Origin of the sequence: Flavobacterium sp. KS-LB2 (assembly GCF_036895565.1) — a bacterium.
GTDB lineage: Bacteria > Bacteroidota > Bacteroidia > Flavobacteriales > Flavobacteriaceae > Flavobacterium.
This window is the reverse complement of the sequence record NZ_CP145904.1, coordinates 1,441,786-1,499,456: the sequence shown is the minus strand read 5'-3', so window position 1 is coordinate 1,499,456 and position 57,671 is coordinate 1,441,786. Positions and strand designations below refer to the sequence as shown.

The following is a 57,671-nucleotide window of genomic DNA, read 5'->3' as shown; positions in this document are numbered from 1 at the left end:
ACTACATTATCCATGCTAGTGGAAAAGTGCGAATTGACCGTATAGATCATTTAGGAATATTTAATGCTGAAACAAACAAGCACACCCACAAATTGAGGGTAATTAAAAAAATAGTATAAAAACAAAAAAACCTGTCTAAGTTAGACAGGTTTTCTTTTATACTTAAAAGTAAATTTTACATTTTTGCTTTTAATGCTTTATATTCAGTAGTCATTTCTAATGCGCTATAAACTCCCAAAAGAGTTTTAGAAACATCCACATTTTTAGGATCTAATTCAACTGCTTTTTCAAGATAAGGAATTGTAGCTTTAAAAAGCTCTTCTCTTTTCTTTTTCAACTCATCATAACGCTTCATATCTTTTGTTGAAGTTCCTAACTTGTTCATTTCATCAATAATTACTTTTTCATTCTCTAACTTCATTGCAGCAAGATTGATGTAACCATTGATATATTTTGGGTTAATTTCTATAACTCTTTTATAATATTTTTCAGCATCTGCAACATTCTTAGCATTAGCACTTAGTACACCTAAATTAAAAATTAAATCAGCATCATTTGGATTTTTTTCCAAAACTTCTGCAATTAACTTCTTGTACATTTCAAAATCTTTTGTTTCTAAATAAAGATTAGCCTCTGTCAAAGTCAAAGAAGTGTCTTCAGGATTTGCTTTTCTCGCTTCAGAAATTGCTTTTTTAGCTTCTTCTGTTTTACCTTTTTCAACTAAAATCAAGGCCATATTTTTATAAATCTCACCTCTTTTAGAAGGAACTACTTCCGTTCTTGGCTTTTCATGCGTTCCTAACTTAACCATTCTGTCTCTTTCTTGAAGACTAGTAAAAAAGTCTTCTTGAGTAGTTAATTTATTAACCGCAAAATAACTTGTTCCTTTTCCTGAATAGTTTAAAGTTTTTAAGTTATCATATAATTCTAGCGCTTTGTCATACTCTTTTGCATTTACATACGTAGAAGCAGCGTAATATAAATTAATTGTATCTTTTTTGTCTAACAAATAAGCGTCGTATAATTTTTTAGCACTATCAGCATGCTTATCTACTTTTGAATCAGCAATTGCACCATTAATCAATTTGAATTTAATATCAGTAATTGAAGCTGCAGCTTGAGTTGAATATTTTACTTTACCAGAAGTTTTCTCAACTGCAATTAAATCTTGGTATGCGTTAGCTGCAAGAGAAAGATTGGTATTAGAATCAATATTCTTATTTGCTAAATCCAACAAAGAATTTCCTTTTACAAAGAAAAACTGTGCTTTCTCAGCATCTGGAGCGTTAGATACTAAGGATTCTGCTTCCATTAAAATAGTTACTGCCTCTTGAGATTTACCAGCTTTCAACGCTTTTTCAGCGGCTTTAATTTGATCTTTTTGAGCAAAAGTAGCTACTGATATCAATAATGCTGATGCTAGTAATACATATTTACTTTTCATAATATTCTCTATTTTTGTTTAATAATTATTCTTTATTTTCTATTTTTTTATACTTCGTCATCTTGATCCTCATCTTCAGAATCGTCATCTGCTTCATCTTCTTCAGAATCATCTTCGTCTTCATCCTCTTCAACTCCTTCGTCTTCAAGAACTTCTAAAACAGGCTTTACTCTTTCGATAGCTTCAGTTTCGATAACATTACCTTCTTCATCTACAACTACTTCAGCTACATCATCTTTCATAACCTTTGTAACTGCCGCAATCGAATCGTTCCCTTTGATGTTAATCAACTTGACACCTTGCGTTGCACGACCCATAACCCTCAAATCTTCAACTGCCATTCTAATAGTCAATCCAGATTTATTGATAATCATCAAATCATCCGCATCTGTAACCGCATTTATAGAAATCAGTTTCCCAGTTTTCTCGGTAATATTTAAGGTTTTAACCCCTTTACCACCGCGATTTGTGATTCTGTATTCATCAAGGCTAGAGCGTTTTCCGTATCCGTTTTCAGCAACTACTAATATTTCGCTGTTCATGTCATTAACAGTAACCATGCCAATTACTTCATCAGTATCATCCTTTAAAGTAATTCCACGAACTCCAGAAGCTGTTCTTCCCATTGGACGAGTTTTTGTTTCTTCAAAACGAACTAATTTACCAGATTTCACAGCCAATATAATTTGGCTTTCTCCATTAGTAAGTTTAGCTTCTAATAATTCATCTCCTTCTTTAATAGTAATTGCAGCAACACCATTAACTCTAGGTTTAGAATATTTCTCTAAAGAGGTTTTCTTAACCTGACCTTTTTTGGTCACCATAATAAGGTTGTGGCTATTGATGTACTCTTTATCTTTTAAATCTTGTGTACAAATAAATGCTTTTACTTTATCATCACTTTCAATATTCACCAAATTTTGAATCGCTCTACCTTTAGCTGTTTTGCTTCCTTCTGGTATTTCATAAACGCGCATCCAGAAACATTTTCCTTTTTGAGTAAAGAACATCATGTACTGGTGATTTGTCGCCACAAACATATGCTCTAAGAAATCCTGATCTCTTGTTCCAGCACTTTTTTGTCCAACTCCCCCTCTATTCTGAGTTTTATATTCTGTAAGATTGGTACGTTTAATATAACCTGCATGAGAAATGGTAATAACTACATTTTCATCAGCAATTAAGTCTTCAATACTTACGTCTCCACCAGAATATTCAATGATAGAACGACGTGCATCCCCGTATTTCTCGCGAATTTCTTCTAACTCTTCTTTAATCAATGCAGTTCTTAAATTAACATCAGCTAATAAAGCTCTTAAATGCTCAATTAACTTCATTATTTCCTCATATTCCGCTCGTAACTTATCCTGTTCAAGACCTGTTAACTGACGCAAACGCATTTCAACAATAGCTCGAGACTGAATATCGGATAATTGGAATCTTTCGATTAATTTATTTCTTGCCTCTTCCGTATTTTTTGATGCTTTGATTAAAGCAATAACTTCATCAATATTATCCGATGCAATAATTAATCCTTCTAATATATGCGCTCTTTCCTCTGCTTTGCGCAAATCAAATTGCGTTCTACGAATTACTACATCGTGGCGGTGCTCAACAAAATAGTGAATCATATCTTTCAGATTCAACATTTGTGGACGTCCTTTTACCAATGCAATGTTATTTACACTAAATGAAGACTGTAATTGTGTAAATTTATACAATGTATTCAAAACCACATTTGGTGTAGCATCACGTTTCAATATGTAAACGATACGCATACCATTTCTATCTGATTCGTCTCGAATATTAGCAATGCCATCTATTTTTTTATCATTAACCAAATCCGCAGTACGCTTGATCATATCTGCTTTGTTAACCTGGTATGGTATTTCGGTAACGATGATGCATTCTCGTCCGTCTACTTCTTCAAAACCAACTTTAGCACGCATTACAATACGTCCTCTACCTGTTTTAAATGCTTCACGAACGCCTTCATAACCATATATGATACCACCAGTAGGAAAATCTGGTGCTTTAATATGATTCATCAATTCGTCTATCTCAATTTCATTATTATCAATATATGCTAATGTTCCGTTTATAACTTCAGTAAGATTGTGTGGTGGCATATTAGTTGCCATACCTACAGCAATACCTGTAGCTCCATTAATCAATAAAGTAGGAACACGTGTTGGCATCACTTTAGGCTCGTATAAAGTATCGTCAAAATTCAATTGAAAATCAACGGTTTCTTTTTCAATATCTGCCATAATTTCTTCCGAAATCTTACGCATTCTAGCTTCCGTATAACGCATTGCTGCCGGACTATCACCATCTACAGATCCAAAGTTACCTTGACCATCTACTAAAAGATAACGCATACTCCACTCCTGCGCCATACGAACCATAGCATCATAAACAGATGTATCTCCGTGTGGGTGATACTTACCTAAAACTTCCCCGACAATTCTAGCGGATTTTTTATGGGCTTTATTTGAAAAAACTCCTAAATCATACATTCCATAAAGAACTCTTCGATGTACTGGTTTCAAACCATCTCTAACATCTGGAAGTGCTCTTGATACAATTACTGACATCGAATAATCGATGTAAGCTGATTTCATTTCATCTTCTATGTTAATAGGAATTAACTTTTCTCCTTCAGACATAAGTTGTTATATTAAAAAATTATATTAGTTTCAAAACGTGCCAATATACGTCTTTTTGAAATTTTTAAACCAATTTAGAAACACTTATTTCAATGATTTATTAACAAAATAAACCTCGTTTTTAGTTAATAATTTAAGGGAAATTTAACTTTATTATTATGATTATTTTTGTCTCTTAGCTGACATGACTTCTAATAGGAATGGTTTTTGTTTTTCTATCACTAATTCACTAAATTTACGATATCAAATATATATTATGGATGATAATTTTTCACCAAGAGTAAAAGACGTTATTACTTACAGCAAAGAAGAAGCTTTGCGACTAGGGCATGACTTTATAGGAACAGAACACTTAATGCTAGGTATTCTAAGAGACGGAAACGGAAAAGCAATTCAAATATTGAATAACTTAGATGTTGATTTAGAACATTTGCGCAGAAAAGTAGAAATCCTAAGCCCCGCAAGTCCAAGCTTAGACGTAAATGTTGAAAAGAAAAACTTACACTTGACAAGACAAGCTGAACGAGCCTTGAAAACCACTTTTCTAGAAGCAAAAGTTTTTCAAAGTTCCTCGATTAGCACCGCACATTTATTGTTGTGCATTTTAAGAAACGAAAACGATCCAACAACCAAGCTATTGAATAAACTGAAAATTGATTACGATATAGCTAAAGAACAATATCTAAACATGACTCCAAACGAAGAAGATTTTATAGAAAATTTGCCCCGAAACGAATCTTATAATGACGATTCAGGACAAGATGACAGTCTAAAAGAAGGGACTTTTAATAATCCAGCCAATAAATCCAATAAGAAATCTAAAACTCCTGTTTTAGATAATTTCGGAAGAGATTTAACAGAAATGGCCGAAGAAGGAAAACTGGATCCCGTTGTAGGGCGCGAGAAAGAAATCGAACGTGTTTCGCAAATTTTGAGCCGTCGTAAAAAGAATAATCCATTACTTATTGGAGAACCAGGTGTAGGAAAATCAGCTATTGCCGAAGGTTTAGCCTTGCGCATTATTCAGAAAAAGGTATCACGTACTTTATTCAACAAACGCGTTGTTACCTTAGATTTAGCAAGTCTTGTTGCTGGTACAAAATACAGAGGACAATTTGAAGAACGCATGAAAGCAGTGATGAACGAACTAGAAAAAAATGATGATATCATTCTTTTTATAGATGAAATTCACACTATTGTTGGTGCTGGTGGCGCAACAGGTTCATTGGACGCTTCTAACATGTTTAAACCAGCATTAGCTCGTGGAGAGATTCAGTGTATAGGTGCAACAACATTAGACGAATACAGACAGTACATAGAAAAAGATGGTGCATTAGAGAGACGTTTTCAAAAAATAATCGTAGAACCTACATCAGTATCGGAAACGATTACCATTTTGAATAACATCAAAAACAAATACGAAGATCACCATAATGTTACTTACACTCCAGAAGCTATTGAAGCTTGTGTAAAATTAACTGACAGATACATGTCTGAACGTTTCTTACCAGACAAAGCGATTGATGCATTAGACGAGGCAGGATCTCGAGTTCATATTACTAACATTGAAGTACCAAAACAAATTTTAGATTTGGAGCGTCAATTAGAAGACGTACGTGAATTAAAGAATGTTGTTGTTAAAAAACAAAAATACGAAGAGGCCGCTAAACTTCGTGATGATGAAAAACGAATTGAAAAAGACTTAGCTATTGCTCAAGAACAATGGGAAGAAGACGCTAAAAATAACCGAATTGAAGTTACCGAAGACAATGTTGCTGATGTAGTTTCTATGATGAGTGGAATTCCCGTAAATCGAATTGCACAAACCGAAAGTAACAAACTAGCTAAACTTCCTGAACTAATTGAAGGTAAGGTTATTGGACAAAAAGAAGCAGTGATGAAAATTGCTCGTTCTATCCAAAGAAATCGTGCCGGATTGAAAGATCCGAATCGTCCAATTGGTTCCTTTATATTCTTAGGACAAACTGGTGTTGGTAAAACTCAATTGGCTAAGGTTTTAGCAAAAGAATTATTCGATTCTGAAGATGCACTCATTCGAATTGACATGAGTGAATACATGGAAAAATTCGCGATTTCTCGTTTAGTTGGAGCACCTCCGGGATACGTAGGATATGAAGAAGGTGGTCAATTAACCGAAAAAGTTCGTAGAAAACCATATTGTGTAGTATTATTGGATGAGATAGAAAAAGCGCATCCTGATGTTTTCAATATGCTTTTACAAGTTTTAGATGATGGTTATTTAACTGATAGTCTTGGACGCAAAATTGACTTCAAGAATACAATAATTATTATGACTTCAAATGTTGGAGCCAGACAATTGAAAGATTTCGGACAAGGTGTTGGTTTTGGAACTGCTGCAAAAGTGGCTCAGGCTGACGATAATTCGAAAAGCATTATCGAAAATGCATTGAAAAAAACTTTTGCTCCAGAATTTCTTAACCGAATTGATGATGTAATTGTTTTCAATGCTTTAGAAAAACATGATATTGATTTGATTATCGAAATCGAATTGAAAAAATTATTCGCTCGTGTTGCTGAATTAGGATATCAATTAAATCTTTCTGACAAAGCAAAAGCATTTATTGCAGAGAAAGGTTTTGACAAGCAATTTGGCGCTAGACCATTAAAAAGAGCGATTCAAAAATATGTAGAAGATGCTCTTGCTGAAGAAATAATTACCTCAAAAATCACTTCAGGAGATGAAATTTTTATGGATATTGAAGATGGTTCACAAGAGCTTACAGTTCAAATTCACAAAGCTGGAGAACCTACAAATCCTTAAATTTACAAACAAATTCAGTAAAATAAACCCGTTACGTTTTTATAACATAGCGGGTTTATTCTTTACAGTAAACATACTTTTTTTGAAAACAAATATTTACATTTGGTCTTTATAAAAAAGGTTAAACAAAATTAATTTATGTCAGATAACAAAGTTATTTTAGGTAGTGAAGAATGGTGTTCTTTTCCAGAATTAGGAATTCCTACTATTAAAGCCCGAGTAGATTCGGGTGCAAAAACATCAGCTCTACACGCTATAAACATTGCTCCGTTTATAAAAAATGAGAGCAACTGGGTAAAATTTGACATCAACCCAATACAAAATAATCTAAAAACGGTAATTCATTGTGAAGCACGGTTAATCGACAAACGAATTGTAAAAAGTTCCAGTGGTTTTAGAGAACAACGCTATGTGATTCAAACAAATCTACAAATTGGAAGTTCACAGTGGCCAATAGAAATGACGTTGACTAACCGAGATTCAATGGGTTTCCGAATGCTTTTGGGCCGTGAAGCCATGAGTGGTAGAGTTCTAGTTGATCCCGAACAAAAATATCTTTTGGGACAACCAACTTCTGATAGCTTAAAAGAATTATATAAAAATTCAGAAAAAGCAAGCTCTGGTTTACGAATCGGGCTTTTAGCCAGCAATCCTGAATTGTACAGCAACAAGCGTATCATGGAAGCCGGGGAAATGCGTGGTCACGAAATGCACTTCCTTAACATCAAGGAATGTTACATGAAACTGGATGCAAAAACACCAGAAATTCATTATCGTGGTGGTAAAATATTAAATCAATTTGATGCAATAATTCCAAGAATCAGACCTAGTATTACTTTTTATGGCTGCGCTTTAACCAGACAATTTGAAGCCTTAAAAGTTTTTTGTTTGAATTCTTCAAATGCCATTACACAATCTCGCGATAAATTATACTCTTTACAATTATTGTTAAATCATGGGGTGGAAATTCCAACCACAGGTTTTGCAAACTCACCATTAGATACCGACGATTTAATAAAAATGGTAGGAGGTTCACCTTTAATTGTAAAATTACTTGAAGGAACACAAGGAAAAGGTGTTGTATTGGCTGAGACAAAAAAAGCTGCAGAAAGTGTTATAAATGCTTTCAAAAGCTTAAATGCCAACATATTAGTTCAAGAGTTTATCAAAGAAGCTAATGGAAAAGACATCCGTTGTTTTGTAATTGATGGAAAAGTGGTTGCTGCCATTCAGCGTGAAGCGATGCCTGGGGAATTCAGAGCCAACATTCATCTTGGAGGAACCGCTTCAGTTATAAAAGTAACCGCAGAAGAAAAACGTATTGCTATAAAAGCTACAAAAGCAATGGACTTGAAAGTGGCTGGTGTTGATATCATACGCTCCTCAAAAGGGCCTTTATTATTAGAAGTAAATTCATCCCCAGGACTAGAAGGAATTGAAGGTGCTACCAATAAAGATATTGCTGGTGAAATGATCAAAGCAATAGAAAAAAATTTCAAACAAAAAACAGATTTGAAATAGTATTATGCTAACCTTGAATTTGTAAAAACTTTATTTAAGTTTTGGTCATTCTTAAAGTTAAAAACAAAATAGTAAACCTAAAAAAATGAACGAGTACCTTGCTATAATTCTTCGCAGTAGTGCCGTTTATTTTTTTATGGTTATCGCTTTACGACTTTTTGGGAAGAAAGAATTGTCTCAATTGAACACTGCTGATGTAATATTAATTCTGCTCATCAGCAACTCCGTTCAAAATGCAATGGTAGGAAACGATACCAGTTTATGGGGAGGTTTAGCCGCGGCTTCGGTCCTTTTTAGCATTAATTTTATTTTAAAGAAATTGATGTATAAATACCCACGATTCAGTGATTTCATGCAAGAAAAACCAGAAATCTTGATACACGATGGTAATCTTGATTTTAAAACTTTAAGCAAATTAAATATTACATCAGATGAATTGAAAGAAGCCATGCGCGAACATGGAATCGAATATTTTAAAGATGTAAAACTCGCAATGTTAGAAATTGATGGAAATATCAGCATCATTTCGGGCAATCAAAATTTAAAACAAACCTATCACAAGCGCAAACACATCCACAAAAGTTTAAGCGGAATAAACTAAAAAGAAATAGTAAACACAAAGTCAATTTTTGTTATTTTTAGCTTTAAAAAAAACACTTAATATGTCAAATATAAAACTAATTATAGAAGAACGTCCGAGTAATATTGGCAACTTTATGGTTGGGCGATTGCTTCCCTTTCGAGAAAAAAGAATGGTTGGGCCATTTGCATTCATCGATCACATGGGACCTTCTAGCATGAGCGAATACGAAAACTTAGATGTTCCGCCGCACCCACACATTGGGCTTTCCACGTTGACATATCTGTTCGAAGGAAGCATTATGCACCGAGATAGTTTGGGAACGGAAATGGAAATTAAACCCGGACAAATCAATTGGATGACTGCAGGAAAAGGAATCGTCCACTCTGAACGAACTCCGGAGTATTTGCGAAGTTCCAGCAAGATGCTACACGGACTTCAAATTTGGGTTGCTTTACCAAAAGAATTAGAAGAAATAGAACCTTCTTTTTTTCATGTTCCTGAGAATCAAATTCCTGAATGGAAAACGGATAATATTGCTTTTAAACTAATAGCTGGCGAAGTACTTGGCAGAAAATCTCCTGTCCCAGTTTACAGTCCGCTTTACCTCTTAGAATTAAAAAGCACCACGGCACAAACGGTAACAATTGGTGAGCATTTATTTGGCGAAAGCGCTTTGTATATTTTAGAAGGCAGTATCGAAAGTGAAGAAAATGTTTTTGGTCCAAAGCAAATTTTAATTGCCAAAGACAGTAAACTCTGTACGTTTGAAATGGCCGCAAACACGACTATTTACATTTTTGGTGGAGATCCTTTTCCAGAAGAAAGAATTATCTATTGGAATTTTGTTGCTTCAACTAAAGAATTGATTGAAAAAGCAAAAGAAAAATGGTTGGCACAAACCTTTGATACAGTTCCGAATGAAACTGAATTTGTTCCACTTCCAGAACAAAATAAAAGACAATAATATGGGTAAAATAATAGCCAGTATCGGCGCTGAACTTTATAAAACAGAAATACAATCAGAAACTAATTTTATTATTTCTGACGAACCTGAAAGTAACGGAGGAAAAGATCTAGGCTTTGCGCCAAAAGAATTACTGGCTTCTTCACTAGCGGCTTGTACCTGTATCACTTTACGGATGTATGCCAACCGAAAAGGCTGGGATTTAACCGATGTAAAAGTTGAAGTCATTTTTGAAACTGATTCAGTAGAAAATAAATTCAAAATAATGCGCAACATTCAATTATTTGGCAACTTAGAGAATGATCAAAAAAAACGATTAATAAACATTGCCGACAAATGTCCAATACACAAAATTTTAACAAACCCAATCGAAATAACAACTGAATTAAATTAGAAACTAATGACAATTGAACATGTAAACGATACCAAAAACGGTTATTTCAAAGCCACAACTAACGAGGTTGAAGCTGGAAAAATGACCTATACTTGGGCAGGAACCGATAAATTTATTATTGACCACACCGAAGTAAATCCTAATTTTGCAGGACAAAGTGTAGGCAAAAAAATGGTGATGGAAGCCGTACAATATGCACGGGAAAATAATCTTAAAATTTTACCATTATGTCCTTTCGCGAAAAGCGTATTTGATAAAACGAAGGAAATACAAGACCTACTGTTTTAAAAAAATTAATTTTAGAGCAAAAAAAAACCATTCGTCTAAGAATGGTTTTTTTTTTTATGATTGTTATTTTAGCATTAAATAAAAATACTAAAGAGATAGTAAATGATTGCTGCTAATATTGCTGAAATTGGAATGGTTAAAACCCAAGCCCATAATAAGCTAACAGTCATTCCCCATCGCACTGCAGAAACTCTTTTAGTAAGTCCAACTCCAATGATAGATCCAGTAATAGTATGCGTTGTGCTTACAGGCACTTTAAAATGCTCTGTAAAATATAATGTCAATGCTCCTGCAGTTTCTGCGGCAACACCTTCAAAAGAAGTCACTTTTGTAATTTTCGAACCCATTGTTTTCACAATTTTCCATCCTCCACTTAACGTTCCGGCTGCAATAGCAGAATAACAAGCTAAAGGAATCCAAGCTGGCATTTTGAATGCTCCTTCATCATTAGGCAAAACCACATCTAACCAAGCTGGTAATGATTCCTGTGCTACACCACTAGTGTTTATATAAACTGCAACAGCGGCAGCAATAATACCCATTACTTTTTGTGAATCATTTCCACCATGTCCTAAACTAAAGGCTGCTGATGATAGTAATTGCATTTTTTTCAACCATGCCGTAGCTTGATTCAAATTTAAACTACTGAATATTAAACAAAATGTGCTTATTGACAAAATAATAAAGGCAACCAAGAACCATTTTATATTATGTGCTTCAAATGCTACACTCCAAAAAGGAGAATCGAAACGAGGCTTTTCAATTTGATCATAATAAATCATTTGGCTTTCTACGAACCAAACGGTCAAGATCATTAAAGAAGCTGTGAAAATCTTTGGATAAATACTCTTTTTAGAGGCATTAAGAAGCCAAATTGACATCAAATAAGAAATCAAAGCCCCTAATAATGGTGCCAATATAATAAAAGCAATAATGATTAAAACCCCTGAAGGCATCCCACCATCTTTTCCTGCTTTGTACCAAGAAACAACTCCAAAACCGGCATGAGCAATTGCTGCTCCTGCAAAACCACCAATTAAGGTATGTGAAGAACTAGAAGGAATTCCTTGCCACCAAGTAAATAAATTCCAAATGATGGCTGCTATTACACCTGCTAGGATAACAATTAAGTTGATATCCATAGTATTGGCCGTTTTCGCAACAGTATCTGCTACACCAAAACCAAAAACCCAATACGCCAAAAAGTTAAAGAATGCCGCCCAAACTACTGCTTGGAAAGGCGATAATACTTTTGTAGCTACAACAGTTGCTATAGCATTGGCAGCATCATGAAAACCATTAATATAATCAAAGATTAGAGCTAGGACTATAATAACTATAAGTAGAGTAAATTCCATAATTATAATTTCAGAATAAAACCGATTAAATTAAGAATGTTTTACAGAAATTGATTCTAAAACACTTGCTACACTTTTACATTTATCAGCAGCAGTTTCTAAAACTGACAATACTTCTTTGTATTTGATAATGTTTTTTGCATCCGTTTCGTTTTCGAACAAATCAAGAACCGCTTTGTCATACACGTTATCAGATTTATTTTCTAACTTATTAATTCTTACACAAGCATCAGTTATATTCTTGATTTTTTTCAAATCTCTTAATTCTCTAACCGCTACATCAATATTCTGACACGCTTCAAGATTGATTTCAGTCAATTTTCTGATTGATTTTGTAATTTTATCTACTTGATACAAACGCATTCTACTTGCTGCACCATGAAGGTTATCCGCAACATTATCAATTGAGGTAATCAATGAGTGAATATCCTCCCTATCAAATGGAGTAATGAAATTTCTACTTAATTCTAAATTTGTCTGACGCGTAATGTCTTCTCCTTTTTGCTCTAAAGCATCAATTTTTTGAAAAAGAACCTCACGTTCCTTCAAAGGAAGATTTACAGCCTCATGCAAGTTTGTAGCAATTTCAATTAAATTACTAGAAGCTTCCTCAAAAAGAGGGAAGAACTTTTTGTCTTTAGGAACCAAAAACTGGAAAAAATTATTTATATTCATTTCATTAAAATTTAGTTCGGCAAAATTACTGCATTATTCAAAGCCAATGTTAAGTTAATATTAACAAATCGTTTTCTATTTGAAAAGTGTTTAAAAAAGAAACGGTATTCTCAATATCATAATGTAAAATTCGATCTTCTTTTATTAATGGAACTTCCTCTCGATAGGCACTTAAAAATAGCTCTATAAAATCACTAGAAACCAATGGTCGTCTGTATTCAATGGCTTGCGAAGCATTCATGAGCTCAATCGCTAAAATTCGTTCCAGATTATCTAAAACACGTAAGGCTTTTGTAGCTGCATTTGCTCCCATACTTACATGATCTTCTTGCCCGTTACTAGAAACAATACTGTCAATACTGGCAGGAGTCGCCAATTGTTTATTTTGACTAGCAATACTTGCAGCCGTATATTGTGGAATCATCAAACCCGAATTTAATCCTGGATTATCGACTAAAAATGCAGGAAGATTACGCAAACCAGAAATTAATTGATACGTTCTTCGCTCTGAAATACTTCCTAATTCTGCCAAAGCAATTGCCATAAAATCCAAGGCTAAAGCCAATGGTTGTCCATGAAAATTACCTCCAGATATAATTTGATCGCTTTCAATGAAAATATTAGGATTATCCGTCACCGAATTGATTTCTGTTTTGAAAACTTTCTTAACATAATCAAACGCATCTTTTGAAGCGCCGTGAACTTGCGGCATACATCTAAAAGAATAGGGATCTTGAACATGTGTTTTTACTTGTTCAATAATTTCACTTCCTTCTAAAAATCCTTTTATTCTATTTGCAGTTACAATTTGTCCTTTGTGAGGCCTAATAAAATGAATCAATTCATGAAAAGGTTCTATTCTTCCATCAAAAGCTTCTAATGAAATAGTTCCTATTAAATCCGCAAAATAAGAGAACTTACTAACTTTCATCAAAATATATGCTCCATAAGCACTCATGAATTGGGTTCCATTCAACAAAGCTAATCCTTCTTTAGACTGCAATACAATTGGTTTCCAGTCAAAACGCTTCAGAACTTCACTAGAATGTACTTTCTTACCTTCAAAATAAACATCACCTTCTCCTAATAAAGGTAATGATAAATGTGCCAATGGAGCTAAATCACCAGAAGCTCCTAGGGAACCTTGTGTATAAATTATCGGTAAAATATCATTGTTATAAAATTCAATTAATCGTTCCACCGTTTGTAATTGAATTCCAGAATGTCCATAACTCAACGATTGAATTTTGAGCAACAGCATCAATTTTACAATTGCAGTTGGCACTTCTTCACCCGTTCCACAAGAATGTGATTTCACTAAATTCTCTTGTAGTTGTGATAAATTATCGTTTGATATTTTTACATTACAAAGCGAACCAAATCCTGTATTTATACCATAAATAGGTTCTGAATGAGAAGCCATTTTTTTGTCTAAATAATCCCTACATTTTTGAATATTAACTTTCGCTTCTTCAGACAATGCTACTAATTTCCCGTGAGAAATAATCTCTTCTAATGTATCAAAACTCAGTAATTGCGTACTTATATAATGTGTATTGTCCATTTTTATTTTCTAATTAAAGGGTAAAATTCAATAAATCTATATTAATAAACAACCTTTATTGATGATAATTTAAAATACAAGCCTAAAAACAAAATAACATTAAGTTTTATCCATAAAAAGTTACAAATCACCTAACTTGAAATTACAGCTATAAAACACTCAAATTAATACGTATAGCATCACTAAATCTCAGGAATAATAAATAAAAGCTACTTAAAACGGCTTCGTTACAAGCATTAATTATTTTTATAAAGTTATAAATCGAGTTACAAATCGTTTCGTTTTTTAAATAAAAATACGAATAGCTCCAACATGAACCTTGAAAAATACACAATATTCAATATTCTCCTGAATGGAATTGAAATATTAAAATATTCGCAAAAACGAAATTAGAGGCTTCCATTTTTATAAAAAACTGTACTTTTGAAAAATCAAATGACAAACAACAGAACAACATATCATTCTTCGATTACAACTCAACTTTGGGTTGCTTCTTCTGTTACATTTACTACAACAACTACTACCCCTTAGGGGTATACATTTTACATATAATCCTATTATTATATTTTTTTTCTAAAGAAAGAAAGTTCTTGGGTATATAAGAAACATTTGCATTTTTTACATAAAATAAACAAAAATGAAAGTATTAAAATTTGGTGGAACTTCGGTTGCCAATGCACAAAATATAAAACTGGTTTTAGATATCATTATCAATAAAGCAAAAGAAGAGCAATTAATTGTTGTGGTTTCTGCTTTTAGCAAAATTACTGATTTGCTTCAACTTGCTTCTCAAAAAGCAGCTGCCGGTGACGAAAGCTTTAAAGAAATCCTTGCCGATTTAGAGAAAAAACATTTAGACGCTTTAAAAGAACTTATTCCTGTAAGCGAACAAAGCGGCTTGTTAAGCCATATAAAAAGAATCATCAATCATCTGGAAACGTTATTAGACGGATGCTATCTTTTGGGGGAATTATCTCCTAGAACTTCGGATACTATTTTAAGTTTTGGGGAATTATTGTCTTCTTATATTATTGCCGAAGCATTGAAACAAAATCTAAAAAACAGCAGTTATAAAGACAGTCGTGAGCTAATCAAAACCGACAATCATTTTGGAAAAGCCACAGTAAACTTTGAAGTTTCAAATCAATTAATTGCTGAATTTTTTGATTCGAATGAAAATCAAGTGGTTGTAATGCCTGGATTTATTGCCGCATCAATGGACGGAATCAATACTACTTTAGGTCGTGGCGGTTCTGATTATACTGCTGCTATTCTCGCCGGAGCATTGAATGCAACTGATTTAGAAATTTGGACTGACGTTAACGGAATGTACACTGCCAATCCAAAAATTGTAAAACAAGCACAACCTATTGCCTTCATTTCCTATCAGGAAGCGATGGAATTATCTCATTTTGGTGCCAAAGTCTTATATCCGCCAACTATTCAGCCCGTGTTAAGAAAGAATATTCCAATTCTTATCAAAAACACTTTTGAACCGGAAGCCGAGGGAACGTATATTTCAAATCAGGAAATGGATCATACTAATCCCGTAAAAGGAATTAGCCATATCGATAATATCACTTTGATTACACTTGAAGGACCAGGAATGATTGGTGTTACCGGTTCTTCCAAAAGACTTTTTGAGGTATTGTCACATGAAAATATCAATGTGATTTTCATTACGCAAGCTTCATCGGAACATTCTATTTGTATCGGAATTCTAAACTCAGATGCTGATGTGGCAGAAGATGCAATTAACCGCGCTTTTGAAGTCGAAATTTTACAAAACAAAATCGATCCTTGTATCGTTGAAAAAAACCTGTGCATCATTGCTTTGGTTGGTGAAAACATGAAAAATCATCAAGGTTTAAGCGGTCGAATGTTTAGCACTTTGGGTAAAAACAACGTAAACATCAGAGCGATTGCGCAGGGTGCTTCCGAAAGAAATATTTCGGCAGTAATCAACGAAAGAGATGTAAAAAAAGCATTGAATTCGCTGCATGAAAACTTTTTCGAAGAAAATACCAAACAGTTAAATCTATTTGTAATGGGTGTTGGAAATGTGGGAGAGAAATTCATCGAGCAAATTTACCAACAAAATAAATTCCTAAAAGACAATCTAAAAATAAATGTACGCGTTATTGCTTTATCTAATTCCAGAAAAATGCATTTTGACGAGGACGGAATCTCCTTGAAAAATTGGCAATCTGCTTTAGAAAATGGTGAAAAAGCCAATAAAGAAAAGTTTCTTTATAATGTAAAAGATCTCAATTTACGCAATAGTATTTTTGTTGATATCACTGCAAACGAAAGCGTGTCTAAAACGTATGAGCAGTATTTAAAACGCAATATTGCCGTAGTGACTTGTAACAAAATCGCCTGTGCATCAGAGTACGATAATTATAAAAAACTAAAAAAATTATCCCGACAGTTCAATGCTCCGTTTCTATTTGAAACTAATGTTGGAGCTGGATTACCAATCATTGATACCGTAAAAAATCTGATTGCTTCAGGAGACAAAGTCAATAAAATTCAAGCCGTATTATCAGGAAGTTTGAACTTTATTTTTAATAACTTCAATGAAAACAATACTTTTCATGACGTCGTTAAAGAAGCTGGTGTACAAGGATTTACAGAGCCGGACCCGAAGATTGATTTGAGCGGAATTGACGTTGCCAGAAAGATATTAATTTTGATACGAGAAAGCGGTTATAAAATGGAAATTGACGAGATTGTCAATGAATCTTTTATGCCTGCAGAATGTTTGGACACTACAAATAACGAAGCTTTTTTCAAATCTTTAATAGAACACGCAGCTCATTTTGAAACTATTTATAAAGAAGCGTTGAGCAAAGATTCTCGTTTGAAATACGTAGCGCAATTTGAAAACGGGAAAGCAAATGTTGGATTGCGTTTTATCCCGAAAGACCATCCTTTTTACAATCTGGAAGGAAAAGACAATATCGTATTGTTTTTCACTGACCGTTATGTAGACCAACCTTTATTGATAAAAGGCGCCGGTGCCGGAGCTGCCGTTACTGCTTCAGGAATATTTGCTGATGTGATTAGAATTGGAAACGTATAAATAAGTCGTAAAGTCGAATGTCATAAAGTCTAAAAGTTAACCACTTGATTTTATATTCATTCCTAAGACTTTACCACTTTATGACTTTAGACTTTAATACTAGTATTATGAACGAAATAAAAATATTTTGCCCCGCTACAATCGCCAATCTTTCCTGTGGATTTGATGTCTTGGGGCTTTGTTTAGAAACTGCGGGAGACGAAATGATTATTCGGAAATCAGATGTAAAAGGGATTCGCATCACTAAAATTGTGGGCGCCGATTTGCCTTTGGAAACCGAAAAAAATGTAGCTGGAGTTGCTGCTTTGGCAATGCTAGAAGCTATTGAAACCGAATTTGGTTTCGAAATCGAAATCTACAAACACATCAAAGCCGGAAGCGGAATTGGCAGTAGTGCCGCAAGTTCAGCTGGTGCTGTTTTTGGCATCAATGAATTATTGGGACGTCCATTTACAAGAAAAGAATTGGTTTTATTTGCGATGCAAGGCGAAAAATTAGCCAGTGGAAATGCCCATGCTGATAACGTTGCTCCTGCCCTTTTAGGCGGCTTTACGTTGGTGAGAAGTTCAAATCCGTTGGACATTATCAAAATTGAAAGCCCGTCGGAATTGTACGCTACTGTCGTTCATCCTCAAATTGAGTTGAAAACTTCGGATGCGCGTTCGGTATTGAAACAAACGGTTTCCTTAAAAAGTGCTATTACGCAATGGGGAAATGTGGGCGGATTAGTCGCTGGATTGTATACCAAAGATTATGACTTAATCGGACGTTCATTGCATGATGAAATCGTGGAACCGTTGCGAAGTGTCTTGATTCCAGGATTTGATTTAATCAAAAAAACAGCGTACGAAAACGGAGCTTTAGGTTCCGGAATCTCGGGTTCGGGTCCTTCAATTTTTGCTTTGAGCAAAGGAAAGGAAACCGCAGATAAAATCGCAAAAGCCATGAGCATCGTGTACGACGAAATGAATTTACCGTACGAAATTCACGTTTCAAAAGTGAATGACGAAGGAATGAAAATAATAGCCCCCTAACCCCCGAAGGAGGAATAAAAGGAATAAGATTATTGATTTTAAAATTACAACAACACATACTGAATCCAGTTTCGTCTCCCTTCCCTTTGGGAAGGGTTGGGGTAGGGATTCTACAATTACTAAACACAATGAAATATTACAGTTTAAACCATAACGCACCCAAGGTTTCTTTCAAAGAAGCCGTAATACAAGGATTAGCCACTGATAAAGGATTGTATTTTCCGGAAAGTATCATCCCATTAGCACCTGCTTTTTTTGACACTATCGAAAATTTAAGCAACGAAGAGATTGCTTTTCAAGCGATTCAACAATTTGTGGGTGACGAAATCCCGGAAGCAACCTTAAAACAAATCATTGCCGAAACCTTGTGTTTTGATTTCCCTGTTGTCGAAGTTGAAAAAGGCATTTATTCCCTTGAATTGTTTCATGGTCCAACTATGGCTTTCAAGGACGTAGGCGCGCGTTTTATGTCGCGTTGTTTGGGTTATTTCAACAAAGACAACCAAGACAGTAAAAATACGGTTCTTGTAGCGACTTCCGGTGATACTGGTGGTGCTGTAGCGAGTGGTTTCCTTGGTGTAAAAGGCGTTGAAGTTATTATTCTGTATCCATCCGGAAAAGTGAGCGATATTCAGGAACGACAATTGACCACTTTAGGACAAAATATTAAAGCGCTTGAAGTAGACGGTGTTTTTGATGATTGTCAGGATATGGTCAAAAAAGCTTTTCTTGACGAAAGTTTAAAACATAAAAATCTGACCTCGGCAAATTCGATTAATATTGCGCGCTGGTTGCCACAAATGTTTTATTTCTTCTTTGCGTATAAAGCATTAAAAAAACAAAACAAACCATTAGTTTTCTCTTGCCCAAGTGGGAATTTTGGAAATATTTGCGCGGGTATCATTGCCAAAAAAATGGGATTGCCTATCGAACATTTTGTAGCTTCTACGAATGTGAATGATACGGTTCCGCGATTTTTAGAAAACGGAGTTTACGATCCTAAACCTTCGATAGCGACGATCTCAAATGCGATGGATGTGGGGAATCCAAGTAATTTCATCCGAATTCAGGAAATGTACCACAATGATTTAGAGCAATTCAAAAAAGATTTCTCTTCGTTTACGTTCTCAGATGCCGAAACTATTGAAGCCATGAAAACCATTTACAACACCGATGGTTACATTGCGGAACCTCACGGAGCTGTTGGTTATCTCGGATTGAAAAAAGAATTACAAAACCATCCAAATGCACTTGGTATTTTCTTAGAAACTGCCCACCCAATAAAGTTTTTGGATACGGTTGAACCAACATTAAACGTAAAATTACCGATTCCTAAACAAATTGAAAGTGTTTTAGGAAAGGAAAAAGTGAGCACAAAAATTAAAAAGTACGAGGAATTGAAAGCGTTTTTGGCGTAAAAATTAAATACATTTTTTAAAATACAAACCGACTGAGAAGTGATTTTTAGTCGGTTTTTTTTATGGGAATTAGTCAGATTTTTTTCATTATTAAATTGATTCTCTCTGAAAAATTCATTTGGTTTCTAAAGAATTAAAAAAATATTGATTTATGGATAGATATACAAATTAGCTACAACAATATTAACAAATATCAATAATTTATTCGGTAATAGCTTTTATTGCTTTTAGTGAATAATTATCAATTTCATTTTCCTCAATAATTCTTGCATATTTAATTTTATCTAGTAATGAAATTGCATGATCATAGTCTTTAAACAAACTTTTAAATTTAGGTCTCCCAATTATCAAATCATATTGCAAATTATTATTTTTTGCTTCATTCTCTAAATCAATAAACTGCCCTAAATTTTTATAAGCTTTCTCAGCAATGCTTTTAGACTCCTTAAGATCAAAACTAATTGGTTTGACTAAATTTAAACTACCATTTTGCCAAGCATAATCAAATTTAAATTCGTTTCCGTTTTCATTAGTAACAGTATAATCAACAAAAAATCTTTTCTTATCTCTATTTATGAGATTAAAATCTAAACCTCGTAAATTATCATAAAATTGATGTAATAATTCTGGTTCTTTAGGCTGATTAAACTGATGTTTTATATCTTCTATAAGATATTTATTTAACAGAATTTCTTCTATGAAATCATTTTTAAAATCTTGTTGATAATCAGTTTTAAAATTAGAAAACTGAAGTACACTTCCATCAAGAGGAAGAATATATTTGGAAATAAATGAAGATAAATCATCAATTTCTAATTTATGAAAAACATCATTATTTAGTGATAATCTTTCAAGTCTTTTATCAATTTGCTTAAGATATTCTTTAATTGTCCTTTCGGGAACATTATTATATATAACCTTTATACGACTTAAGTTTTTTGAATATGAAAATGAAAATTTACCAACATTACTAAAAAAAATAAGCAAACCAATATTTATACTCTCATCAAGAAATGGAGAATGCTTGTATTTTAAGACACAATATTTATAAAAATCTTTTTTCATTTTATTATACCAATTAAGTGGTTACATATTGGCATTCTTTTATTTTTAATCCATTCCAAAAATAGTAAAAAATCATCTCTATCTCCAAAATTAATATTCAAAGAATCTAATTCATTAAAAATACTAATAAATCTATTTATATTCAAATGCTTTAACATTTCTGCAAATTCGTCAAAAATTCCATTCTTAACTCTCAATGATTTTAAATGAGTTATTACAATATGACGTTGATAGGGATAATTTTGTAAATATGTAAAATAATTCGGATCGCTATAAGAATTATTAATAAAAGGTAAAGTTTGCTCGTGATCTATTAATAAAATCTCATCATCATTAACTAACAAATTTGGTTTGTTTCTAAAACCTCCCCTATCGCTATTAATTATAACATTATCAAAAGCAAACAAATTTGCAATATCATATGATTTAATAAACTGAAGTGAAACCAACGGATTAAAAATCACATATTGACCGTTAAACTCACTACAAAACTTATATCCATCATCTAAATTATCTAATTCTTCTTTTTCAAAAAAATCAATTAACAAACTGTGGTCAATATCAATAACAGCATAATTGGGAACTGCTAAATTGAATTCATTAGCTAACTCCGAAATTAATATTTCCTTAGCAACACTAAAATTTTGCTCAACATATTTTTTTTTAAAAAGTTTCATTACGTAATGATTAACTTTTCCTAGCTCATCAACAGCTGTTATTAATAAAGGTTTTGAACTACCTCCATCTATAAAACCATCAATTTGAATTAATTTTAAAATTTTCATTTAAATATATTAATGCGGAAATATAGTACAAACTAATTCAAATTCCAAATTAACTTTTGCCCTTACTTCGCAAAGTGTTCATCAAGAAAAATGGTCGCGCTCGTTAAACTATATCTGATATACAAAATTTCTCTCGGTCGATAGATCAAAAATCTCTTCCGTACCACAATGATAAAAAATTACAACTAAAACAAAAATAAGCTACTGACCTTAAAAGGATGTAGCTTTTTTTATATCTTGGCTCAATCTAAACCAAAGAGAAAACCGATGAACACAACAGAGCAAGTGTCACAAGAGCAGAAACAAACCAAGTTCCGAATCAAAAATATTTTCCTACCGGACTACGAAAACTACGAAGGCGTTCGCAGAATCAATATTTATGTGATGCGGTTGTTCTTCGCGTTAATGTTTGTTTTTGTTGCCACAGATTCTTGGACCGTTATTCTTACCCATGAAGGTGCTTGGGATCCAACAAGGGCAGTTGCTTGGTGCTGTTGGGCGGCGTACTCCACACTGGCGCTTTTGGGCGTATTCCATACGTTGCGCATGTTACCCATTATGCTTTTTATGATTTTCTACAAAGGACTTTGGCTTATTGTTGTCGCTTATCCGCTGTGGTCTGCCGGCACTCTTGAAGGTTCACCAGCAGAAGGAATGGCGTATATGTTCACCGGAATTATAATACCAATACTCTTCATGCCTTGGAAATATGTATTCAAAAAATACATTTTATTCGAAACTAAAAAGAAATCAGTATAGCATTTCAATATACCTATTAAAAACAAAACGGCTGAGAAAATTTCTCAGCCGTTTTGTTTTTATCACAAGTTATTAAACTTGAATTGCTGTCCTCCAATTGACGCCTCGTACATGAGTCCGCCTTTCTGCATGGTGAAAACCATCACGCCATTGGTATATTTTACATTTGCGGAAGCGCCTTCGGTTACCGCAACCGCTGAGGCTTGTGCGGAAAACTCGAATCGGCTTTCTTTAAACCGGTCCATTTCATTTTTGGATTCAAAAAATATCACTTCTCGATACGCTTGTCCGCCAGCCTGAAATCCTATGCTCAATTGCGTTAATTTTGCCATTCCTATTCGCTTGTTTTGCTCATAGACCACGCCGTTACCGGCTGCTCCTCCAACACCGATTCCTCCCTTTCCAACATTGGGAAAAATAACATAACCGTAGGCTTTATCAAAAAGTGCTTTCATCAACGGGTCACTTTTAATGAACTCCGCTTTGGCTGTTTTGCTGTCAGCAATAATTTTATTCTTTTTAGCGGTTGATTGCCCTAATACAGGCGCTATGTTGAGTACACAAGCCATCATTATTACCAAAAAAATATTTAAATTTTTCATAATTGAATGTATTAAATTGTTGCATCGTTTCTTTCATCAAAGATAAAAATAATTCCTTAATAAAAATTAAATATACTGATTACCAATACTATATAATTTATTTGACAAAAAAAACGAAGTGATTACTCCCTTTTTTCTACCTTTGAAAAACACAAAACAATAACCCCAGAATAGAAGTTATACATGATTACAAAAGCAACAATAGAAGACGTTTCCTTTTTAAATACATTAATCAATTCAGCCTATCGCGGCGAATCTTCTAAAAAAGGATGGACCACTGAAGCCAACATTTTAGAAGGACTCAGAACCACTGAACAAGAACTGACAGAAACGATTCAAAACCCAAAAAATACGATTCTGAAATTTACAGAGAATGACCAAATTATAGGTTGCGTATTGTTGATTGAAAAAGAGCAACAATTATATTTAGGAATGCTGACGGTTTCGCCAGAATTGCAAAACAGTGGCGTGGGGAAAAAATTATTGCAGCAGGCAGATATTCACGCGCAAGCATTAGGATTACCAAAAATTGTAATGACTGTAATTTCCGTTCGGGATGAACTGATTGCTTGGTACAAACGTAATGGTTATAAAGATACGGGAGCAAGAGAACCGTTTCCGGCAAGCGATGTTCATATTCCAATTACGGAAGTGCCTTTGGAATTTATCGTTTTGGAAAAAAGGGTTTAGAATTAGTAATAATCAATCTTAAATCGAAATAAAATGGCAACTAATAGCAAAACACTTGTTGTAAAAGATTTAGAAGAAAAAACAATTCTGGTTTCCAGAACATTTTCTGCGCCACTTGAAAAAGTCTGGCGTGCGTATACTGAAAGTGAATTATTGGAACAATGGTGGGCACCAAAACCTTGGAAAGCCGAAACCAAATCGATGCACTTTTCTGTTGGCGGTTATTGGTTGTACGCAATGGTGGGGCCCGAAAATGAAAAGCATTGGGGACGAATGGACTATACAGCCATAACACCCCATTTAAGTTTTGAAATTAAAGATAGTTTTTGTGACGAAGAGGGAACTGTAAACACTTCGTTGCCGGTTGCTACAGGAACTATTGTTTTTACGACTACAGAATCCGGTACTTTGGTTGAATTCAAAATGTTTTATTCTAATGAAAAAGAGATTGAAACCATGATAGAAATGGGCTTTGAACAAGGTATTACAGCTTGTCTCGAGCAATTGGAAGCGTTATTCCAAGAAAATAAAATCTAGCGATTACCAAAATTTCTATCCATTTTCGGGCGGCTCGCGTAAGGGATTGCGGCGGCATCCTTTATTTTTTTTCTTTAAAAAAATAAAGATAGAGCCAAAAGCCTGACCCCAAAGCTGCAGTTACGGGAATGGAAAAGGGAATTTTCTGCTTTGGGGTTACGCCAAAATAAGGTTTCATGGTTTGGAAATTACTATGCTGCTTTTTGTCACTCTATTAAAAAGCAATATATTAGTGCTGTCAAAATTATATCCGAAAAACGGTATTGAAATACCCCAAACCAATCTCTTTTATGAAAAAAACAGTACTATCCTTGCTCTTCGTTGGATTTTTTACCGCTTTGCATGCCCAACCTTCAAAAACACCCACAACTCCTGCCGCTCCAAAAGAAGAAAGTTCAGCCGCAAATCTTATTTTCAATCCGGATTCGCAAGTGGTGACGGAACATACTACAACTATCAAAGGTCAAAAAGTGCCTTACAAAGCCACCACTGGTACGATGCCGGTTTGGGACGAAGACGGAAAAGCTATAGCCGGTTTATTTTATACGTATTACGAACGCTCCGATGTAAAGGATCGTGCCGCACGTCCTTTGGTTATCTCCTTCAATGGAGGTCCAGGTTCGGCTTCGGTGTGGATGCAGATTGCCTACACCGGTCCAAGTTTAATTAATATTGATGATGAAGGCTATCCGTTACAGCCATATGGAATCAAGGAAAATCCATATTCGATCTTGGATGTTGCCGATATTGTTTTTGTAAATCCGGTCAATACCGCGTATTCAAGAGCAACGAGCAAAGAAATACCAACCACTAAATTCTTTGGTGTAAATGCCGACATTAAATACCTAGCCGATTGGATCAATGGATTTGTATCCAGAGCCAATCGTTGGGCTTCGCCAAAATATTTGATTGGTGAAAGCTACGGTACCACACGCGTTTCGGGATTGGCGCTAGAATTGCAAAACAGCGAGTGGATGTATCTGAACGGTGTTATTCTCGTATCGCCAACTGAATTGGGAATCACTCGCGGAGTCGCCTCTGAAGCGGCACTAAAACTGCCTTATTTTGCTGCTACGGCTTGGTATCACAAAATGCTGCCTGCTGATTTACAGAACAAAGATTTAACCGCCATGTTACCAGAAGTGGAAGACTTTACCATCAATGAGCTGCTACCCGCAATGAGCAAAGGTGGCGCATTAGACGAACAAAAAAGAAAAGAAATGGCCGCTAAAATAGCACGCTATTCCGGACTTTCGGAAAAAGTGGTTTTACAAAATAATTTAGATGTTCCTTATGATTATTTCTGGAAAGAATTATTGCGCGATCAAGGTTTTACCGTTGGAAGATTAGATTCCCGCTACAAAGGAATTGACCGTAAAGCGGCTGGAGACGGACCTGATTTTAATGCCGAACTTACTTCATGGCTCCACTCCTTTACTCCTGCCATCAATATGTACTTGCGCAATAATCTAAACTACAAAACGGACTTTAAATACAATATGTTTGGTTCTGTGAGACCTTGGGATGATTCCAATGATAAAACCGGAGAAAACCTGCGTCAAGCCATGGCACAAAATCCATATTTACATGTAATGGTTCAGTCCGGATATTATGACGGAGCCTGTGATTATTTCAACTCAAAATACAACATGTGGCAAATGGACCCAAGCGGAAGGCTAAAAGACAGAATGTCCTGGAAAGGCTATAGAAGCGGTCACATGATGTACTTAAGAAAAGTAGATTTGGAAACTGCCAACGAAGATATTAGACAATTTATAAAACAATCCCTGCCTAAAGCCGGAGAATCGGCGAAATATTAGTTTTAGTATTATTTTTATAAAAAAGGCTGTTCAAAATGATTTTGGACAGCCTTTTTTTTGCTTTACAAATACAATAGCTAATATAAAACCCCATATCAAGGTTAATGGGTAAAACAAACCGTATTTTTGTAGCGTGAAGAAATTAGTTTCAATTATTGGAGGAGGTCCCGCAGCACTTATACTCGCTGCATTACTCGATTGTCAAAAATTCAAGGTTACCATCTACGAGAAAAATAAAACACTGGGAAGGAAATTTCTGGTAGCGGGAAAAGGAGGATTTAACCTTACCCATTCGGAACCTATTGCTGAACTGATTGCGCGCTATACGCCACCCCATTTTCTGGAAAAAGCACTCCTTGATTTTGATAATAACGATTTTCGGAAATGGATTGATACCATCGGTATCCCAACATACATCGGCAGTAGCAAACGGGTATATCCTGAAAGTGGCATTAAACCCATAACAGTGCTCAATGCAATTCTGGATGTTCTCGATAAGCAAGGTGTTGCTATTCAATACCAACATACTTGGAAAGGTTGGACGAGCAACCATAATATTATTTTCAATACGGATACAGCAATAAAATCGGACTATACCATTTTTGCCATGGGCGGCGGGAGCTGGAAAGTCACCGGTTCTGATGGCACTTGGCTAGATTTATTCGAAAGGGAAAGTATTCCTATCGTTCCATTTCAATCTTCGAATTGTGCGTATCGTGTGAACTGGCCGGAAGATTTTATTTTGGAACATGAAGGCAGTCCGCTTAAAAATATCGCCATAAGCTGTTTGAATAAAAGACAAAAAGGCGAAGCGGTAATCACACGTTTCGGTTTAGAAGGAAATGCGATTTATGCTTTGAGTCCACAGATTAGAAAGGAATTGGAAAACCAACAGATAGCAACTGTATTTCTGGATTTGAAACCAACATTACGGTATGATGATTTACTTCAAAAGATCAAAAAATCAACCTTTAAAAAGACGAGCGAAACACTACAAAAAGAAGTTAAATTGAGTGCTGCGCAGATTGGTCTTTTGAAAAAATACCTTTCGAAAGAAACCTACCTGAATCCAGAATTATTAGCACAAAACATTAAAAAACTGAGTATCGAAATCACCGGCTCTGCCCTATTGAACGATGCAATATCTACAACAGGCGGTATTCAACTCGATGTGGTGGATGAAAATTTCCAACTAAAAAATAAAAAAAGCAATTATTGTATCGGTGAAATGCTGGACTGGGATGCGCCCACGGGCGGCTATCTCCTTCAGGCTTGCTTTAGTATGGGCATGCATCTTGCGCGTCACCTGAATAGCGTTTCTTAATTTTTAATATTCTATTGTTGACTCCAAAAGAGTGTTTTGTTTACGAAATAATTTTCCAACAGTTTTTCCATTTCAAATTTATTTACAATACCATTTCTTCAAACAAGCGTTGCGTTGTTTGTTCCAAATCATCACACAATCCCGGATGCGGTCTTGAGGTTTGAATAGCTGAACTGCGAAGTGCTGTTAACCAACGAAAACGCGATGGAATATCAAATTGCGCTATGGGTCCACCAGATTTTTCGCCATGCGCCACTTTTGCAAATGCCTGTAAATTTAAATGCAATTGTTCTAGATCTAAATCGGCTGAGAATAGTTGCAGTTTAGCTTCATTCATCGAGCAAAGCACTTTTATAAACTTCGCTTTTTTGCAAAAGAGAATAATACCCACATTGAGGAATTCTTCGCGTTCTACCCTTGGCACAACCCGGATTACGGCATACTCATATAAGTGCTTCTCTTGCATTTTGTGCTTCGTTTATAAAAATTTCGGAATGGTTCAAACGTATGGATAAAAACTGGAAATAGACTTCTCGAATGGCTTCCGGAGTTTCATCGGTATCTTCCCATTGCAACCAATCCTCTGGAATCAGATTCACGATATTTTGTAATACATCGTCAGTCAATATTTTTTTGAATATCTCATCTGTTTCTGGCAACAAAGAGGCCTGAGGCAACAATACATGGTCTTTAATCAATGCAAAAGGGCTTTGTGCATGCTTTTCCCAATTGGTCCACGAATGATGAAAATAAAGACTGGCACCGTGATCGATCAACCACAATTCTTTATGCCAAATCAACATGTTGGTGTTTCTAAACGTTCTGTCGACATTGGTGATAAAAGCATCTAACCAAACAATTTGGGACGCTAATTTTGGATCAACCAAAGTGACAACAGGATCAAAATTTATGGCTCCCGATAAATAATGCAACGCCAAATTAAGTCCTTGACTGCCTTGAAGTAAATCTTGAATTTCTTCATCAGCTTCTGAACGTCCAAAAGCTTCGTCGAGATTTGCGAAAACGAGTTCCGGCATTTTTAACTTTAAAACACGGGCAATTTCACCGCCTATTAATTCGGCAATCAAGGCTTTTACACCGTGTCCGGCACCTTTGAATTTCAATACGTATTTAAAATCATCATCGGCTTCAGCGAGCGCAGGCAAAGAACCGCCTTCCCGCAAAGGAGTGATGTATCGCGTAACATTTACGGTTCTAAGATGGGGTGTTTTTTCCATAATCGAATTGGATAAAGCAATTTTGCTTGGATACAAACTTACAAATAAGTACGATAAAATTCATTTAGGAATGTTATTTACTCCAATTTTTCTAAACTCAAAAAGGCTTTCCCAATATTCGCAATAACATCTGAAGCAATAAACGATTGATAGCCAGTTTCCTGTAAAGCGATATCAGCGGTTAAACCATGAAGATACACGCCAAGAATTGCGGCACTAACAGGTTCATAGGATTGTGCCAATAAACTAGTAATCATACCCGTCAAAACATCGCCAGTTCCCGCAGTTGCAAGCGCAGCATTTCCGGTGATGTTTTGATAGACAGTTTCGCTATCGATGATTTGAGTTGGCGCGCCTTTCATCACGATTATAACTTGATATTGTTTAGAGAAAGAGATTGCTTTACTCATTTTCTCCTCTTCGGAATACCATTTCCCTATCAATCGTTCCAGTTCTTTGGGATGTGGCGTTAAGATTGTTTTAGGCGGTACAAAAGAAAGCCATTCTTTGTTTTGGGATACAATATTCAACGCATCAGCGTCTATTACTAGCGGAATTTTATTGGTTTTTAAAAACTGATGCACTGCATTTTGGGTTTTAATTTCCTGACCTAAACCGGGACCAATTCCTATAGCTTGTGGTGTTATGTCAAAAGTAATATTAGAGATTAGTTTTTCCTGATTGTCCGTGAGAACCATGACTTCGGGATTGGCGATTTGCAGAATATCATACCCGCATTTTGGAATAAAAACGGTGACTAATCCGCAACCGGTTTTCAAACAAGCTTTGGCAGACAAACTTACTGCTCCTATTTTTCCATAACTTCCGCCAATGATTAAAGCGTGTCCCTGAATTCCTTTGTGAGTATGCTTATCTGGCTGTTTGTAGCGTTTCAGGATTTCTTTTTGGTTGATGTAAATGGGATTCGTCATTGAAATTTGTTTGTTTAAAATTACGAATTTAATAGGAAACAAATTCGTTATTTGAATCAAAATTCCCTAGCCTTGATTACTTCACTATACTTCTATTTTAATAGGAGTTCAGTGAACTTCGTTTGAAGCGGCATCTCCCGCTTTAGAAAAATAAGGCTTTTTAGCCGTAGTTTTTGTTAAGCGGGAATACAACGAATAGCAGGAAACAGCTCCTAAAAATACTTATTATAAATCCTACAGTAGGTGTTATTCCGAAAACGTTTGAAACTTTAAACTTTGCTTCGCTCTGCCTTTGTCACCCGAAATAAAATCAATAAATTAGCGACTTCAAATTTTATATAAAAACACAATGAAAAATACTGCGCTTACGCACATACACGAGAGTTTGGGAGCAAAAATGCTTCCGTTTGCCGGATATAATATGCCCATTTTATATGAAGGCGTGAATGCGGAACATGAAACGGTGCGCAATGCCGTGGGTGTTTTTGACGTATCTCACATGGGTGAATTCCTGCTTACGGGTCCAAATGCATTGGCATTAATCCAAAAAGTGACTTCAAATGATGCTTCGACTTTAACGATTGGAAAAGCGCAATATTCTTGTTTGCCAAACAATGATGGTGGAATTGTAGATGATTTGCTGGTTTATAAAATGAAAGACGAGCAGTATTTATTAGTCGTAAATGCCTCGAATATTGACAAGGATTGGGATTGGATTTCGGCTCAAAATGATTTGGGTGTCGAGATGAAAAACCTTTCGGATGATTATTCATTATTGGCAATTCAAGGACCAAAAGCCGTTGAAGCGATGCAATCCTTGACTTCAAAAGATTTATCTGCGATTCCATATTACCATTTTGAAGTGGGTGATTTTGCCGGTATCGAAAACGTAATTATTTCGGCTACAGGATATACTGGTTCTGGAGGTTTTGAGATTTATTGTAAAAATTCAGAAGTAGAACAAATTTGGAATAAAGTTTTTGAAGCGGGTGCAGCATTTGGCATCAAGCCAATTGGTCTTGCGGCTCGTGACACGTTGCGATTGGAAATGGGTTTTTGTTTGTACGGAAATGATATCAACGACACGACATCGCCACTGGAAGCTGGTTTGGGATGGATTACGAAGTTCAATAAAGAATTCACGAATTCAGAAAACCTAAAAAAACAAAAAGAAGCAGGAGTTATTAAAAAATTAGTTGCTTTTGAAATGCAAGAACGTGCGGTGCCAAGACACGATTACGAGATTGTGAATGCTTCAGGAAATGTAATCGGGATTGTAACTTCGGGAACGATGTCGCCATCTATGAATAAAGGAATTGGTTTGGGTTACGTAACTGTTGAAAACAGTGCTTTGGAAAGCGACATCTTTATCAGAATCCGTAAAAATGATGTTCCTGCCAAAGTGGTAAAATTGCCTTTTTACAAGAAATAAAAATAAATGAAGAAACTTTCACTTGCATTGTTACTCACAACATTTTCACTTTTGGGTCAAAATGAGGTGAAAACTTGTGAAACACTTTCTAAAATAAATGCGTTAATACAACGTGAACATTACCAACCAAAACCGATAGACGACAGTTTATCGGTTTTTGTTTTTGATAGTTTTTTAGATGTTTTAGATGCTAACCGAAACTTATTTACGAAGATTGAATATGAGAAACTATGCAAACATAGGCTTCAATTGGACAATTCTATTTTACAAAACAACTGCGCTTTTATGAGTGATTTTGTTACTGTTTATAAATCAGCGCTGAATCGAAAAAAGAAAGTTTTAGAAAAACTACAAAAAGAAGTTTTTGATTACACAACGAATGACTCCGTAAAGTTTTCGAAGAAAAAGTTCCCATTTGATTTGGTTTTAACGGATATAGAAAGAGTTTGGAGAAAGAGAATTAAATATGACATCCTAGAAGATATTTCTAAATTGAGTCCTAATTTAGATTCACTCACTCCTCATTTTACAAAACTCGAAAAAACTTCTAAAGCAAAAATATTTGACACTAACTTGTGCAAAGTAAATAGTATTCTTGAAGACACTAATCGATTAGAAAATGACCTTCAAAATAATTTTTTGAATATTTTTTGCACCTACTTTGATCCTCATTCCAATTATTTTTCAATGGATGCCAAATCTAGTTTCATGTCTGGTTTATCAACGAGTAATCTTTCATTGGGATTGAATATTGGATTTAATGAAAAAGAGGAAATTATTATCGAAGAAATTGTCCCAGGTGGCCCAGCTGCTAAAACAGATAAGTTTGAAAAAGACGATGTAATACTCAAAGTATCCAATACAAAAGGAGACGAATATTCCGTTTCTTGCACATCAATGGAGAAAATTGGAGAATTGATTTTATCTGATTCGAATGTAGAAATTGAATTGACCATTCAGAAAAAAAATGGAACTATACAATCTGTACGCCTGAGAAAGCAAGTAATGAAAGCCACTGAAAATGCTGTTTTCAGTTATATTGCCGAAGCAAAATCAAAAATAGGCTACATCAATATTCCAAGTTTTTATTCCAATTTCGATGGATATTCTATTCAAGGATGCGCTGATGATGTTGCCAAAGAAATTGTGAAGCTTCAAAAAGATAATGTTGAAGGTTTAGTAATTGACCTCCAAAACAATGGCGGCGGATCAATGGAAGAAGCCATGAAATTAGCGGGAATGTTTCTAGATATTGGTCCAATATCCGTTTTGGTTGATAATAAAAGTAAGCAAACTATTTTAAAAGATGGAAATCGTGGTAGTGCTTATAATGGTCCAATCGTGTTGTTAATAAACGGAAATTCAGCATCAGCAAGCGAATTTTTTGCAGCGTCAATGCAGGATTATAACAGAGCAATTATTATAGGAAGTACGTCACTAGGCAAAGCTTCTATGCAGACCATTTTACCATTGGACCAAAACAATCAACAAGATTTTGTAAAACTAACCATTGAAAAATTCTATAGAATTACTGGTGACAGTCATCAAATAAAAGGAATTGTTCCTGATATTGCGCTTCCCGTTTTGTTTGACAGTATCATTCAGCGAGAAATCAGTTTTAAAACCGCTTTAAAATATGATGTGATTACGACTAAAGCAAGATTCAATCCGTTTTCTAAAACCCTCTTCCCAAAAATAATCGAATTAAGTAATTCAAGAATCAAAAACACATCTCGTTTCAATGAAATCAGTTTAGCAAACGAGCAAATAAATGCACTTTATAACAATCCCAAAAAACCAACCCGTTTGACATTTAAAGATGTTTTCAACGACATTCATGAAATTGATCCCATTTGGAAAAAAGTCAAGAAAATTGTGGAAAGTGAAAGCAACAATACGATTTCGAATAATTCCTTCGATTTAGAACAATTAAAATTTGATGTTTTCCAACAAGAAATTAATCGATACAAAATAAAAGAAGTCAAAAACAATCCTTATTTAGAAGAGGCTATAGCCATATTAAACGATTATAAAAATTTGAATAAATAAATAAATAAATAAATAACCAACCTACAAAAAATGAAAATAACCTTTACTTTGTTACTATTTTTAATGAGTATTACTTTTTCAAATGCTCAAGAATTTAAAACTCCAGTTGATTATTTAAATTATATTGGCAAAGAAACCGATGCCATTTCTAGAACAACATGGAAATATACCTCAGCAGTTGCGCATAGTAAAAATGCCCGAAGAATTGATGTAACTCGCAAAACATTAGTAAAGAGTATTCAGAATGCAACAAAAAAAATTGAAGCTTTAAAAGAAGGTTATAAAGGCGACGTTGAGTATAAAAATCAACTGCTCGCGTATTTGGCGATATCTGAAAAACAGATTAATCAAGAATACGACAAAATAATTGACATGCAGGAAGTGGCTGAGCAATCTTATGATTTTATGGAAGCTTTTATTATGGCAAGAGATTTAGTCAATGCAAAAATCAATGAAGAAGTAGATAAATTGAATGCTAATCAAAAAATATTTGCTAATAAATACGGAATCCAAATTAGTGAAGACCAAAGTGAATTGAGTAAAAAAATGAAATTATCAAACGAAGTTTTTGAAAACCACACCCAATTGTACCTGATCTTTTTTAAAGTAAATTTCACCGAATCCGTTTTACTTAAAGCCATTGCTCAAAATGATTTGAACGCCATACAACAAAACAGTAATGCGCTTGAACAATATTCGAATGAAGGGCTAGATAAATTAAAGACATTTAAAGCCTATAAAAATGATCTAATGCTGGTAAATGCTACCAAAAAAGCATTGGAATTTAGTAAAAAAGAAGCCCTAGAATTTAGTCCTAAAGTGGTGGCTTTTATGATGCTCAATCAAAAATTTCAGGAGAGTAAAAAAACAATGGATAACAAATCTGCTCCTACCAGATCTAAGGAAGAAGTAGATAATTTCAATAAATTAGTAAACGAGTTGAACAAAGAAGTGGGGAATTACAATGCTATTAATAACAAATTCAACACAGAACGTTCAAATGTGATTAATAACTGGGATGTAACAGGAACAAATTTTATTTCAAAACACGTTCCAATTGATTAATAAAAATATTTGAAAAAATAACTAATAACTGTATTTTTGCAGTTCAATATAAAAAATAGAAATGGGAAGAGCGTTTGAGTTTAGAAAAGGAAGAAAAATGAAACGTTGGTCGGCAATGGCCAAAGCATTTACCAGAATAGGTAAAGATATTGTGATGGCTGTAAAAGAAGGCGGTCCAAATCCTGAGGCCAACTCAAGATTAAGAGCTGTTATTCAAAATTCAAAGGCAGTAAATATGCCTAAGGATAATGTTGAACGTGCGATCAAAAAAGCTACCGATAAAGACACTGCCAACTATAAAGAAGTTTTATTTGAAGGATATGCACCTCATGGAATTGCAATTCTAGTTGAAACTGCTACTGACAATAACAACAGAACTGTTGCAAATGTTAGAAGTTATTTTAATAAATGCAATGGAACTATGGGAACCCAAGGTTCAGTTGAATTTATGTTTGACCATACTTGTAATTTCAGAATTCCAGCAAACGGAATCGATCCTGAAGAATTAGAATTAGAGCTAATTGATTTTGGTGCTGAAGAGGTTTTTGAAGATGAGGATGGTATATTGATTTATGCTCCTTTTGGAAGTTTCGGAACTATACAAAAAGAATTAGAAAATAGAGGACTAGAAATCCTTTCTTCTGGATTTGAGAGAATCCCTCAAATTACGAAGAAACTTACTGAAGCTCAAGTAGCCGACGTAGAAAAATTGATTGAAAAATTAGAAGAAGATGATGACGTTATGAACGTATACCATACAATGGAAGAAGAATAGATTTCTTTGATTGCTAGACTTTCATAGAAAAGTGTAAAGTATACATACCCAAATAATAGAAAAAAGACTTCAAGGCGGTGCTTTGGAGTCTTTTTTTTGTTCGATTAATAAACAAAAAAAACTCCAGATCTTTCTCTGGAGTTTTTTTGTTTTTATGTCTAAAAATTTAAGAATTCTAATTAACTGATTATCTAATAAAATCTATTTAATAAATTCAATTTTTTGAGCTTCTTCTTCATTGATACTATCAAAGAAACCTTGTTCATTCATCCAATCATCGCTAAATACCTTACTCATATAACGAGATCCATGATCAGGAAAAATAGCAATTACATTACTGTTTTCATCAAATTCTCCATCCTCAGCATATTGTTTAATAGCTTGCATCACTGCTCCAGATGTATATCCCACGAATAAACCTTCTTTTTTAACAATTTCTCTGGCAGAATGGGCACTTTCTTCATCTGTAACTTTCATGAACTTATCAATAAGATCAAAATCAGTAGCTGATGGAATTAAATTTTTACCCAAACCTTCAATTCTATAAGGATAAATTTCATCGTTATCGAATTCTCTAGTTTCATGGTATTTTTTTAATACTGAACCAAAAGCATCAACACCTAGAATTTTTATGTTTGGATTTTGTTCTTTTAGAAACTTTGCAGTTCCCGAAATTGTTCCACCTGTTCCACTACATGCAATCAAGTGCGTAATTTGACCATTTGTTTGTTTCCAAATTTCTGGCCCGGTAGATTTATAATGTGCATCAATATTCAATTGATTAAAATATTGATTGATGTAAACCGAACCCTTTGTTTCTTCGTGCAATCTTTTGGCTACATTATAATACGAACGTTCATCATCAGCAGATACATGGGCAGGACAAACGTATACTTTTGCTCCCAAACTACGCAACATGTCAATTTTATCTTTAGATGACTTAGAACTAACTGCTAGAATACAATTATATCCTTTAATAATACTTACCATCGCTAAACTAAATCCAGTATTACCTGATGTAGTCTCGATAATGGTATCACCTGGAGATAAAATTCCTTTCTTTTCGGCTTCTTCTATAATATATAATGCTATTCTGTCTTTTGAGGAATGCCCCGGATTAAAAGCTTCTACTTTTGCGTAGAAATTACCTTCTAACTCTTCCGTGACTTTATTAAGCTTAATAAGTGGAGTATTACCTATTAATTCTAAGACATTATTGTAAGCGTTTATTTCTTTTTTCATAAAAAAATAGTTAGTCGTGGACAATTTTTAATTAAACCACGAACGTTGCAAATTTAACAAAAAAAATCTAATTAGTTTTTAATTTCTTCTAAATCTAACAAAAAACTATATTCCTTTGCTAATTCTTTAATCGCTTCAAATCGTCCTGAAGCTCCGCCATGACCCGCGTCCATATTTGTATTTAAATATAAAACAGTATCATTTATTTTTTTTGTTCTCAGTTTAGCAACCCACTTTGCTGGTTCCCAATACTGTACTTGAGAATCATGAAGACCAGTAGAAACGAACATATTAGGATAATTTTGCTCTTTTACATTGTCATAAGGCGAGTAAGAGAGCATATAATCGTAATATTTTTTTACGTTTGGATTTCCCCATTCGTCATATTCACCTGTGGTAAGCGGAATCGTATCATCAAGCATGGTGGTGATTACATCAACAAAAGGCACTTGTGCTATCACTCCATTGTATAATTCTGGTGCCATATTGACTACTGCACCCATTAATAACCCACCAGCTGAACCACCTTCGGCATATAAATGTTTAGGCGAAGTGTATTTTTCATCAATTAAAAACTTGGAACAATCGATAAAATCAGTGAATGTGTTTTTCTTTTTCAATAATTTTCCATCTTCATACCACTGTCTTCCTAAATCCTCACCACCGCGAATGTGCGCAATAGCGAATACAAAACCTCTATCCAAAATGGACAAACGTGTCGATGAAAAATAAGTATCCATCGTAACTCCATACGATCCATAAGCATAAAGCAATAAAGGATTTTTACCGTCTTTTTTCAATCCTTTTTTATAAACCATAGAAATAGGCACTTTTGTACCATCAGTGGCTGTGGCCCAAACACGTTCTTCTATATAATTATTTTTATCAAATTTTCCTCCTAAAACTTGTTGCTCTTTTTTGATCTCTTTCTCCTTGGTCTTCATGTTAAAATCAATAACCGAAGACGGCGTTGCTAATGATTGATAGCTATAACGCAAGATATCAGTATCAAAATCAACATTTGTCGTAGTATATGCATTATACGTTTCACTTCCAAAAGGCAAATAATACTCCCCTTCCCCACTCCAAGGCATGATTCGGATATGATTCAATCCGTTCGAACGTTCTTCTACAACCAAATAGTTACTAAAAATCTCGATATCTTCCAGCAAAACGTCTTTTCTATGGGCAATTATATCTTTCCAATTTTCTTTTGCAGTAGCGTTTTCAGGCGTTTTCATCAACTTGAAATTTGTCGCTTTATCTTTATTGGTAAGAATATAAAAAGAATCTCCAAAATGAGAAATACTGTATTCTAGACCACGAACTCTTGGTTGAAAAACCACAAACTCACCATCTGGAGTATCTGAATTAAGTATTCTATATTCAGTAGTTAAGGTACTTCCTGAACCAATTACAATGTATTTTTTTGATTTTTCTTTACTCACCGAAACGTTGAATGTATCGTCTTTTTCATTAAAAACCAAGACATCATCTGCTGCTGTAGTAGCTAATTTATGTTTAAAAACTTTATCAGATCGCAGCGTAACTGCATCTTGTCTTGTGTAAAAAATAGTTTTATTATCGTTTGCCCAAACGGAGTTTCCAGTAGCATTTTCAATCTTATCCAAAAGTATTTCTCCCGTTTCCAGATTTTTTATTTGTATCGTATAAATTCGTCTTCCTACGGTATCAATTCCAAAACTTGCAAATTTATTATCGGGGCTCACGCTCAAACCTCCTAATTGAAAGTAAGAATGTCCTTTGGCCATATCATTGCAGTTGAATAAAATTTCTTCATCAGCAGAAAGGCTTCCTTTTTTCCTAGAATAAATAGGATAATCCTGCCCTTTTTCGAAACGAGTAATATAATAATAGCCATTGTATAAATAAGGAACTGATTGATCATCTTCCTTAATTCTACCCTTCATTTCCTCAAACAATTCTTTTTGAAAGTCTTTAGTATGCGCAGTCATTGCATCATAATAAGCGTTTTCTTTATTCAGGTAATCGATAACTTCCGGATTTTCTCTGTCATTTAGCCAGAAGTAATTATCAATTCTTGTTTCATTATGTTTTTCTAATGATTTAGGAATTATTTTAGCTACTGGAATTGGACTTTTATTTGACATTTGTTGTGCTTTTGTATTAGTAAATGAAGTTGCAAAAATAACACAAAGAGAAGTTACGACGAGTCTATTTTTCATGAATATTTTGTTGAATATGACTATGCAATATACTAATTTTGTGATTCAATTAATTTAAAAAAATTAAAACATGGATTTAATGGGAATGATGGGTAAACTTAAAGAAACCCAACAAAAGATAGAAGATACTAAAAAACGTTTAGATACAGTCCTTATAGATGAGCAAAGCACCGATGGCTTACTGAAAGTAACCCTAACTGCCAATCGCTCCATTAAATCAATTACTATTGACGATTCCTTACTGGAAGATAAAGAACAATTAGAAGATTATATGATTTTGGTACTCAACAAAGCTATCGAAAAAGCGACTAAAGTAAATGAAGCTGAACTTGATGCTGTTGCAAAAATGGATATGCCAATGATTCCAGGAATGGACAATCTTTTTAAATAAGATAAATTAATTAGTTATGAATTATGAGTTTTTAATTGTAAAACTCATAATTCATAATTTTTAACTTATAACTTCAAAAGCGTTTCTAAAACATAAGTATGCATCACTTCCTTATAATCTAGATGCGTGACAATTCTCAATTTTCCATGACCCATCGAGCTGATTAAAATGTTTTTTTGTTTCAACAATTCAATCAAATTCTTTTCGATACAATTTGGGACCAATTTAAATATCAAAATATTAGTTTCAACTGGCTCCACTGATTCAACCCAGCTTACCTTTTTCAGAACTTCTGCAATTTCTTTCGCTCTACGGTGATCCTCGGCAAGACGTTCCATGTTATTATCTAAAGCATAAATTCCGGCAGCAGCCAAATAACCTACCTGACGCATTCCGCCACCAAATATTTTTCGAACACGCAATGCTCTATGAATAGTAGCTTTATCGCCCAACAACACAGAACCAATAGGCGCTCCCAAACCTTTTGACAAACAAACTGAAATGGTATCGAATAATTTCCCAAAGGCTTTTGGGTCTTGTTTTTTAGCAATCAAAGCATTCCAAATACGGGCGCCATCCAAGTGAAATTTCAAATTATTAGCATCACAAACTTGTTTGATTCTTTGCAAATCTTCCAATTCATAACAGGCTCCACCGCCTTTATTTGTTGTGTTTTCTACGCAAACTAAACTTGTTAATGGACTATGATAAAACTCCGGATCATTAATGGCTCCAGCAACTTGCTCCGCAGTAATCATTCCGCGATTTCCATCTAATAAACAGCAGGAAACTCCGCTATTAAAAGAAACACCTCCGCCTTCATAATGATACACATGAGCATATTTGTCAGCTATTAATTGTTCTCCAGGCTGGGTATGTAATTTTATTGCCGTTTGATTCGCCATAGTTCCTGACGGGAAAAAAAGCCCCGCTTCCATACCAAACATTTCAGCAACTTTAGCTTCAAGCTCAATAACTGTTGGATCTTGTTTATAAACATCATCGCCTACGACTGCATTTAACATATGTACCAACATTTCTCGTGAAGGTTTCGTAATTGTATCGCTAACTAAATTTATTTCCATATTATTTTTTTATTTTCAGTGGGAACAAATCAAGAATTGTCCCTTCGTAAAATTTTTCTATTTTTGTGCCACAAATTTACACAATACCGTTTGTTAATTCCAATTAGTTCCGTTAAAACTAAACTAATCATAGTACAAAACGGCATTTTTGATAAATATTGAAAACTGACCTATCAAATTAATATAATTTTATGACAACTACCGAACAAATAAAAGGTATTGTAGAGCGCCTTGGTGCGTTGAGGAGGTATCTTTGACGTTGATGCCAAACTAATTGAGATTTCAAACGAAGAAGAGAAAACTTTTGCACCTGACTTTTGGAACAATGCAAAAGAAGCTGAACTAATTGTAAAAAATCTTCGAAACAAGAAAAAGTGGATTGAAGATTACAATAAAGCGGTCGAAATGACTGATGAATTGCAAATCGCCTATGATTTTTACAGAGAAGGCGAACTTACTCCTGAGGAATTAGACGAACATTACAAAGCGACCCAAGCACATATTGAAGCCATCGAATTCAAGAATATGCTTTCGGACGAAGGCGACACTTTGAGTGCTGTGGTACAAATAACCGCTGGTGCCGGTGGAACTGAAAGTTGTGACTGGGCCGAAATGCTCATGCGCATGTACATGATGTGGGGCGAAAAATACGGATATAAAATTAAAGAACTGAATTTCCAGAAAGGAGAAGCTGCAGGTATAAAAACTGTAACCCTTGAATTTGAAGGCGATTATTCTTTTGGGTATTTAAAAGGAGAAAATGGCGTACATAGGTTAGTTAGAATATCTCCTTTTGACAGTAATGCCAAGCGTCATACCTCATTTGCTTCTGTTTATGTATATCCACTGGTTGATGACAGTATCGAAATTGACATTAATCCTGCTGATATCGAGATAACGACTTCGCGATCTAGTGGTGCAGGAGGACAAAATGTAAATAAGGTGGAAACCAAAGTACAATTGTTTCATAAACCAACGGGAATACAAATACAATGTTCCGAAACACGTTCCCAACAAGATAACAGACAACGTGCCATGCAAATGTTGCGCTCTCAATTATACGAAATTGAGTTAAAAAAGAAACAGGCACAACGGGCTGATATCGAAGCGGGGAAAATGAAAATAGAATGGGGATCGCAAATCAGAAATTATGTGATGCAACCCTATAAATTAGTCAAAGACGTTAGAACTGGTCATGAAACCAGTAATGTTGATGGTGTTATGAATGGTGAAATCGATGAGTTTTTAAAAGCGTATTTGATGATGATGGGACAAAAAGAAGAGTAATATTAACACCATATTAAATCTTAATCCTACAATAAGCAAAGTGCTATATTGTAGGATTTTTTTATTATTTTCGCTTTAAAAATCACCCTTTATCAAATGAAAAAAATTCTTCTTCTATTCGTTTTGTTATCTTCGATACCTTTTTATGCTCAGAAAAAAATATATTTTACGGAGGACTTTAAAGAATTACCAACACAATCCAATGCAACATACTATAGTATTTATGAGCCAAAAGGCAAAGGAACTCTAAGAACTACTTTTTACATAAACGATAGTATCTATTCTAAAGATTATTTTTCAAACTACAAGAAGAGGGAGATCGACGGAACTTCAGAGCGTTGGTATCCTAACGGAAAAAAGGAATCATTAGCGATTTATCTAAAAGGAAAACAAGAAGGTTCACAAACACGCTATTACGAGTCTGGAAAAATTAAAAGAATTGAGAATTATAAAAACGGGGAATTTGTTGATGGGAAATGTTTTGATGAAAACGAAACAGAGATAGCGTTTTACCCTTACCACATAAAAGCAGAATTCCCCGGAGGAGAAAAAGCATTTTATGACTTCATTGCCTCTGATTTTAAAAAACCAAATAATAGTTTTGGCCAAGTTATAATTGGGTTTTCAGTAGAATTGGATGGTACTTTAAATCATTTTGAAGTAATAAAAAGCGTGAACAAAGAAATTGATTTAGCAGTGATCCAGACATTAGTAAGAAGTCCAAAATGGCTACCTGGAAAGATTGATGGTAAGACAATTGTAACAAAGCACAAACTTCCGATTACCTTACATGCATTTGAAGGAAAACAAAAAAAGATTGGTAGAACTAAAATGGAGTATTAATTAGGATAACTAAGGGTAAATTCTTTTATTTGAAAAATATTTAACTCAAAAACATCCAGTTTTTCAATGAAATCCTATACAATTCAAGAAATTAATGAAGTTCTAAAAGGAGAAATAGTGGGAAATACTTTTCACAATATTACCGCACCTGAACAACTTGAAGCCGCTAATGAATCTGAAATTTCATTTATTGGAAACAAAAAATACGAAAAACTTTGGTCAACATCCAAAGCTTGTGTAGCAGTTGTCAACGAGGATATATCTATAGAACCAGGAGAAGACAGGGCTTTTATAAAAGTAAAAAATGCTGATTTAGCCATGTCCCAAGTATTGGAACTTTTTGCTCCTCCAACTCCATTATTTGTTGTAGATATACATCCAAATGCTGTAATTGACCCAACTGCAACTATTTGTAATGGAGCCAGGATTGGGGCTGGATGCTATATAGGACCTAAAGTTATTATTGGAGACAATACTACGATTTATCCAAATGTGACTATTCTTGATGAATCTACAATAGGAAAAAACACCGTGATTTGGTCTGGAACAGTCGTTAGAGAACGTTGCCATATTGGCAATGACTGTATTTTACACCCTAACGCAACAATTGGCGCCGATGGTTTTGGTTTTCGTCCTGACCCTCAAAGAGGTTTGGTGAAAATTCCGCAAATTGGAAATGTGATCATTGGCAATAATGTTGAAATTGGTGCTAACTCCTGTGTTGATAGAGGGAAATTCAGTTCAACAGTATTGGGTGACGGTTGTAAAATTGATAACTTAGTTCAAATAGGTCATAACAGTAAATTAGGCAAATTCTGTATTATGGCAGGAAACAGTGGATTAGCTGGTTCAGTAACGTTAGGAAATGGCGTAATCATTGGCGGTAGCGCATCGATAAAAGACCACACTACTATAGGTGATGGTGCTATTGTAGGTGCTGGTTCAGGAGTTACTGGAGATATTCCAGCCGGAAAAACCATGTTAGGATATCCTGCTATAGAAGCTAGAGATGCATTAAAACAATGGGCAATTCTAAAAAGGCTTGTCAATGAGTCCAAAAAATAAACCATTCCTTTTTTATTAAATTCATAAAAAAACAGAAGTAAACTTCTGTTTTTTTGTTTTAATACTAAATATATCTTCTATTTTCTCTCTAAACCTAGAAAATAATAAAATTTATTTCGTTGGATTTTGTATTTTAGCCCAAACTATTTTTAACACTATTTCATCATGGATTTAAACTTCAACAAAAACGAAGACCACAATAAACTTTTACTTTCGGCATTGCGACAAAAATTAAGTGCAGTTAAATTAGGCGGTGGTGAAAAACGCATCCAAAAATTACATGGTGAAGGCAAAATGACCGCAAGAGAACGTATCGATTATTTGCTTGACGCAAAAGCTAACAGCATTGAAATTGGTGCCTTTGTTGGCGAAGGAATGTATGCGGAACATGGTGGTTGTCCATCTGGAGGAGTTGTTGTAAAAATAGGATATATTAGAGGCAAACAATGTATTGTTGTAGCTAATGATGCTACCGTAAAAGCGGGAGCTTGGTTCCCTATAACCGCAAAGAAAAACCTGCGAGCACAAGAAATCGCAATGGAAAACAGGCTACCTATCATCTATCTAGTAGACAGCGCAGGAGTATATTTACCTTTACAAGATGAAATTTTCCCAGACAAAGAACATTTTGGTCGAATTTTTAGAAATAATGCCCAAATGAGTAGTATGGGAATTACCCAAATTGCTGCTGTAATGGGAAGTTGTGTTGCCGGTGGCGCTTATTTGCCAATCATGAGTGACGAAGCTATGATTGTGGATAAAACAGGAAGTATTTTTTTAGCTGGAAGTTATTTAGTGAAAGCGGCCATTGGCGAAAGTATCGATAATGAAACTTTAGGTGGCGCAACCACACATTGTGAAATTTCTGGCGTGACAGACTACAAAGCAAAAGATGATAAAGACGCATTAGACAGAATAAAAAATATAGTTGATAAAATAGGTGATTATGACAAAGCTGGTTACAACCGAATTAAAGCAGAGAAACCAGTATTAGACGAAAAAGAAATCTATGGTGTTTTGCCAAAAGCCAGAAACGAACAATATGATATGATGGAAATCATCAATCGTCTTGTTGATAACTCTGAATTTGAGGCCTATAAAGATGGTTATGGCCAAACTATTATTACTGGTTACGCCAGAATTGACGGATGGGCAGTTGGAATTGTTGCCAACCAACGAAAAGTAGTAAAAACTAAAAATGGCGAAATGCAATTTGGTGGCGTTATCTACTCCGATAGCGCTGATAAAGCCACTCGTTTTATTGCAAACTGTAACCAAAAGAAAATCCCTCTAGTTTTCATTCAAGATGTTACCGGGTTTATGGTTGGATCCAAATCTGAACATGGCGGAATTATAAAAGATGGTGCAAAAATGGTAAATGCAGTATCCAATTCAGTGATACCAAAATTCACGGTAATCATAGGAAATTCCTACGGAGCCGGAAATTATGCCATGTGCGGAAAAGCGTATGATCCAAGATTAATTTTTGCTTGGCCAAGTGCTGAACTAGCCGTTATGGGAGGAACTCAGGCTGCGAAAGTATTGGCACAAATTGAAGCTTCTTCGCTTAAAGCAAAAGGCGAACTGGTAGACGAAACAAAAGAGAAAGAATTGTTTGATAAAATCAAAGCTAGATATGACGAACAGGTTTCGCCTTATTATGCAGCTTCACGATTATGGACAGATGCCATTATTGATCCTTTAGACACCAGAACTTGGATTTCTATGGGTATTGAAGCGGCTAATCACTCACCTATCGAGAAAAAATTTAACCTAGGTGTGATTCAAGTTTAACTACTCATTTACAGTTACTTAAATCTATATTTTGTATATTTATAATACTTTTAGGAACTATATTAATGGTTCCTAAAAGCAGTTATAATGCCCTAAAAAATCTTAACCTAATTCATTTAATTATCTAAAATTAAAAGAAATGAAAAAGATTTTTGTTTTACTAACAACACTTTTATTGTTAGTGTGGCAGTTTACATATGCACAAAATAATACCGAAAATACTATTTTGTTAAAGGATAAGAAATCCTTTTATATGGAAGCAGGGATAAATGCATCATTACCTGTACACATACAAATGTATAGAAGTCATAGACTTGCCATAGGAATAAATGCTAAGGTTGGGAAAATAATATCTCGAAAATTAGAACTCGGAATTCGATTTGATTATGATTATAGATTTATCAAAAAAGGCAGTCGTATACTTACTCCGGAAAGTACGTTGACAGAAAGAGCTTTACATAGTAATTTTAGTTTATTCTGTCTTAAACCAAATATTCAATTTAATTTAAAATCAAATTACTATTTTGGAGCCGAAACTGGTTTAGGATACGTACTCTCTGATGAAGATGGAAAAATAGGATTGGGTTTTGTAACTGAATATGCTAGTGACCAGCAATTTGGATTGTGTTCAGGTATTTATTTTGGAAAGTCATTTATCATCCGGTCTACTAAAAACAAAATCAATTTATCTATGGATTTGACTCAATTTCTAGCACATGGGCATGCAGAAAATAGTCTTGGTTTAAGAATTAATTATCGGTTTCTAAATTAAATAAGAGATTTAAGACCTCCCAAATCTCTTCATATTTCTTATAATTTAAAATCTTCACTAATCTCTATTTACAAGTTAAGACAGCATTATTAGTCGTTTATCAACAATAGCTATCAATCTTTTTTTTGGGCTAAGACACGCTTCCAAAGTTTAGTTTTCTTCAAACAATTATATATTATTTAATTAAAAATCAGTAACTTAGTACTAATATTTAAACTATAGTATTATGAACAGCGTAAAAAATTTAAATAAGTGGGCGAATACGCATACTTATTTAACCGTGGATTTGGTACGAATAGGACTTGGTGTATTTTTGTTTATGAAAGGAATATCTTTTGTAACGAATATTCAATATTTAAATGATCTGATATCACCTATTGATAGAATTGGTGGTGGAATGTTCCTTGTTCATTATATTGCTCCGGCACATATGGTAGGTGGAATAATGATTGCTTTTGGTCTACTTACTAGATGGGCAATAATTGCACAATTACCTATTCTCATAGGTGCAATAGTAATAAATTTCATGGGAGAAATGCATTCCCAAAATTTACTTTTGGCATTATTGATATTAGGAATTTGTGTTTTTTTCTTATTCTACGGAAGCGGAAAAAACTCAGCTGATTATTACTTTAAAATGCAACAATAAAAACTTAAAAAGCATCTGTACGGATGCTTTTTAAGTAAAATGATTTAAATACCCGATAGAATTTCTTTGCGTTTCACCTTTCCACTTTCGGTTTCAATAAATTTAGAAACATATAACACTTCTTTTGGTTTTTCATATTTATCCAAACCATCAAAAATTGCCTCGTCTAGTGCTTGTTGTTCCCCTTCGATAACAAGAACCAATTTTTCCCCTAAATTAGCATCTTGTTTACCAGTTACGAAAAATCTTGAGTTAATTTTATCCGATAGCTTATTCTCAATTTTTTCAGGGATTAATTTGATTCCTCCACTATTTATTACGTTATCAATACGTCCTAAAAAAACAAATTTATTTTCACCTACAAGCTCTACCAAATCATTGGTAACAATAGATTCATTTGAAATTTTCAAAGCATCAATTACCAAACAATTTCTATCATCTTGACTAATTTTAATATTTGGTAAAATAGAAAAAGCCTCCTCCCCTATTTTCTTGGCTGCAATATGAGTAATAGTCTCAGTCATACCATACGTTTCATATACTTTCGTTTTCAATTTAGAAAGCTCTTTTTCTACAGCACTGCTCATTCTAGCACCCCCAACAATCATCTTTTTCACATTTCTCAATTCCGATAAAGAGTTTTGAGCTTGTAAAGGAACCATGGCAACAAAATCATACTTGGAATCATTTTGCAACATAGGGTGAGAACTTGGCGCAACAAAATCAACATCAAGACCAAGAATAAAACTCCTCACAAACATCATTTTTCCAGCAATATATTTAGTAGGCAAACAATGTAATGCTTTATCACCTGGCTTTAAATCGAAAAAATCACCTGTAGCAATTGCTGAATTAACCATGGCTTGTTTATCGACACGAATCAGTTTGGGAGTTCCGGTTGTTCCTGAAGTATTCATTTCAATATACGATTTGGCATCAAACCAATCGAGTATAAAATCACCTACTGATTTCTCAAATTCCTCCCCTTCTTTTATGAAACTATATGCAACTCTGCATAAATCATTTCGATTCAGATGAAACCCATTTAATTTAAAAAGGTTGTGCACATTTTGATATGATATTGTATCGATCATGATGGGTGTATTTTAAGTTATTGAACCATTTTATTGTTTAAATTTTGCCAGTTAATTTCTCTTTCCAATTCGTCCATTTGTATTTTTTACTAAATATAAATAAAAGTATCGGGTAAATTAGAACTACAGGAAGTATAACATCTAATCCGGCTGAAGGCTCCGAAATATCTTTAAAAATAGAATTGGTTTGAAATGCAGACCAATCTGAAGTAACGAGCAAAGCTCCAACTAGATTATTAGCAGCATGAAATCCCAAAGCCAGTTCCATTCCTTCATCCATCAACGTCATAATTCCCAATAACAATCCCGTTCCTATATAATAAACAAGAATAATATAGCCTATTTTAGCTACCTCAGGATTAAAAACATGCATTCCCCCAAAGATTACTGACGTCATCAATAATGGAAACCATTTATTTTTAGCAAGATTAGCAAATCCCTGCATTAGGTAACCTCTAAAAATGTATTCTTCGGAACTGGTTTGAACAGGAATAAGTAATCCGCCTATTACCACTAGAATTGCAAAAGGGATTGGTTTAAAATTGATTACAAAATCAGCAGGATTTGAATAATAAAAAAGCAAAGTGGATACAATTGTAAAAATGGACCAAATCATGAAAGAAAATCCAACTCTTTTCCAATCTATTTTATCTCTGGATGTTGTGACCGAAATCATTGTTTGACCGTGCAAATTACGGACTACTAAAACAATTCCAAGCATAATAAAAACAAAGGAAATCAGTATTAAAAACAACATTAAGTTAGAGTCAAAAAAACGCATTACAGCTTCATTACTTGTAGGATATGGTTTTCCATTAAAAAAAGTTTCATATAATATTGCTATCAAAAGTGGCAACTGCCCCACAAAAGAAGCACATATAATTACTACCGATCCTATAATGTATTTCCAAAAACTAGTATCTGATTTTATTCCTTGTTCTATAAACATCTATTTTTCATTTTATTTTTATACTTAAATTAGTTTCGCAAACAGTACTTTTGTTACATCAATACTATCCTTGATTTACAAATTAAAATAACCCAATAGTACTAAATTATGATACAAATATACCATAATTCCCGCTGCGGAAAATCTAGAAATTGCCTTACATTTTTGGAAAACACAAAAAAAGAGTTTGAAATCATCAATTATCTGACAAACCCACCCTCATTTGAAGAACTGTCTGCTCTCATCAAAAAATTAAATATAAAACCTATTGAATTAGTACGCCAAAAAGAAAAAATTTGGATAGAAAACTTTAAAAATTTGAATTTGAATGACGAAGAAATCATTCGAGCTATGGTAGCAAATCCCATTCTAATTGAAAGACCAATTGTAATTAATGGAAAATCAGCGATTATAGGACGTGATTTAGAGAAAGTAGCCGCTTTTATTGTATAAACCCAAGTTAGTTTAATTAACATTTTTTTGTGATTTAGAACATTAAACCAAAACCTACATTTGCAATCTAAAAAGCGTAACTAAAGTTTAAAAAAAAATGAAAAAAATAAAATCCGTTTTAATTCTTGTTCTATTTTTCACTACCCTATTCAGCTTTGCTCAACAAGGTCCTGCAGTACCTAAAATCAAAATAACAGGAAAAGTTGTTGAAAAAATAAGCAAACAACCTCTTGAATACGCTACAATTACTTTTTTAATTCCGAACAGTCCAAAACCTGTTGCTGGCGGAATTACAAATCCAAATGGTGAATTTGATATTGAAGTTAAACCGGGTATTTATGATATAAAAATTGAATTTATATCTTTCAAAATAAACGAAATCAAACAAAAAAACCTTCAAAAAAGCACTAGCTTAGGTTTAATCAGTTTAGTTGAAGATGCAAATCAATTGAATGAAGTTGTTATTCGCTCTGAAAAAACAACTGTTGAAATAAAATTAGACAAAAAAGTATATAATGTTGGTAGCGACCTTATGGTAAAAGGTGGAACTGTAAGTGATGTTTTAGATAATATTCCTTCAGTATCTGTTGATGTCGAAGGAAATATAAGTCTTCGTGGCAATGAAAATGTACGTGTATTAATTGATGGAAGACCATCAAATGCGATTAATATTGCGGAGGCGTTGCGATTAATTCCAGCCGATGCAATTGATAAAGTAGAAGTTATTACCAATCCATCTGCTAGATATGACGCTGAAGGTGGTGGAGGTTTACTAAATATTGTATTGAAAAAAGGAAAAAATCAAGGTTTAAACGGTACTTTCATAGCTTCAACTGGATATCCTGAAACTTATGGTTTGAGTGGTACTCTAAACTATAAATCAAAAAACTTTAACCTTTTTACTACACAAGGATACAATGACCGCAGTAATCCTGGAAACGCATTTACAGATTCAAGGTATTTGAACGCTGATAATTCAACTCGAAATTATGTAAATGAAACCAGAGAAAACGAAAGAGACAATAAAGGATACAATGGAAATTTTGGAATGGAATGGTATTTAACGGAAAGCCTTGCTTGGACCAATACCTTCAACTACAGAAAAAGTAATGGTATCAACGTGGATAATGTTTTCCAAAATAATTATGATGCAGGGTTCAATTATGACTATACTCGTAATCGTATCAATTTAGAAAATAGCGACAGTGAAAATGTAGAATTTGCAACAAACTTCACTAAGAAATTTAAAAAAGACGGTCATAAATTAACAATTGACGGTTCGTTCTCTACAAATGATGACATCAACGATGCATTAATAACTGACACTGCTACAAATACTAGTGTTGTAAAATTTGACAATACTATTAATAATCAAACTCAAAGCAGAAATTTACTTCAAATGGATTATGTATTACCTTTTGGAAAAAGTAGCCAGTTTGAAGCTGGATACCGTGGAGATTTCTCAGAATTACTTACAGATTACAGAGTTGATAATGATGGTGTAATCAATAATAACTTCACTAATACATTAGAATATAAAGAAAAAGTAAATGCGCTTTACACCCAATATGGTGTAAAGATTAATAAATTTTCAGCTTTATTTGGTTTGCGTTTTGAAGATTCTAATATTGAAATCAATCAATTAGCTACTAACGATTTCAATACTAAAAAGTACAATAACTTTTTTCCAAGTGCGTTTTTTACTTATGAAATCTCAGACAAAAGTAGCGCTTCTGTAAGTTATAGCCGAAGAATTCAAAGACCTAGAGGAAGAATGTTGAACCCCTTCAGTAACTTATCAAGTAACATCAATATTTTTGTTGGAAATCCAGATTTAGATCCTGCGTTTTCAGATGCTATTGATTTTGGCTATATCAAAAGATGGGATAAATTGACCTTTAATACTTCGTTATATATAAATAAAACAACTGATGTTTTTCAATTTGCAAGAAGAGAATCAGGTGATTTTGTAAATGGAACACCTATAATTATTAGTTCTCCAATTAACCTAGCAACTGAATACAGAACAGGATTTGAATTTACATTGAACTACTCTCCTTATAAATGGTGGAAATTAAACAGTAATTTCAATTTCTTCAGAAACGAAACTCAAGGTGATTTTACCTATACTGATTTTAATAACAATGAAGTAGTACAAGATTTTGATAATATAGCAACATCATGGTCTACAAGATTGACATCAAAAATCACATTACCATACAAAATTGACTGGCAGACTAATGCAACTTATAACGGCCCACAAAATAACGCACAAGGAAGAAGCTTAGGTATTTTTGCAGCAAACATAGCATTCAGCAAAGATGTACTAAAGGACAAAGGAACACTTTCATTCAACGTGAGCGATGTATTCAATTCCAGAAAAAGAATGGTAGAAAGTAATCTTCCAGGAATTGTAAGTTCTTACAGTGAAATGCAATGGAGAGAAAGACAGTTTAGTTTATCATTTACCTATCGTTTTAACAAACCAAAGAACGAAAGGGAGCAACCTAAACGAAATCAAAATGAAAATGAAGGTGGTGACTATCAAGGATAAAAAAAAAGGGACTCGTGAAAACGAGTCCTTTTTTTTTGTAATAAGTAAAATAGTGGCTATTATTGAACATAAAAAAAAGGACCATGAAAATGAGTCCTTTTTTTATTAAACAAAAAGTTTAAGCTGATTGTTCTTGCTTCTTTTTTGCTCTTTTCTCTTTGTATGCTTCCCAACTTGCTCCTCCTACCCAATAAGATACGAAACCAACTAGAAAAAACATTAACCAAAACCCAATAGTAAGGATGGTTAAGAAAAGTAAAAAGCCTAAATACTGTGAAAATTCAAACATGTTTTCCGGAATTTTGAATGTAGCCACAAATGTAAGTTTAATTCTTTTTGATAGCAATAAAAAAAGATAAAAACTACCAATCAATTTTTATAAAAAAGTAATTATCCGTATTTTTGAACTCAGAACTCAGAGCTGTTTACCGCTCTTGGTTCTAATTTTTTCTTTTTGAAAGAAAAATTAAAAAAATTTCTCTTGAAGTATCGGAATTATCAGGACTAAAACATAATAAACGACATAATTATTTTTAAATAACAAAAAATGAAATTCAGAATAGAAAAAGACACCATGGGTGAAGTGCAAGTTCCAGCTGATAAATATTGGGGCGCACAAACAGAACGTTCAAGAAATAACTTCAAAATAGGTCCATCGGCTTCCATGCCAAAAGAAATTATTGAAGGTTTTGCTTATCTTAAAAAAGCAGCGGCTTATGCCAATTGTGATTTAGGTGTTTTACCTGTCGAAAAACGAGATGCCATTGGTGCAGTTTGTGACGAAATTCTAGCTGGAAAATTAGATAACGAATTCCCATTAGTGATTTGGCAAACAGGTTCAGGTACGCAAAGTAACATGAACGTAAATGAAGTAGTTGCAAATCGTGCGCAAGTTCTTAAAGGATTCAACATTGGCGAAGGCGAGCAATTCATTAAAGCCAATGATGATGTGAATAAATCACAATCTTCAAATGACACTTTCCCTACAGGAATGCACATTGCAGCGTATAAAGCAGTTGTAGAAGTTACGATTCCCGGTGTTGAAAAATTAAGAGATACACTTCATGCAAAAGCTGTTGAATTCAATAATGTTGTAAAAATAGGTCGTACCCATTTAATGGATGCTACGCCGCTAACATTAGGACAGGAAATTTCAGGATATGTAGCGCAATTGAACTACGGTTTGAAAGCGGTAAAAAATACTTTGGCACACTTATCAGAAGTGGCTTTGGGAGGAACTGCAGTAGGAACCGGATTAAATACACCAGAAGGATATGACGTAAAAGTAGCGGAATATATTGCTGAGTTTACCGGACATCCATTTGTAACTGCCGAAAATAAATTTGAAGCGCTGGCAGCACACGATGCCATTGTAGAAACACACGGAGCCTTAAAACAACTGGCGGTTTCATTGAATAAAATTGCAAATGATGTACGTATGCTAGCTTCTGGACCACGTTCAGGAATTGGAGAAATCCTTATTCCAGAAAATGAGCCAGGATCTTCCATCATGCCAGGAAAAGTAAACCCGACACAATGTGAAGCATTGACTATGGTTTGCGCACAGGTTATGGGGAATGATGTTGCAATCTCTGTTGGAGGAATGCAAGGTCATTATGAATTGAATGTTTTCAAACCATTGATGGCTGCAAATTTCTTGCAATCAGCCAGATTACTTGGTGACGCTTGTATGTCTTTTGACGAACATTGCGCACAAGGCATAGAGCCTAACTACAAACGTATCAAAGAATTAGTTGACAATTCATTGATGTTAGTTACGGCTTTGAATACTAAAATAGGATATTACAAGTCAGCTGAAATTGCTCAAACTGCACACAGAAACGGAACAACATTAAAAGAAGAAGCTGTTCGTTTAGGATATGTAACTCCAGAAGATTTTGATGCTTGGGTTAAACCGGAAGATATGGTAGGAAGCCTTAAATAATTAATTATCAATTATGAATTGTTAATTATTAATGAGTTATAAATTAAAACCCCTGCAACTTACATTGCAGGGGTTTTAATTTAATTTATTTTAAATAATTGAACTTCTTAAATGAACTTACATGACTTATATGGTTTAAATGTATCAAAAGATAAGTTAATTTTAGTTTAAAAAAACATCCGAAATTCTATTTCTTATTAATTGTATCCATTACTTCTTTCATGATTCGAATGCTTTTCAATTTGTCTTCGTGATCAAAAATTGGGCTGGTAATCATCAATTCATCAATTTGTGTATATTCGATAAATTGCTTCAATTCTGTTTCCAATTTCTTTTTGCTTCCCACAAAGGAACAAGCAGTCATTTGGTTCACATGAAAATGTTCTTCTTCACGCATAATCCCATCGAGGGAATCAACCGGCGGCTGTAATGGCTTTCTATCATTCCGAATCAAATTCAGAAACATCTGAGTTAAACTGGTGGATAATTTTTCGGCTTCTTCATCCGTATCAGCTGCAATTGCGTTTACACATGCCATTGTTTTGGGTTGGTCTAAATATTCCGATGGTTCAAAATTATCTCGGTAAAATTGAAATGCCTGATGCATTTGTTTCGGTGCAAAATGTCCCGCAAAGGCGTACGGCAATCCATTGGCACCAGCCAATGCAGCACTGTCCATACTGGAACCTAAAATCCAAATGGGAACATTAGTTCCTTCGGCAGGAAAAGCGCGTACTTTTGCAGTAACATTATCCTCAGAGAAAAATTCCTGTAGCGCGGCAACATTTTGAGGAAATCGTTGCGATTGTTCAAAGAAATCTTTCCGAATCGCTTGTGCAGTTAACCCATCTGTTCCTGGAGCTCTTCCTAATCCTAAATCAATCCGATTGGGATATAGTATTTCAAGAGTACCAAATTGTTCCGCAATAATTAGCGGCGCATGATTGGGCAACATAATGCCACCGGAACCCACACGGATATTTTGTGTTTGGCTGGCAATATAACCAATAAGAACAACCGTAGCAGAACTCGCTACGTGCGCCATATTATGATGTTCGGCCAACCAAAAACGGCTGTACCCTAAACTATCAGCCAGTTGTGCCAGTGCTTTTGTTTTTTGTAATGTTTCGGTTGCATTGCTATTTTCGGTAATTATCGCTAATTCAAGTAGGGAAATTGGAATATTTTTAGTCATTATAAATTTCAGATTTTGAACAAAATTAGGCAATTACACAAACTCATTAAATTTTGAGGTGTTAATTGATTTATAATATTTAAAAAAGAAGCAATTTTTTAACCAAGAAAATTTCCATAAAAAAACCTGCAACTTTACATTGCAGGTCTATCTATTTTTAAAGAAACGGTATTTATTTCCCGTCGACATAATCTTGTAAATAACTAAATCTTGGAGTCAGTTTTCCGTTTTCTGCTATTTTGGCTCTTTGTAAGATTCCATCTTTATCTCCATTGAAAAATGCAGGAATTACATGCTCCATAAACATTTCTCCAAATCCCTCACTGGCATCTTTTGGTAACTCACAAGGTAAATTATCTACTGCCATAACCACAATAGCCGCAGGATGAAAAACATCAACTTCCTTATCCTCACTTGGTAAATACCCATATAAAGGTTCCGCAATAGTAGATGATCGAAGTGTGCAAGCTATTGGACCATTAACATCACAAGAGACATCAGCCACAATTTTAATTTTACAATCTTTGGATTGAAGCATTTCACGAGTCAAAATAATCGGAGCTTCATTGGCATGAAAATGCCCTGAAATATAGATATCAGAGACTGTAGTAAATCGTTTAAAATCAGAAATATATTCTGTTGGATTTTCATAAAAATCAGTAAAATCCAATACTTGTCCGTCTTTCCGTTTATTATAATCTAACACATCAATTTGAGTATAGACCGGTTGTGTATAATTTTTCGTCAAATAATTCTCAACGGAAACTTCTTTTACTTTTATGGCATCCAAAATCTCTTTTGCTCCATTACCCACTTTTCCAGTTCCAGTAATTACAAATTTTAATGGAGGTAAAACCAATCGTTTCAAATGTGCAATTAAAGCTTCTTTACCTGATAATGTCTCCGCTTTTGGCAATTTAAACAATTCGAATTTTATCCCAAATGCCCGAATACTATTGTATGCACCTACAATTCCTGCGTAACGTCCAAAACCTATTAGCCTTTGATTTTGAGCATTAACAATAGTTTCATGATCGTACAAATCAATATTTTTTTCTAAAATAGCTTGCAACAATTTTCTATTGTAAGGTTGTTTTTTTATCGTATGCGAAAAAAAGAAATAGGCTTTATTAGGAATTAAATGATCAACAGGAACCTCTTTCACCCCAAATAGAACATCACAATCACTGATGTCATTTGTTACTTCAATTCCTGAATTTTTATATTGTTCATCTGTAAAGACTCTAATATCCGAACTTTCTACTGCTACTGAGGCATCTTGATATAACTGTTTTAATCTGGCCAATTCATCTGGTGAGAAAATAACTCTTCTGTCAGGCGGGTTTTTTCTTTCTTTTAAAATTCCGAATTTCATATTTTTACAATGCTTTTAATTTGTTTTAATATAACTTTATTTAGTTTATTTGTTACAAATTTAACAATTTAAACCAAATTCAATTTGTTTTTTTCATAAAATAAACCAGTAAGAAACTACTAGGACCTGAAGTACAAAATAATACAAAAATTACCTTCTATGCTTACTGATAAAATAGTGTTAAGGTTTCAAAAAAACAATGCATCAAAAGACATTGATTCTATATATTTGCCTTTCTAGCACTACACAAATGAATTTTATAAAAAAAACAAATATACTACATATATCACTCCTCTTCTTGATTTTGACCTCTTGCAATAAAGAGAAAAAGAAAATAGAATTGAGCGATGCCCAACTCCCAAAGAGTACATTACCTAAGATGAAGCCGTTAAGCAAACCAGAAACAAAATTAACTGCTGAATACATTAATGCTAAAAGGAACTCCATAGACTCTTTCTATAAAAAAAACTGGCCCAACAATAGTGCAAACGGAAGTTTTCTTGTTGCTAAAAATGGTCAAATTATTTATGAAAAATATGAAGGCTACTCTAATTTTAGAGACAAAACAGTAATTACTAAGTCTACACCACTACATATTGCCTCGGTGAGTAAAGTAATTACAGCAACTGCGATTTTAAAATTAGTAAATGCTAAAAGAATTGAGTTAGATCAGAAGGTAAATACAATTTTAAAGGAGTTTCCGTATCCTGAGGTTACCGTGAGAACATTACTGAATCATCGCAGTGGCATGCGTAATTACGCTTATTTTACGGATAGAGATAAAACTATTTGGGACAGACATGACATTCTTACTAATCAAGATATTCTTACCATCATGGCAACTAAGGACATTGGTTTGGAATTCAAGACCGATACTCGTTTCAGTTATTGCAACACTAATTATGCCATGTTGGCATTAATAATTGAAAAAATCACAAAACTTCCTTACAAAGAGGCCATGAAACAAATTATTTTTGAGCCACTAGGAATGAAAAACACCTATGTTTTTGACTATGAAAGAGATAAAGACACTGCGGTTACATCCTACAAAGGAAACAAAGTAGAGATTGGAAAAGATTACCTGGATGCTATTTACGGTGATAAGAATATATACTCCACACCACGGGACTTATTGAAATTTGACCGAGCAAGAAATAGTTCTAAATTTTTAACACCTGAGTTGCAAAACCAAGTTTATAAAGGATATAGCAATGAACGCAAAGGCACTAAAAATTATGGCTTAGGCATCAGAATGATCAATTGGGAGACGGGTCAAAACTTTTATTTTCACAATGGTTGGTGGCATGGTAATACATCTGCCTATATCACATTAAGAAAAGAAGGCGTTACCATCATAGCACTTTCAAATAAATTTACTCGAAAAACATATGACGTAAGAAAATTAGCTGTTTTATTTGGAGACTACCCGTTTAAATTACAAGATGAATAAAATAAGGTATGATTTTTGAAATAGAGTTGGAAGTTTAGCACTACTAATTCAAGTTTAAAAGTGTACATTTGCAAACTCAAAATTCAAGTTTGGATTTTGAAATAAAAAAAGGGGTCGACTGGTTTTGACAGCAAGTCGAATTGATAAGTAAGCACGTCGAGCATTGAGACCTTGCTCGTAAATATAAGATCTTACACTTTTACACGGCGAAAATAACTACGCTTTAGCTGCATAATCCGAATTATAGTACGATTACGCCACGTTCCTATCAGATAGGAAAGCTGGATTCTCCTTGAAAGCCTTGGTTTGTGGCGTTCAGTTTAGGGGAACCGTAAAAATAAACCTAGATTTCCATGAGCTTCGGGTGGATTTCAAAATTAAGAAGATAAGTAGCGTGTGGCTGTTTCTGGCCTAGCACACTATCGAAAACCTAATCAGGAAATAAACG

Annotated in this window: 49 protein-coding genes and 1 other RNA gene (2 of these 50 only partly in view); 31 read left to right on the top strand and 19 right to left on the bottom strand. The window is 34.2% G+C overall.

The features are described from left to right. Window positions 1-119: the end of a C40 family peptidase gene (locus V5J73_RS06380; RefSeq protein ID WP_338648374.1), read on the top strand. Its footprint begins 643 nt before the window's first position; only the last 119 of its 762 coding nucleotides appear in the window; its start codon lies off the left edge, out of view; its stop codon occupies window positions 117-119. Window positions 120-175: 56 nt separating this feature from the next. On the opposite strand, the gene V5J73_RS06375 is transcribed toward V5J73_RS06380, so the two are convergent. Both V5J73_RS06375 and gyrA read right to left on the bottom strand, forming a co-directional pair. Further along, on the bottom strand, window positions 176-1,444 hold the full coding sequence (locus V5J73_RS06375) for a tetratricopeptide repeat protein (protein WP_338648373.1): 1,269 nt from the start codon (window positions 1,442-1,444) through the stop codon (window positions 176-178). Between the two features lie 47 nt (window positions 1,445-1,491). Next, window positions 1,492-4,113, bottom strand: coding sequence for a DNA gyrase subunit A (gene gyrA, locus V5J73_RS06370; protein ID WP_338648370.1), 2,622 nt, complete (start codon window positions 4,111-4,113; stop codon window positions 1,492-1,494). Between the two features lie 256 nt (window positions 4,114-4,369). Here gyrA and V5J73_RS06365 point away from each other — a divergent pair, with 256 nt between their 5' ends. The 6 genes from V5J73_RS06365 to V5J73_RS06340 all read left to right on the top strand — a co-directional run bounded on the left by V5J73_RS06365 (window position 4,370) and on the right by V5J73_RS06340 (window position 10,666). Then, window positions 4,370-6,916: an ATP-dependent Clp protease ATP-binding subunit gene (locus V5J73_RS06365; protein ID WP_338648368.1), complete on the top strand. Its 2,547-nt coding sequence runs from the start codon at window positions 4,370-4,372 to the stop codon at window positions 6,914-6,916. A gap of 138 nt (window positions 6,917-7,054) precedes the next feature. After that, on the top strand, window positions 7,055-8,437 hold the full coding sequence (rimK, locus tag V5J73_RS06360; RefSeq protein WP_338648367.1) for a 30S ribosomal protein S6--L-glutamate ligase: 1,383 nt from the start codon (window positions 7,055-7,057) through the stop codon (window positions 8,435-8,437). An 85-nt stretch (window positions 8,438-8,522) separates the two neighbouring features. Beyond that, a complete protein-coding gene (locus tag V5J73_RS06355; RefSeq protein ID WP_338648366.1) occupies window positions 8,523-9,038 on the top strand; it encodes a DUF421 domain-containing protein in 516 nt (171 codons plus the stop codon). Between the two features lie 61 nt (window positions 9,039-9,099). Next, a complete protein-coding gene (locus V5J73_RS06350; RefSeq protein ID WP_338648365.1) occupies window positions 9,100-9,984 on the top strand; it encodes a pirin family protein in 885 nt (294 codons plus the stop codon). Window position 9,985: 1 nt separating this feature from the next. Then, complete coding sequence (locus V5J73_RS06345) at window positions 9,986-10,378, top strand: OsmC family protein (RefSeq protein ID WP_338648364.1); 393 nt, start codon at window positions 9,986-9,988, stop codon at window positions 10,376-10,378. A gap of 6 nt (window positions 10,379-10,384) precedes the next feature. Continuing rightward, the gene (locus V5J73_RS06340; protein ID WP_338648363.1) at window positions 10,385-10,666 is read left to right on the top strand and encodes a GNAT family N-acetyltransferase; all 282 of its coding nucleotides are present in this window, start codon (window positions 10,385-10,387) and stop codon (window positions 10,664-10,666) included. Between the two features lie 74 nt (window positions 10,667-10,740). On the opposite strand, the gene V5J73_RS06335 is transcribed toward V5J73_RS06340, so the two are convergent. From V5J73_RS06335 to hutH, 3 genes are read right to left on the bottom strand one after another with little or no spacing between them, the layout of a single operon-like run. Further along, the gene (locus V5J73_RS06335) at window positions 10,741-12,024 is read right to left on the bottom strand and encodes an inorganic phosphate transporter (protein WP_338648362.1); all 1,284 of its coding nucleotides are present in this window, start codon (window positions 12,022-12,024) and stop codon (window positions 10,741-10,743) included. A 30-nt stretch (window positions 12,025-12,054) separates the two neighbouring features. After that, window positions 12,055-12,699 (bottom strand): DUF47 domain-containing protein, encoded by a 645-nt coding sequence (locus V5J73_RS06330; RefSeq protein ID WP_282712816.1) that lies wholly within the window; start codon window positions 12,697-12,699, stop codon window positions 12,055-12,057. A 49-nt stretch (window positions 12,700-12,748) separates the two neighbouring features. Continuing rightward, window positions 12,749-14,263: a histidine ammonia-lyase gene (gene hutH, locus V5J73_RS06325; protein WP_338648360.1), complete on the bottom strand. Its 1,515-nt coding sequence runs from the start codon at window positions 14,261-14,263 to the stop codon at window positions 12,749-12,751. A 637-nt stretch (window positions 14,264-14,900) separates the two neighbouring features. On the opposite strand from hutH, the gene thrA reads away from it, so the two are divergent. The 3 genes from thrA (at window position 14,901) to thrC (ending at window position 19,800) form a co-directional block, all read left to right on the top strand. After that, window positions 14,901-17,348, top strand: coding sequence for a bifunctional aspartate kinase/homoserine dehydrogenase I (thrA, locus tag V5J73_RS06320; RefSeq protein ID WP_338648359.1), 2,448 nt, complete (start codon window positions 14,901-14,903; stop codon window positions 17,346-17,348). A gap of 107 nt (window positions 17,349-17,455) precedes the next feature. Continuing rightward, entirely contained in the window at window positions 17,456-18,382 is a 927-nt protein-coding gene (locus tag V5J73_RS06315; protein ID WP_338648357.1) for a homoserine kinase, read from the top strand. Between the two features lie 128 nt (window positions 18,383-18,510). Continuing rightward, complete coding sequence (thrC, locus tag V5J73_RS06310) at window positions 18,511-19,800, top strand: threonine synthase (RefSeq protein ID WP_338648355.1); 1,290 nt, start codon at window positions 18,511-18,513, stop codon at window positions 19,798-19,800. Between the two features lie 201 nt (window positions 19,801-20,001). Here the strand turns inward: thrC and V5J73_RS06305 are convergent, their stop codons facing one another. Beyond that, window positions 20,002-20,865 (bottom strand): DUF3037 domain-containing protein, encoded by an 864-nt coding sequence (locus V5J73_RS06305; RefSeq protein WP_338648353.1) that lies wholly within the window; start codon window positions 20,863-20,865, stop codon window positions 20,002-20,004. Further along, on the bottom strand, window positions 20,862-21,650 hold the full coding sequence (locus V5J73_RS06300) for a HipA family kinase (RefSeq protein WP_338648352.1): 789 nt from the start codon (window positions 21,648-21,650) through the stop codon (window positions 20,862-20,864). Before V5J73_RS06300 ends, V5J73_RS06305 begins: the two co-directional genes overlap by 4 nt. 267 nt (window positions 21,651-21,917) lie before the next feature. On the opposite strand from V5J73_RS06300, the gene V5J73_RS06295 reads away from it, so the two are divergent. After that, window positions 21,918-22,409: a hypothetical protein gene (locus V5J73_RS06295; RefSeq protein WP_338648351.1), complete on the top strand. Its 492-nt coding sequence runs from the start codon at window positions 21,918-21,920 to the stop codon at window positions 22,407-22,409. 62 nt (window positions 22,410-22,471) lie between these two features. Here the strand turns inward: V5J73_RS06295 and V5J73_RS06290 are convergent, their stop codons facing one another. Beyond that, window positions 22,472-22,978 carry a lipid-binding SYLF domain-containing protein gene (locus V5J73_RS06290; RefSeq protein ID WP_338648349.1) on the bottom strand — a complete coding sequence of 169 codons (507 nt, stop codon included), beginning with the start codon at window positions 22,976-22,978 and terminating at the stop codon, window positions 22,472-22,474. A 216-nt stretch (window positions 22,979-23,194) separates the two neighbouring features. On the opposite strand from V5J73_RS06290, the gene V5J73_RS06285 reads away from it, so the two are divergent. From V5J73_RS06285 to V5J73_RS06270, 4 genes are all read left to right on the top strand, one after another. Then, entirely contained in the window at window positions 23,195-23,701 is a 507-nt protein-coding gene (locus V5J73_RS06285; RefSeq protein WP_338648347.1) for a GNAT family N-acetyltransferase, read from the top strand. A 33-nt stretch (window positions 23,702-23,734) separates the two neighbouring features. After that, the gene (locus V5J73_RS06280) at window positions 23,735-24,238 is read left to right on the top strand and encodes an SRPBCC family protein (RefSeq protein ID WP_302137102.1); all 504 of its coding nucleotides are present in this window, start codon (window positions 23,735-23,737) and stop codon (window positions 24,236-24,238) included. Between the two features lie 290 nt (window positions 24,239-24,528). Then, window positions 24,529-26,058, top strand: a complete 1,530-nt coding sequence (locus V5J73_RS06275; RefSeq protein WP_338648346.1) for a S10 family peptidase — start codon at window positions 24,529-24,531, stop codon at window positions 26,056-26,058. Window positions 26,059-26,191: 133 nt separating this feature from the next. Further along, on the top strand, window positions 26,192-27,382 hold the full coding sequence (locus V5J73_RS06270; protein ID WP_338648344.1) for an NAD(P)/FAD-dependent oxidoreductase: 1,191 nt from the start codon (window positions 26,192-26,194) through the stop codon (window positions 27,380-27,382). Window positions 27,383-27,464: 82 nt separating this feature from the next. On the opposite strand, the gene V5J73_RS06265 is transcribed toward V5J73_RS06270, so the two are convergent. From V5J73_RS06265 to V5J73_RS06255, 3 genes are all read right to left on the bottom strand, one after another. Next, a complete protein-coding gene (locus tag V5J73_RS06265) occupies window positions 27,465-27,848 on the bottom strand; it encodes a DUF3037 domain-containing protein (RefSeq protein ID WP_338648343.1) in 384 nt (127 codons plus the stop codon). After that, a complete protein-coding gene (locus tag V5J73_RS06260; protein WP_338648342.1) occupies window positions 27,826-28,620 on the bottom strand; it encodes a HipA family kinase in 795 nt (264 codons plus the stop codon). The genes V5J73_RS06265 and V5J73_RS06260 overlap by 23 nt, the downstream gene beginning before the upstream one ends. Window positions 28,621-28,697: 77 nt before the next feature. Beyond that, the gene (locus V5J73_RS06255) at window positions 28,698-29,552 is read right to left on the bottom strand and encodes an NAD(P)H-hydrate dehydratase (RefSeq protein WP_338648341.1); all 855 of its coding nucleotides are present in this window, start codon (window positions 29,550-29,552) and stop codon (window positions 28,698-28,700) included. A 349-nt stretch (window positions 29,553-29,901) separates the two neighbouring features. Between V5J73_RS06255 and gcvT the strand changes: the two genes are divergently transcribed. The 4 genes from gcvT (at window position 29,902) to V5J73_RS06235 (ending at window position 34,873) form a co-directional block, all read left to right on the top strand. Continuing rightward, window positions 29,902-30,984, top strand: coding sequence for a glycine cleavage system aminomethyltransferase GcvT (gene gcvT, locus V5J73_RS06250; protein ID WP_338648340.1), 1,083 nt, complete (start codon window positions 29,902-29,904; stop codon window positions 30,982-30,984). Between the two features lie 6 nt (window positions 30,985-30,990). After that, the gene (locus V5J73_RS06245; protein WP_338648339.1) at window positions 30,991-33,033 is read left to right on the top strand and encodes a carboxy terminal-processing peptidase; all 2,043 of its coding nucleotides are present in this window, start codon (window positions 30,991-30,993) and stop codon (window positions 33,031-33,033) included. Window positions 33,034-33,063: 30 nt separating this feature from the next. After that, entirely contained in the window at window positions 33,064-34,098 is a 1,035-nt protein-coding gene (locus tag V5J73_RS06240) for an LIC11966 family surface protein (RefSeq protein WP_338648338.1), read from the top strand. A gap of 61 nt (window positions 34,099-34,159) precedes the next feature. Next, entirely contained in the window at window positions 34,160-34,873 is a 714-nt protein-coding gene (locus tag V5J73_RS06235; protein WP_338648336.1) for a YebC/PmpR family DNA-binding transcriptional regulator, read from the top strand. 201 nt (window positions 34,874-35,074) lie between these two features. Here V5J73_RS06235 and V5J73_RS06230 read toward each other — a convergent pair whose 3' ends face one another. After that, the gene (locus tag V5J73_RS06230) at window positions 35,075-36,115 is read right to left on the bottom strand and encodes a PLP-dependent cysteine synthase family protein (RefSeq protein WP_338648335.1); all 1,041 of its coding nucleotides are present in this window, start codon (window positions 36,113-36,115) and stop codon (window positions 35,075-35,077) included. A 71-nt stretch (window positions 36,116-36,186) separates the two neighbouring features. After that, window positions 36,187-38,322, bottom strand: a complete 2,136-nt coding sequence (locus tag V5J73_RS06225; protein ID WP_338648333.1) for a S9 family peptidase — start codon at window positions 38,320-38,322, stop codon at window positions 36,187-36,189. Window positions 38,323-38,392: 70 nt separating this feature from the next. Here V5J73_RS06225 and V5J73_RS06220 point away from each other — a divergent pair, with 70 nt between their 5' ends. Beyond that, window positions 38,393-38,713 carry a YbaB/EbfC family nucleoid-associated protein gene (locus tag V5J73_RS06220; protein ID WP_099715715.1) on the top strand — a complete coding sequence of 107 codons (321 nt, stop codon included), beginning with the start codon at window positions 38,393-38,395 and terminating at the stop codon, window positions 38,711-38,713. Between the two features lie 65 nt (window positions 38,714-38,778). On the opposite strand, the gene V5J73_RS06215 is transcribed toward V5J73_RS06220, so the two are convergent. Beyond that, complete coding sequence (locus tag V5J73_RS06215) at window positions 38,779-39,798, bottom strand: threonine aldolase family protein (RefSeq protein WP_338648332.1); 1,020 nt, start codon at window positions 39,796-39,798, stop codon at window positions 38,779-38,781. Between the two features lie 191 nt (window positions 39,799-39,989). Here V5J73_RS06215 and prfB point away from each other — a divergent pair. The 6 genes from prfB to V5J73_RS06185 all read left to right on the top strand — a co-directional run bounded on the left by prfB (window position 39,990) and on the right by V5J73_RS06185 (window position 46,208). Beyond that, window positions 39,990-41,085 (top strand): peptide chain release factor 2 gene (gene prfB, locus V5J73_RS06210; protein WP_338648331.1). Its coding sequence is split into 2 segments (ribosomal slippage): window positions 39,990-40,052 and window positions 40,054-41,085, totalling 1,095 coding nucleotides; the frame shifts between segments, so codons are not numbered across the junction. Between the two features lie 96 nt (window positions 41,086-41,181). Next, the gene (locus V5J73_RS06205; protein ID WP_338648329.1) at window positions 41,182-41,928 is read left to right on the top strand and encodes an energy transducer TonB; all 747 of its coding nucleotides are present in this window, start codon (window positions 41,182-41,184) and stop codon (window positions 41,926-41,928) included. Between the two features lie 66 nt (window positions 41,929-41,994). After that, the gene (lpxD, locus tag V5J73_RS06200) at window positions 41,995-42,993 is read left to right on the top strand and encodes a UDP-3-O-(3-hydroxymyristoyl)glucosamine N-acyltransferase (protein ID WP_338648328.1); all 999 of its coding nucleotides are present in this window, start codon (window positions 41,995-41,997) and stop codon (window positions 42,991-42,993) included. 165 nt (window positions 42,994-43,158) lie between these two features. Further along, the gene (locus tag V5J73_RS06195; protein ID WP_338648327.1) at window positions 43,159-44,787 is read left to right on the top strand and encodes an acyl-CoA carboxylase subunit beta; all 1,629 of its coding nucleotides are present in this window, start codon (window positions 43,159-43,161) and stop codon (window positions 44,785-44,787) included. Window positions 44,788-44,926: 139 nt separating this feature from the next. After that, complete coding sequence (locus tag V5J73_RS06190) at window positions 44,927-45,559, top strand: hypothetical protein (protein ID WP_338648326.1); 633 nt, start codon at window positions 44,927-44,929, stop codon at window positions 45,557-45,559. 226 nt (window positions 45,560-45,785) lie between these two features. After that, the gene (locus tag V5J73_RS06185) at window positions 45,786-46,208 is read left to right on the top strand and encodes a DoxX family protein (protein ID WP_338648325.1); all 423 of its coding nucleotides are present in this window, start codon (window positions 45,786-45,788) and stop codon (window positions 46,206-46,208) included. A gap of 44 nt (window positions 46,209-46,252) precedes the next feature. Here the strand turns inward: V5J73_RS06185 and V5J73_RS06180 are convergent, their stop codons facing one another. Further along, window positions 46,253-47,302, bottom strand: a complete 1,050-nt coding sequence (locus V5J73_RS06180; protein ID WP_445236416.1) for an AMP-binding protein — start codon at window positions 47,300-47,302, stop codon at window positions 46,253-46,255. Window positions 47,303-47,339: 37 nt separating this feature from the next. After that, window positions 47,340-48,251, bottom strand: coding sequence for a CPBP family intramembrane glutamic endopeptidase (locus tag V5J73_RS06175; protein WP_338648324.1), 912 nt, complete (start codon window positions 48,249-48,251; stop codon window positions 47,340-47,342). A gap of 108 nt (window positions 48,252-48,359) precedes the next feature. On the opposite strand from V5J73_RS06175, the gene arsC reads away from it, so the two are divergent. Continuing rightward, window positions 48,360-48,704 (top strand): arsenate reductase (glutaredoxin), encoded by a 345-nt coding sequence (arsC, locus tag V5J73_RS06170; protein ID WP_338648322.1) that lies wholly within the window; start codon window positions 48,360-48,362, stop codon window positions 48,702-48,704. A gap of 97 nt (window positions 48,705-48,801) precedes the next feature. Then, complete coding sequence (locus tag V5J73_RS06165) at window positions 48,802-51,258, top strand: TonB-dependent receptor domain-containing protein (RefSeq protein WP_338648321.1); 2,457 nt, start codon at window positions 48,802-48,804, stop codon at window positions 51,256-51,258. 118 nt (window positions 51,259-51,376) lie between these two features. Here V5J73_RS06165 and V5J73_RS06160 read toward each other — a convergent pair whose 3' ends face one another. After that, on the bottom strand, window positions 51,377-51,574 hold the full coding sequence (locus tag V5J73_RS06160; RefSeq protein ID WP_338648656.1) for a hypothetical protein: 198 nt from the start codon (window positions 51,572-51,574) through the stop codon (window positions 51,377-51,379). Window positions 51,575-51,805: 231 nt separating this feature from the next. Here V5J73_RS06160 and fumC point away from each other — a divergent pair, with 231 nt between their 5' ends. After that, the gene (gene fumC / locus V5J73_RS06155) at window positions 51,806-53,203 is read left to right on the top strand and encodes a class II fumarate hydratase (protein WP_099715727.1); all 1,398 of its coding nucleotides are present in this window, start codon (window positions 51,806-51,808) and stop codon (window positions 53,201-53,203) included. Window positions 53,204-53,390: 187 nt separating this feature from the next. Here the strand turns inward: fumC and V5J73_RS06150 are convergent, their stop codons facing one another. Both V5J73_RS06150 and V5J73_RS06145 read right to left on the bottom strand, forming a co-directional pair. Continuing rightward, the gene (locus tag V5J73_RS06150; protein WP_338648319.1) at window positions 53,391-54,398 is read right to left on the bottom strand and encodes an LLM class flavin-dependent oxidoreductase; all 1,008 of its coding nucleotides are present in this window, start codon (window positions 54,396-54,398) and stop codon (window positions 53,391-53,393) included. A 172-nt stretch (window positions 54,399-54,570) separates the two neighbouring features. Next, window positions 54,571-55,773 carry an NAD(P)-dependent oxidoreductase gene (locus tag V5J73_RS06145; protein ID WP_338648318.1) on the bottom strand — a complete coding sequence of 401 codons (1,203 nt, stop codon included), beginning with the start codon at window positions 55,771-55,773 and terminating at the stop codon, window positions 54,571-54,573. Between the two features lie 250 nt (window positions 55,774-56,023). On the opposite strand from V5J73_RS06145, the gene V5J73_RS06140 reads away from it, so the two are divergent. Next, the gene (locus V5J73_RS06140; RefSeq protein ID WP_338648317.1) at window positions 56,024-57,223 is read left to right on the top strand and encodes a serine hydrolase domain-containing protein; all 1,200 of its coding nucleotides are present in this window, start codon (window positions 56,024-56,026) and stop codon (window positions 57,221-57,223) included. Window positions 57,224-57,333: 110 nt separating this feature from the next. After that, window positions 57,334-57,671, top strand: a transfer-messenger RNA (tmRNA) gene (gene ssrA / locus V5J73_RS06135) (it continues 59 nt past the right edge of the window).

Bases quoted from the DNA above. Each gene is read 5' to 3' on its own strand.
- V5J73_RS06375 (WP_338648373.1), bottom strand. From the start codon at position 1,444: ATGAAAAGTAAATATGTATTACTAGCATCAGCATTATTGATATCAGTA.
- gyrA (WP_338648370.1), bottom strand. From the start codon at position 4,113: ATGTCTGAAGGAGAAAAGTTAATTCCTATTAACATAGAAGATGAAATG.
- V5J73_RS06365 (WP_338648368.1), top strand. From the start codon at position 4,370: ATGGATGATAATTTTTCACCAAGAGTAAAAGACGTTATTACTTACAGC.
- rimK (WP_338648367.1), top strand. From the start codon at position 7,055: ATGTCAGATAACAAAGTTATTTTAGGTAGTGAAGAATGGTGTTCTTTT.
- V5J73_RS06355 (WP_338648366.1), top strand. From the start codon at position 8,523: ATGAACGAGTACCTTGCTATAATTCTTCGCAGTAGTGCCGTTTATTTT.
- V5J73_RS06350 (WP_338648365.1), top strand. From the start codon at position 9,100: ATGTCAAATATAAAACTAATTATAGAAGAACGTCCGAGTAATATTGGC.
- V5J73_RS06345 (WP_338648364.1), top strand. From the start codon at position 9,986: ATGGGTAAAATAATAGCCAGTATCGGCGCTGAACTTTATAAAACAGAA.
- V5J73_RS06340 (WP_338648363.1), top strand. From the start codon at position 10,385: ATGACAATTGAACATGTAAACGATACCAAAAACGGTTATTTCAAAGCC.
- V5J73_RS06335 (WP_338648362.1), bottom strand. From the start codon at position 12,024: ATGGAATTTACTCTACTTATAGTTATTATAGTCCTAGCTCTAATCTTT.
- V5J73_RS06330 (WP_282712816.1), bottom strand. From the start codon at position 12,699: ATGAATATAAATAATTTTTTCCAGTTTTTGGTTCCTAAAGACAAAAAG.
- hutH (WP_338648360.1), bottom strand. From the start codon at position 14,263: ATGGACAATACACATTATATAAGTACGCAATTACTGAGTTTTGATACA.
- thrA (WP_338648359.1), top strand. From the start codon at position 14,901: ATGAAAGTATTAAAATTTGGTGGAACTTCGGTTGCCAATGCACAAAAT.
- V5J73_RS06315 (WP_338648357.1), top strand. From the start codon at position 17,456: ATGAACGAAATAAAAATATTTTGCCCCGCTACAATCGCCAATCTTTCC.
- thrC (WP_338648355.1), top strand. From the start codon at position 18,511: ATGAAATATTACAGTTTAAACCATAACGCACCCAAGGTTTCTTTCAAA.
- V5J73_RS06305 (WP_338648353.1), bottom strand. From the start codon at position 20,865: ATGAAAAAAGATTTTTATAAATATTGTGTCTTAAAATACAAGCATTCT.
- V5J73_RS06300 (WP_338648352.1), bottom strand. From the start codon at position 21,650: ATGAAAATTTTAAAATTAATTCAAATTGATGGTTTTATAGATGGAGGT.
- V5J73_RS06295 (WP_338648351.1), top strand. From the start codon at position 21,918: ATGAACACAACAGAGCAAGTGTCACAAGAGCAGAAACAAACCAAGTTC.
- V5J73_RS06290 (WP_338648349.1), bottom strand. From the start codon at position 22,978: ATGGCTTGTGTACTCAACATAGCGCCTGTATTAGGGCAATCAACCGCT.
- V5J73_RS06285 (WP_338648347.1), top strand. From the start codon at position 23,195: ATGATTACAAAAGCAACAATAGAAGACGTTTCCTTTTTAAATACATTA.
- V5J73_RS06280 (WP_302137102.1), top strand. From the start codon at position 23,735: ATGGCAACTAATAGCAAAACACTTGTTGTAAAAGATTTAGAAGAAAAA.
- V5J73_RS06275 (WP_338648346.1), top strand. From the start codon at position 24,529: ATGAAAAAAACAGTACTATCCTTGCTCTTCGTTGGATTTTTTACCGCT.
- V5J73_RS06265 (WP_338648343.1), bottom strand. From the start codon at position 27,848: ATGCAAGAGAAGCACTTATATGAGTATGCCGTAATCCGGGTTGTGCCA.
- V5J73_RS06260 (WP_338648342.1), bottom strand. From the start codon at position 28,620: ATGGAAAAAACACCCCATCTTAGAACCGTAAATGTTACGCGATACATC.
- V5J73_RS06255 (WP_338648341.1), bottom strand. From the start codon at position 29,552: ATGACGAATCCCATTTACATCAACCAAAAAGAAATCCTGAAACGCTAC.
- gcvT (WP_338648340.1), top strand. From the start codon at position 29,902: ATGAAAAATACTGCGCTTACGCACATACACGAGAGTTTGGGAGCAAAA.
- V5J73_RS06245 (WP_338648339.1), top strand. From the start codon at position 30,991: ATGAAGAAACTTTCACTTGCATTGTTACTCACAACATTTTCACTTTTG.
- V5J73_RS06240 (WP_338648338.1), top strand. From the start codon at position 33,064: ATGAAAATAACCTTTACTTTGTTACTATTTTTAATGAGTATTACTTTT.
- V5J73_RS06235 (WP_338648336.1), top strand. From the start codon at position 34,160: ATGGGAAGAGCGTTTGAGTTTAGAAAAGGAAGAAAAATGAAACGTTGG.
- V5J73_RS06230 (WP_338648335.1), bottom strand. From the start codon at position 36,115: ATGAAAAAAGAAATAAACGCTTACAATAATGTCTTAGAATTAATAGGT.
- V5J73_RS06225 (WP_338648333.1), bottom strand. From the start codon at position 38,322: ATGAAAAATAGACTCGTCGTAACTTCTCTTTGTGTTATTTTTGCAACT.
- V5J73_RS06220 (WP_099715715.1), top strand. From the start codon at position 38,393: ATGGATTTAATGGGAATGATGGGTAAACTTAAAGAAACCCAACAAAAG.
- V5J73_RS06215 (WP_338648332.1), bottom strand. From the start codon at position 39,798: ATGGAAATAAATTTAGTTAGCGATACAATTACGAAACCTTCACGAGAA.
- V5J73_RS06205 (WP_338648329.1), top strand. From the start codon at position 41,182: ATGAAAAAAATTCTTCTTCTATTCGTTTTGTTATCTTCGATACCTTTT.
- lpxD (WP_338648328.1), top strand. From the start codon at position 41,995: ATGAAATCCTATACAATTCAAGAAATTAATGAAGTTCTAAAAGGAGAA.
- V5J73_RS06195 (WP_338648327.1), top strand. From the start codon at position 43,159: ATGGATTTAAACTTCAACAAAAACGAAGACCACAATAAACTTTTACTT.
- V5J73_RS06190 (WP_338648326.1), top strand. From the start codon at position 44,927: ATGAAAAAGATTTTTGTTTTACTAACAACACTTTTATTGTTAGTGTGG.
- V5J73_RS06185 (WP_338648325.1), top strand. From the start codon at position 45,786: ATGAACAGCGTAAAAAATTTAAATAAGTGGGCGAATACGCATACTTAT.
- V5J73_RS06180 (WP_445236416.1), bottom strand. From the start codon at position 47,302: ATGATCGATACAATATCATATCAAAATGTGCACAACCTTTTTAAATTA.
- V5J73_RS06175 (WP_338648324.1), bottom strand. From the start codon at position 48,251: ATGTTTATAGAACAAGGAATAAAATCAGATACTAGTTTTTGGAAATAC.
- arsC (WP_338648322.1), top strand. From the start codon at position 48,360: ATGATACAAATATACCATAATTCCCGCTGCGGAAAATCTAGAAATTGC.
- V5J73_RS06165 (WP_338648321.1), top strand. From the start codon at position 48,802: ATGAAAAAAATAAAATCCGTTTTAATTCTTGTTCTATTTTTCACTACC.
- fumC (WP_099715727.1), top strand. From the start codon at position 51,806: ATGAAATTCAGAATAGAAAAAGACACCATGGGTGAAGTGCAAGTTCCA.
- V5J73_RS06150 (WP_338648319.1), bottom strand. From the start codon at position 54,398: ATGACTAAAAATATTCCAATTTCCCTACTTGAATTAGCGATAATTACC.
- V5J73_RS06145 (WP_338648318.1), bottom strand. From the start codon at position 55,773: ATGAAATTCGGAATTTTAAAAGAAAGAAAAAACCCGCCTGACAGAAGA.
- V5J73_RS06140 (WP_338648317.1), top strand. From the start codon at position 56,024: ATGAATTTTATAAAAAAAACAAATATACTACATATATCACTCCTCTTC.